General features: G+C 52.0%; 40 protein-coding genes. 16 read left to right on the top strand and 24 right to left on the bottom strand.

Annotated elements, in window-relative coordinates; translation table 11 throughout:
- Positions 1–282: 282 nt before the first annotated feature.
- From tdcA to NNO04_RS15555, 9 genes are all read left to right on the top strand, one after another.
- A complete protein-coding gene (tdcA, locus tag NNO04_RS15595) occupies positions 283–1221 on the top strand; it encodes a transcriptional regulator TdcA (RefSeq protein ID WP_271445462.1) in 939 nt (312 codons plus the stop codon).
- 95 nt (positions 1222–1316) lie between these two features.
- Entirely contained in the window at positions 1317–2306 is a 990-nt protein-coding gene (gene tdcB, locus NNO04_RS15590) for a bifunctional threonine ammonia-lyase/L-serine ammonia-lyase TdcB (protein WP_271445461.1), read from the top strand.
- Positions 2307–2340: 34 nt separating this feature from the next.
- Positions 2341–3675 (top strand): threonine/serine transporter TdcC, encoded by a 1335-nt coding sequence (gene tdcC / locus NNO04_RS15585; RefSeq protein ID WP_271445460.1) that lies wholly within the window; start codon positions 2341–2343, stop codon positions 3673–3675.
- A 26-nt stretch (positions 3676–3701) separates the two neighbouring features.
- Positions 3702–4910 (top strand): propionate kinase, encoded by a 1209-nt coding sequence (gene tdcD / locus NNO04_RS15580; RefSeq protein WP_271445459.1) that lies wholly within the window; start codon positions 3702–3704, stop codon positions 4908–4910.
- Between the two features lie 33 nt (positions 4911–4943).
- On the top strand, positions 4944–7238 hold the full coding sequence (pflB, locus tag NNO04_RS15575) for a formate C-acetyltransferase (protein ID WP_271445458.1): 2295 nt from the start codon (positions 4944–4946) through the stop codon (positions 7236–7238).
- A 13-nt stretch (positions 7239–7251) separates the two neighbouring features.
- Positions 7252–7641, top strand: a complete 390-nt coding sequence (locus tag NNO04_RS15570; RefSeq protein WP_271445457.1) for an enamine/imine deaminase — start codon at positions 7252–7254, stop codon at positions 7639–7641.
- 94 nt (positions 7642–7735) lie between these two features.
- Positions 7736–9100, top strand: a complete 1365-nt coding sequence (gene tdcG, locus NNO04_RS15565; protein ID WP_271445456.1) for an L-serine ammonia-lyase — start codon at positions 7736–7738, stop codon at positions 9098–9100.
- Positions 9101–9411: 311 nt separating this feature from the next.
- Positions 9412–10743: a hypothetical protein gene (locus tag NNO04_RS15560; RefSeq protein ID WP_271445455.1), complete on the top strand. Its 1332-nt coding sequence runs from the start codon at positions 9412–9414 to the stop codon at positions 10741–10743.
- Positions 10744–10770: 27 nt separating this feature from the next.
- Positions 10771–12081 carry an L-cysteine desulfidase family protein gene (locus tag NNO04_RS15555; protein ID WP_271445454.1) on the top strand — a complete coding sequence of 437 codons (1311 nt, stop codon included), beginning with the start codon at positions 10771–10773 and terminating at the stop codon, positions 12079–12081.
- 84 nt (positions 12082–12165) lie between these two features.
- On the opposite strand, the gene NNO04_RS15550 is transcribed toward NNO04_RS15555, so the two are convergent.
- Positions 12166–12327 (bottom strand): hypothetical protein, encoded by a 162-nt coding sequence (locus NNO04_RS15550; protein ID WP_271445453.1) that lies wholly within the window; start codon positions 12325–12327, stop codon positions 12166–12168.
- Between the two features lie 25 nt (positions 12328–12352).
- Positions 12353–13054 carry a pirin family protein gene (locus NNO04_RS15545; protein WP_271445452.1) on the bottom strand — a complete coding sequence of 234 codons (702 nt, stop codon included), beginning with the start codon at positions 13052–13054 and terminating at the stop codon, positions 12353–12355.
- 104 nt (positions 13055–13158) lie between these two features.
- Between NNO04_RS15545 and yhaJ the strand changes: the two genes are divergently transcribed.
- Positions 13159–14055: a DNA-binding transcriptional regulator YhaJ gene (yhaJ, locus tag NNO04_RS15540; RefSeq protein WP_271445451.1), complete on the top strand. Its 897-nt coding sequence runs from the start codon at positions 13159–13161 to the stop codon at positions 14053–14055.
- 39 nt (positions 14056–14094) lie between these two features.
- Here the strand turns inward: yhaJ and NNO04_RS15535 are convergent, their stop codons facing one another.
- The 11 genes from NNO04_RS15535 to NNO04_RS15485 all read right to left on the bottom strand — a co-directional run bounded on the left by NNO04_RS15535 (position 14095) and on the right by NNO04_RS15485 (position 21420).
- Positions 14095–14460 carry a DUF805 domain-containing protein gene (locus NNO04_RS15535; RefSeq protein ID WP_271445450.1) on the bottom strand — a complete coding sequence of 122 codons (366 nt, stop codon included), beginning with the start codon at positions 14458–14460 and terminating at the stop codon, positions 14095–14097.
- 122 nt (positions 14461–14582) lie between these two features.
- Positions 14583–15569, bottom strand: coding sequence for a glutathione S-transferase family protein (locus NNO04_RS15530; protein WP_271445449.1), 987 nt, complete (start codon positions 15567–15569; stop codon positions 14583–14585).
- A 71-nt stretch (positions 15570–15640) separates the two neighbouring features.
- A complete protein-coding gene (locus NNO04_RS15525) occupies positions 15641–16033 on the bottom strand; it encodes a DoxX family protein (protein ID WP_271445448.1) in 393 nt (130 codons plus the stop codon).
- 219 nt (positions 16034–16252) lie between these two features.
- Positions 16253–16552, bottom strand: a complete 300-nt coding sequence (locus NNO04_RS15520; protein WP_271445447.1) for a YqjK-like family protein — start codon at positions 16550–16552, stop codon at positions 16253–16255.
- Positions 16549–16947 carry a phage holin family protein gene (locus tag NNO04_RS15515; RefSeq protein ID WP_271445463.1) on the bottom strand — a complete coding sequence of 133 codons (399 nt, stop codon included), beginning with the start codon at positions 16945–16947 and terminating at the stop codon, positions 16549–16551. The genes NNO04_RS15520 and NNO04_RS15515 overlap by 4 nt, the downstream gene beginning before the upstream one ends.
- Positions 16948–16949: 2 nt before the next feature.
- Entirely contained in the window at positions 16950–17255 is a 306-nt protein-coding gene (locus NNO04_RS15510; RefSeq protein ID WP_162379426.1) for a DUF883 family protein, read from the bottom strand.
- A gap of 41 nt (positions 17256–17296) precedes the next feature.
- Positions 17297–17665: a DUF1090 domain-containing protein gene (locus NNO04_RS15505; RefSeq protein ID WP_271445446.1), complete on the bottom strand. Its 369-nt coding sequence runs from the start codon at positions 17663–17665 to the stop codon at positions 17297–17299.
- A 147-nt stretch (positions 17666–17812) separates the two neighbouring features.
- Positions 17813–18196, bottom strand: a complete 384-nt coding sequence (mzrA, locus tag NNO04_RS15500; protein WP_271445445.1) for an EnvZ/OmpR regulon moderator MzrA — start codon at positions 18194–18196, stop codon at positions 17813–17815.
- A gap of 3 nt (positions 18197–18199) precedes the next feature.
- Positions 18200–18862: a DedA family general envelope maintenance protein YqjA gene (gene yqjA, locus NNO04_RS15495; RefSeq protein ID WP_271445444.1), complete on the bottom strand. Its 663-nt coding sequence runs from the start codon at positions 18860–18862 to the stop codon at positions 18200–18202.
- A gap of 347 nt (positions 18863–19209) precedes the next feature.
- Entirely contained in the window at positions 19210–19986 is a 777-nt protein-coding gene (gene exuR, locus NNO04_RS15490; RefSeq protein ID WP_271445443.1) for a transcriptional regulator ExuR, read from the bottom strand.
- 132 nt (positions 19987–20118) lie between these two features.
- Complete coding sequence (locus tag NNO04_RS15485; protein ID WP_271445442.1) at positions 20119–21420, bottom strand: MFS transporter; 1302 nt, start codon at positions 21418–21420, stop codon at positions 20119–20121.
- Positions 21421–21894: 474 nt separating this feature from the next.
- Here NNO04_RS15485 and uxaC point away from each other — a divergent pair, with 474 nt between their 5' ends.
- The 3 genes from uxaC to NNO04_RS15470 all read left to right on the top strand — a co-directional run bounded on the left by uxaC (position 21895) and on the right by NNO04_RS15470 (position 25440).
- On the top strand, positions 21895–23307 hold the full coding sequence (uxaC, locus tag NNO04_RS15480; protein WP_271445441.1) for a glucuronate isomerase: 1413 nt from the start codon (positions 21895–21897) through the stop codon (positions 23305–23307).
- A 14-nt stretch (positions 23308–23321) separates the two neighbouring features.
- Positions 23322–24809, top strand: coding sequence for a UxaA family hydrolase (locus NNO04_RS15475; protein WP_271445440.1), 1488 nt, complete (start codon positions 23322–23324; stop codon positions 24807–24809).
- 76 nt (positions 24810–24885) lie between these two features.
- Complete coding sequence (locus NNO04_RS15470) at positions 24886–25440, top strand: YgjV family protein (protein WP_271445439.1); 555 nt, start codon at positions 24886–24888, stop codon at positions 25438–25440.
- A 15-nt stretch (positions 25441–25455) separates the two neighbouring features.
- Here NNO04_RS15470 and sstT read toward each other — a convergent pair whose 3' ends face one another.
- From sstT to NNO04_RS15450, 4 genes are all read right to left on the bottom strand, one after another.
- Positions 25456–26697: a serine/threonine transporter SstT gene (gene sstT, locus NNO04_RS15465; protein ID WP_271445438.1), complete on the bottom strand. Its 1242-nt coding sequence runs from the start codon at positions 26695–26697 to the stop codon at positions 25456–25458.
- Positions 26698–26950: 253 nt separating this feature from the next.
- Complete coding sequence (locus tag NNO04_RS15460) at positions 26951–27919, bottom strand: TerC family protein (RefSeq protein ID WP_271445437.1); 969 nt, start codon at positions 27917–27919, stop codon at positions 26951–26953.
- A 272-nt stretch (positions 27920–28191) separates the two neighbouring features.
- The gene (locus NNO04_RS15455; RefSeq protein ID WP_271445436.1) at positions 28192–29190 is read right to left on the bottom strand and encodes a Gfo/Idh/MocA family protein; all 999 of its coding nucleotides are present in this window, start codon (positions 29188–29190) and stop codon (positions 28192–28194) included.
- Between the two features lie 72 nt (positions 29191–29262).
- The gene (locus NNO04_RS15450) at positions 29263–29763 is read right to left on the bottom strand and encodes a M48 metallopeptidase family protein (RefSeq protein ID WP_271445435.1); all 501 of its coding nucleotides are present in this window, start codon (positions 29761–29763) and stop codon (positions 29263–29265) included.
- A 199-nt stretch (positions 29764–29962) separates the two neighbouring features.
- Between NNO04_RS15450 and rlmG the strand changes: the two genes are divergently transcribed.
- On the top strand, positions 29963–31099 hold the full coding sequence (gene rlmG, locus NNO04_RS15445; protein ID WP_271445434.1) for a 23S rRNA (guanine(1835)-N(2))-methyltransferase RlmG: 1137 nt from the start codon (positions 29963–29965) through the stop codon (positions 31097–31099).
- Between the two features lie 40 nt (positions 31100–31139).
- Here the strand turns inward: rlmG and NNO04_RS15440 are convergent, their stop codons facing one another.
- From NNO04_RS15440 to ebgR, 5 genes are all read right to left on the bottom strand, one after another.
- Positions 31140–33158, bottom strand: a complete 2019-nt coding sequence (locus tag NNO04_RS15440; RefSeq protein ID WP_271445433.1) for an NADPH-dependent 2,4-dienoyl-CoA reductase — start codon at positions 33156–33158, stop codon at positions 31140–31142.
- 169 nt (positions 33159–33327) lie between these two features.
- Positions 33328–34761, bottom strand: a complete 1434-nt coding sequence (locus NNO04_RS15435; RefSeq protein ID WP_162379439.1) for an amino acid permease — start codon at positions 34759–34761, stop codon at positions 33328–33330.
- Between the two features lie 58 nt (positions 34762–34819).
- The gene (locus NNO04_RS15430) at positions 34820–35269 is read right to left on the bottom strand and encodes a beta-galactosidase subunit beta (RefSeq protein ID WP_162379440.1); all 450 of its coding nucleotides are present in this window, start codon (positions 35267–35269) and stop codon (positions 34820–34822) included.
- Positions 35266–38358, bottom strand: a complete 3093-nt coding sequence (gene ebgA / locus NNO04_RS15425; RefSeq protein WP_271445432.1) for a beta-galactosidase subunit alpha — start codon at positions 38356–38358, stop codon at positions 35266–35268. The genes NNO04_RS15430 and ebgA overlap by 4 nt, the downstream gene beginning before the upstream one ends.
- Before the next feature lie 206 nt (positions 38359–38564).
- Positions 38565–39548 (bottom strand): transcriptional regulator EbgR, encoded by a 984-nt coding sequence (gene ebgR, locus NNO04_RS15420; protein ID WP_271445431.1) that lies wholly within the window; start codon positions 39546–39548, stop codon positions 38565–38567.
- Positions 39549–39765: 217 nt separating this feature from the next.
- On the opposite strand from ebgR, the gene NNO04_RS15415 reads away from it, so the two are divergent.
- Positions 39766–40098, top strand: coding sequence for a tRNA-binding protein (locus NNO04_RS15415; protein WP_271445430.1), 333 nt, complete (start codon positions 39766–39768; stop codon positions 40096–40098).
- A 102-nt stretch (positions 40099–40200) separates the two neighbouring features.
- On the opposite strand, the gene ygjG is transcribed toward NNO04_RS15415, so the two are convergent.
- A complete protein-coding gene (gene ygjG / locus NNO04_RS15410) occupies positions 40201–41580 on the bottom strand; it encodes a putrescine aminotransferase (RefSeq protein ID WP_271445429.1) in 1380 nt (459 codons plus the stop codon).
- A gap of 430 nt (positions 41581–42010) precedes the next feature.
- Between ygjG and NNO04_RS15405 the strand changes: the two genes are divergently transcribed.
- Positions 42011–43531: a methyl-accepting chemotaxis protein gene (locus NNO04_RS15405; RefSeq protein ID WP_271445428.1), complete on the top strand. Its 1521-nt coding sequence runs from the start codon at positions 42011–42013 to the stop codon at positions 43529–43531.
- 72 nt (positions 43532–43603) lie between these two features.
- On the opposite strand, the gene NNO04_RS15400 is transcribed toward NNO04_RS15405, so the two are convergent.
- On the bottom strand, positions 43604–44344 hold the full coding sequence (locus NNO04_RS15400) for a helix-turn-helix transcriptional regulator (RefSeq protein WP_271445427.1): 741 nt from the start codon (positions 44342–44344) through the stop codon (positions 43604–43606).
- Between the last annotated feature and the right edge of the window lie 37 nt (positions 44345–44381).

Below are 44381 nucleotides of genomic sequence, written 5' to 3'. Positions count from 1 at the left end.
CTGTAATTGCTTGAATTATCGTCTATAAGGTCTTTTGAAAATAACCTCTAAAACCCAGATGTTATCGCCATAAAATATCGTTATCCCCTGTGGTTTTTCTTGATAAACGTTCTTCAAAAGTCGAGGGTTAAGATTGTATTGTTATGATTTTTAAGCATTTATTTTGAAAATCATATGCGTAGTAAATGTAAGGTAAGGTAATTTGTGAGTGGTCGCACATAACCACATAACTTTTATTTGGTACACTTCCTGCCGTCAATAAAGTAATTAGTGCAGGCCGATATGAATAATATTCTTCTCCCTAAAACACAGCATTTAGTGGTCTTCCAGGAAGTCATTAGAAGCGGTTCTATCGGTTCGGCTGCAAAAGAATTAGGATTAACTCAACCCGCCGTAAGCAAAATTGTCAGTGATGTTGAAGCCTATTTTGGTGTTGAATTAGTTGTTCGTAAAAATACGGGTGTCACATTAACGAGCGCGGGTCAGGTTTTGTTGTCCTGGTCTGAAACAATTACCCGTGAAATGAAAAACATGGTGAATGAGATGAACAGTATGACCTGCAATACGGTCGTCGATGTTTCGTTTGGTTTTCCTTCACTGATTGGCTTTACTTTCATGTCAGACATGATTCACAAGTTTAAAGAGGTGTTCCCGAAAGCGCAGGTTTCTATGTACGAAGCGCAGCTTTCCTCTTTTCTGCCTGCGATTCGTGATGGCCGACTGGACTTCGCTATCGGTACGCTGAGTGATGAGATGAAACTGCAAGATCTGCATGTGGAGCCGCTCTTTGAATCCGAGTTTGTGTTGGTTGCCAGCAAGTCCCGAACATGCACCGGCACCACTACGCTGGAATCGTTGAAGAACGAACAGTGGGTGTTGCCGCAAACGAATATGGGCTACTACAGCGAACTCCTCACCACGTTACAAAGAAATGGCATCAACAGTGAAAACATCGTTAAAACAGATTCCGTTGTCACCATTTACAATCTTGTTCTCAATGCTGATTTCCTGACCGTCATTCCCTGCGATATGACCACACCTTTTGGTTCAAATCAGTTTATTACAATTCCCGTTGAGGAGACTTTACCGGTTGCGCGTTATGCCGCGGTGTGGTCCAAAAATTATCGAATTAAAAAGGCAGCATCGGTTTTGGTTGAATTAGCCAAAGAATATTCATCATATAATGGTTGCAGACGAAAGCAATTAATTGAAATTAACTGAACTTAGTTTTAATACACAATCGATACTATTTGTCTGAATATCAGACAATGGTAACAGCTATTCATATTACTTTAATACCCAGGTAAGAGGTTTTCATGCACATTACATACGATCTCCCGGTTGCTATTGAAGATGTCATCGAAGCGAAAAAACGACTGGCCGGTAAAATTTATAAAACGGGGATGCCTCGCTCCAACTATTTTAGTGAGCGTTGCAAAGGTGAGATATTCCTGAAATTTGAAAATATGCAACGTACCGGATCATTTAAAATCCGTGGCGCATTTAATAAGCTCAGCTCTTTAACAGAAGCTGAAAGACGCAAAGGTGTCGTGGCCTGTTCAGCGGGTAACCACGCGCAAGGGGTTTCTCTCTCCTGTGCCATGCTCGGTATTGACGGCAAGGTTGTCATGCCTAAAGGCGCGCCGAAGTCTAAAGTCGCAGCTACCTGTGACTATTCTGCAGAAGTGATCCTGCACGGCGACAACTTCAACGACACGATTGCCAAAGTCAGTGAAATTGTTGAAACCGAAGGGCGTATTTTTATTCCTCCTTATGATGATCCGAAAGTGATTGCCGGTCAGGGTACAATTGGCCTGGAAATCATGGAAGATTTATATGATGTTGATAACGTGATTGTGCCAATTGGCGGCGGTGGATTAATTGCAGGTATCGCTATTGCGATTAAATCTATCAACCCGACCATTAAAATTATTGGCGTACAGTCTGAAAACGTACACGGTATGGCGGCATCTTATCATGCAGGTGAAATAACCATGCACCGAACGACCGGCACCCTGGCGGATGGTTGTGATGTTTCCCGCCCGGGTAATTTAACTTATGAAATCGTTCGTGAATTAGTAGACGACATTGTCCTGGTGAGCGAAGACGAAATTCGAAACAGCATGATTGCATTAATTCAGCGTAATAAAGTTGTCACCGAAGGGGCTGGCGCGCTGGCATGTGCTGCATTATTAAGTGGGAAATTAGATAGTTATATCCAGAACAGAAAAACAGTCAGCATTATTTCTGGCGGAAATATCGATCTCTCCCGCGTTTCACAAATTACGGGTTTAGTTGACGCTTAATCCCAGCTATTCATTATTTCGTTGAGGATAGGATATGAGTACTACTGATAGCAGCATTGTATCCAGCCAGACAAAACAGTCGTCCTGGCGCAAATCAGACACCACCTGGACACTGGGTTTATTTGGTACTGCCATCGGCGCTGGGGTGTTGTTCTTCCCCATCCGCGCAGGTTTTGGCGGACTGATCCCCATTCTGTTGATGCTGGTGTTAGCATACCCCATCGCGTTCTATTGCCACCGTGCACTGGCACGCCTGTGTCTTTCCGGTTCTAATCCTTCCGGTAACATCACAGAAACGGTTGAAGAGCATTTTGGTAAAACAGGTGGCGTGGTTATCACGTTCCTCTACTTCTTTGCGATTTGTCCACTGCTGTGGATTTATGGTGTCACCATAACCAACACCTTTATGACTTTCTGGGAAAACCAGTTGCAGATGCCAGCGCTTAACCGTGGCTTCGTGGCACTGTTCCTGCTGCTGCTGATGGCGTTCGTCATTTGGTTCGGTAAAGATCTGATGGTTAAAGTGATGAGCTACCTGGTATGGCCGTTCATCGCCAGCCTGGTGCTGATCTCTCTGTCACTGATCCCTTACTGGAACTCTGCAGTCGTTGAGCAGGTGGATCTCAGTAATATCGCGTTGACCGGGCATGACGGCATCCTGGTTACCGTATGGCTGGGTATTTCCATCATGGTGTTCTCTTTCAACTTCTCACCTATCGTCTCTTCTTTCGTGGTTTCCAAGCGTGAAGAGTATGAAAAAGACTTTGGTCGCGAGTTCACCGAGCGTAAATGTTCACAGATCATCTCTCGCGCCAGTGTGTTGATGGTTGCGGTTGTGATGTTCTTCGCCTTCAGCTGCCTGTTCACGCTCTCTCCGGCAAACATGGCGGATGCTAAAGCACAGAACATTCCGGTACTTTCTTACCTGGCGAACCACTTTGCTTCACTGTCTGGCACGAAATCGACTTTCGCTACGGTTCTTGAGTATGGCGCTTCCATCATCGCGTTGGTCGCTATTTTCAAATCTTTCTTCGGTCACTATCTGGGAACGCTGGAAGGTCTGAACGGTCTGGTACTGAAGTTCGGTTATAAAGGCGATAAAACTAAAGTTTCCTCCGGCAAACTTAACACCATCAGCATGATCTTCATCATGGGTTCCACCTGGGTTGTGGCATACGCCAACCCGAACATTCTGGACCTGATTGAAGCCATGGGTGCGCCGATCATTGCATCGCTGCTCTGCTTGCTGCCGATGTACGCCATCCGTAAAGCGCCGTCGCTGGCGAAGTACCGCGGTCGTCTGGATAACGTGTTTGTTACCGTCATTGGTCTGCTGACCATTCTGAACATCGTGTACAAACTGTTTTAATCCTTAAACGCAGGATGAGTAGTGAAATGAATGAATTCCCGGTAGTTCTGGTTATTAACTGTGGATCATCTTCAATTAAGTTTTCAGTGCTGGATGCAACCCAATGTGATGTTTTGATGGCGGGTATTGCGGATGGTATTAATTCTGAAAATGCTTTTTTGGTCGTGAATGGAGGAGAGCCAGCGCAGCTGGCTCACCACAGCTACGAAGGTGCATTTCAGGCGATAGCCGCTGAACTGGAAAAACGTAATTTAATCGATAGCGTGGCCTTAATTGGCCACCGTATCGCCCACGGCGGAAATATCTTTACTGAGTCGGCCATTATTACTGATGAGGTTATTGAAAATATTCGCCGGGTTTCTCCTTTAGCGCCATTACACAATTACGCGAATTTAAGCGGAATTGAATCGGCAAAGCAGCTGTTCCCTGGTGTTCAGCAGGTGGCCGTTTTTGATACCAGCTTCCATCAAACGCTGGCACCTGAAGCTTACCTGTACGGTTTACCGTGGAAATATTTCGAAGAGTTGGGTGTGCGCCGTTATGGATTTCATGGCACATCGCATCGCTACGTTTCGCAACGTGCGCACGATCTCCTCGAACTTCAGGAACAGGATTCCGGTCTGGTGGTTGCTCATCTCGGAAATGGCGCGTCAATCTGCGCAGTCCGCAACGGGCAGAGCGTCGATACCTCAATGGGGATGACGCCTCTGGAAGGGCTGATGATGGGCACGCGCAGTGGCGACGTAGACTTTGGCGCCATGGCATGGGTAGCCAGCGAAACCAACCAGACGCTGAGTGACCTTGAGCGCGTGGTCAACAAAGAGTCTGGCTTACTGGGAATTTCAGGTCTGTCTTCTGATTTACGCGTGCTGGAAAAAGCCTGGCACGAAGGCCATGAACGCGCACAGCTGGCGATCAAAACGTTTGTGCATCGCATTGCACGACATATTGCTGGTCACGCTGCGTCGTTACATCGTCTGGACGGCATTATTTTCACTGGCGGTATCGGTGAGAACTCCGTGTTAATTCGCCGCCTGGTGATTGAACATCTGGCCGTTCTGGGCGTGAGTGTAGACAACGATATGAACAGTCTGCCTAATTCCCATGGCGAAAGAATTATCTCAGGCAAAGAGGCTCGTGTTATTTGCGCCGTCATTCCAACGAATGAAGAAAAAATGATTGCACTCGATGCTATTCATTTAGGCAAAGTTAACGCCCCTGTGGAATTTGCATAACTTATTTGTTGTTCTGTAGAGAGATTATTTTTCATGAAGGTAAATATCGATACCAGCGATATGCTGTATGCCGACGCCTGGCTTGGTTTTAAAGGTACGGACTGGAAAGAAGAAATTAATGTCCGTGATTTTATTCAGCACAACTATACGCCATATGAAGGGGATGAATCTTTCCTTGCAGAAGCGACCCCGGCAACCACAGCATTGTGGGAAAAAGTTATGGCGGGAATTCGTATTGAAAACTCAACCCATGCCCCGGTTGATTTCGATACCAATATAGCGACAACGATCACCGCGCATGATGCGGGATATATTGAACAAGAGCTGGAAAAGATCGTCGGTCTGCAAACGGATAAACCGCTGAAGCGTGCCCTGCACCCGTTTGGCGGCATCAATATGATCAAAAGCTCGTTTGATGCTTATGGTCGCGAGATGGATGCCGACTTCGAATATCAATTTACGGAACTGCGTAAGACACATAACCAGGGCGTGTTCGACGCCTATTCCCCGGATATGCTGCGCTGCCGTAAGTCTGGCGTATTGACCGGTCTGCCAGACGGCTATGGCCGTGGTCGCATCATTGGCGATTACCGCCGCGTCGCGCTGTACGGTATCCGCTATCTGGTGCGTGAGCGTGAACAGCAATTTGCCGATCTCCAGTCGAATCTGGAGTGGGGGCAGAATCTTGAGGCGACCATTCGCCTGCGTGAGGAACTCTCAGAGCACCGTCGCGCGCTGCTGCAAATGCAGGAAATGGCCGCGAAATACGGTTGCGATATCTCCCGTCCGGCGCGTAATGCGCAGGAAGCCGTACAGTGGGTTTACTTCGCCTATCTGGCTGCGGTGAAATCGCAGAACGGCGGCGCCATGTCACTGGGCCGTACCGCGTCGTTCCTTGATATCTACATCGAACGCGACTTTAAAGCTGGGATCTTAACGGAGCAGCAGGCGCAGGAACTGATCGACCACTTCATCATGAAGATCCGTATGGTGCGCTTCCTGCGTACGCCGGAATTCGACACGCTGTTCTCCGGCGACCCGATCTGGGCGACCGAAGTGATCGGCGGGATGGGGCTGGACGGTCGCACGCTGGTGACCAAAAACTCCTACCGTTATCTGCATACGCTGCACACTATGGGGCCGGCGCCAGAACCAAACCTGACCGTGCTGTGGTCGGAAGCGCTGCCGATTGCGTTTAAAAAGTATGCTGCGCAAGTCTCAATCGTCACCTCATCGTTGCAGTATGAGAACGACGATCTGATGCGTGCTGACTTCGACAGCGACGATTATGCCATTGCTTGCTGCGTGAGCCCGATGGTAATCGGCAAGCAAATGCAGTTCTTTGGCGCGCGAGCCAACCTCGCGAAAACCCTGCTGTACGCAATCAACGGCGGTGTTGATGAGAAGCTGAAAATCCAGGTTGGGCCGAAAACGGCGCCATTGATGGATGACGTGCTGGATTACGACACGGTGATGGAGAGCCTGGACCACTTTATGGACTGGCTGGCGGTGCAGTACATCAGCGCCCTGAACATCATCCACTACATGCATGACAAGTACAGCTACGAAGCCTCACTGATGGCGCTGCACGATCGCGATGTTTATCGGACGATGGCGTGCGGGATGGCGGGCTTGTCCGTTGCGGCGGATTCCCTCTCTGCAATCAAATATGCGCGAGTGAAACCGATTCGTGATGAAAACGGACTGGCTGTCGACTTTGAAATTGAAGGCGACTATCCGCAGTACGGGAATAACGACGAACGTGTGGACAGCATTGCCTGCGATTTGGTTGAACGCTTTATGAAGAAAATTAAAGTGTTGCCAACCTACCGTAATGCCGTGCCGACGCAGTCCATCCTGACCATTACCTCTAACGTGGTGTATGGCCAGAAAACCGGGAACACCCCGGATGGTCGCCGCGCTGGTACACCGTTCGCACCAGGGGCTAACCCGATGCATGGCCGTGACCGCAAAGGGGCAGTAGCGTCGCTGACATCGGTAGCCAAACTGCCGTTCACCTATGCCAAAGACGGTATTTCGTACACCTTCTCCATTGTGCCAGCGGCGCTGGGTAAAGATGACGGCGTGCGCAAAACCAACCTGGTGGGCCTGTTGGATGGTTACTTCCATCATGAAGCGCATGTTGAAGGTGGTCAGCACCTGAACGTGAACGTGATGAACCGTGAAATGCTGCTGGATGCAATTGAGCACCCGGAAAACTATCCAAACCTGACAATCCGTGTCTCCGGTTACGCTGTGCGCTTCAACGCGCTGACCCGCGAGCAGCAACAGGATGTCATTTCGCGTACTTTCACCCAGGCGATTTAACGCCGGAGGCGATATGAGAAAGAGTATTGAGACCCAACGTGCGCCGGGGGCCATCGGTCCTTACGTACAGGGCGTTGATTTAGGCAGTATGGTGCTGACGTCGGGTCAGATCCCGGTTTGCCCGCAAACGGGTGAGGTTGCAGAAAACGTTGCCGATCAGGCGCGTCAGAGCCTTGAGAACGTGAAGGCAATCGTGGTTGCAGCCGGGTTAGAGGTCGGCAGCATCGTGAAAACAACTGTCTTCATTTCTGATATGAATGACTTTGCCACCATCAATCAGGTGTACCAGCAGTTCTTTGACGAACATCAGGCTATCTATCCGGCGCGCAGCTGCGTTCAGGTTGCCCGTCTGCCGAAGGACGTGAAGCTGGAGATTGAAGCTATCGCGGTACGCAGCGCGTAAGTCATCCCCTGCGGGGCGATCGTCAGGATCGCCCCGATCCCAATAATGAGTGTGAAACCTGGTCTTCACTGAACGGCAATCCGAGGGTGTGGATATGATTAGCGCATTCGAAATTTTTAAGATTGGCATTGGACCTTCCAGCTCGCATACCGTAGGGCCAATGAATGCTGGAAAATGTTTTATTGATCAACTGACCCGTTCTGGGGCGCTACTGCAAACGACGCGAATGGTAGTCGATCTGTATGGATCGTTATCGCTGACCGGAAAAGGGCATGCGACCGATGTCGCCATCATGATGGGACTGGCTGGGAATAGTCCACAGGATGTTGATATTGATGGTATTCCTGCATTTATTCAGGAAGCCACCCGTACCGGACGGCTGCTCGTGGCACAAGGCGCTCATGTGGTCGATTTTCCCGTCGCGGACAGTATTTTCTTTCATGAAGAAACGCTCCCGCGCCATGAGAATGGGATGCGTATTACTGCGTGGAACGGGCAGGAAAATCTGTTAAGCAAAACCTATTACTCCGTTGGCGGCGGCTTTATCGTCGAAGAGGAGCGTTTTGGTCAGGCGCATGATGTTGAAACGTCTGTGCCTTACGGCTTTCGTTCTGCCAGCGAACTCCTGAAACTGTGTGAAAGAAATGGTCTCTCCATCTCCGGCTTGATGATGCAAAATGAGCTGGCGATGCGCAGTAAAGACGAAGTGGATGCGGGATTTGCGCGTATCTGGGAGGTGATGCATGCAGGAATCGAACGTGGCATGAACACCGAAGGCGTGCTGCCAGGGCCGCTTAATGTGCCGCGCCGCGCGGTCGCGCTGCGTCGGTTACTGGTCTCCAGCGACAGCCTGTCGAGCGATCCGATGAATGTTATCGACTGGATCAACATGTTCGCCTTAGCCGTCAGTGAAGAGAACGCGGCGGGAGGACGGGTCGTGACCGCGCCAACGAACGGGGCTTGTGGCATTATCCCAGCCGTACTGGCCTATTATGATAAGTTCCGTCGCCCGGTGAATGCGAACTCAATTGCCCGTTATTTACTGGCGGCTGGTGCCATCGGCGCGTTGTACAAAATGAACGCTTCCATCTCCGGGGCGGAGGTCGGCTGTCAGGGCGAGATTGGCGTAGCCTGTTCGATGGCGGCGGCAGGGCTCACGGAATTGCTGGGCGGTAGCCCGACGCAGGTCTGTATTGCGGCGGAAATCGCGATGGAGCACAACCTGGGGTTAACCTGCGATCCGGTCGCGGGGCAGGTACAAATTCCGTGTATTGAACGTAACGCGATTAATGCGGTAAAAGCGGTGAATGCGGCGCGTATGGCGTTGCGCCGGACATCTGAACCGCGGGTTTCTCTCGATAAAGTCATTGAGACGATGTATGAGACCGGTAAAGATATGAACGATAAATACCGTGAAACCTCACGTGGCGGGCTGGCAATTAAAGTCGTTTGTACCTGACAGAACTCCCTTCTTCTCTTCCCCCTTTAGGCGCACTTTGGTGCGCCTTTTTTTATGTTGTGATTTCATCCAAATTTTATGTTGTGATCGCCTTCAAATAGAGAAAGTATGCTTATTTTTTGTATTTAATATAGAAAATATTTCTTAACTTTTAGAAATTGTAGGTGTTTTATTGTGAAGTTTTTCTCTGACCCTGGGCGTATGATTTCTTCATTATAAAAGCTCGCCTGCAGAAAACGTGCCGCGTATCGCCTTGATGTAGCACGGAAAAAATAATAATTACCTCTACCTGGACATTAAGCGAGAACCTTATGGAAACGGCAACGAATAACAGCGTCATCCTCGACGCATCGGCTCCAGCGCGCCGGGCTGGAATGAGTGAAAGTGAATGGCGGGAAGCGATTAAATTCGACAGCATGGACACTGGCTGGGTCATTATGAGTATTGGCATGGCGATTGGCGCGGGGATCGTTTTTCTCCCTGTCCAGGTGGGATTAATGGGGCTGTGGGTCTTTTTGCTCTCCTCCGTTATTGGTTACCCCGCAATGTACCTGTTTCAGCGTTTGTTTATTAACACCCTCGCGGAATCCCCTGAATGCAAAGACTACCCCAGCGTCATCAGTGGATATCTGGGTAAAAACTGGGGGATCTTGTTAGGCGCGCTTTACTTTGTGATGCTGGTTATCTGGATGTTTGTGTACTCCACCGCCATCACCAATGACAGCGCGTCATACCTGCACACGTTCGGCGTCACCGAAGGTTTACTCTCTGACAGCCCGTTTTATGGCCTGGTACTGATTTGTGCGCTGGTGGCCATCTCATCACGCGGTGAAAAGCTCCTGTTTAAAATCTCTACCGGCATGGTGCTGACCAAGCTGTTAGTGGTGGCGGCGTTGGGGGTGTCTATGGTTGGGATGTGGCATCTGTATAACATTGGTGCGCTGCCGCCGATGGCGCTGCTGGTAAAAAACGCCATCATCACGTTGCCCTTTACGCTGACGTCAATCCTGTTTATCCAAACCTTAAGCCCGATGGTTATCTCTTACCGTTCACGTGCAAAATCCATTGAGGTGGCGCGTCATAAAGCGCTGCGTGCCATGAATATTGCGTTCGGGGTTCTGTTTGTCACCGTCTTTTTCTATGCCGTCTCTTTCACCCTGGCGATGGGCCATGATGAAGCGGTGAAAGCGTATGAGCAGAATATTTCCGCTCTTGCGATTGCGGCGCAGTTTATCAGTGGCGCTGGGGCCGGTTGGGTCAAAGTGGTCAGCGTCATTCTGAATATTTTTGCGGTGATGACGGCTTTCTTCGGGGTTTATCTGGGCTTTCGTGAAGCCACGCAAGGGATTGTGATGAACCTGTTGCGTCGCAAAATGCCTGCCGAGAAGATCAACGAAACACTCGTCCAGCGCGGCATTATGCTGTTCGCCATCTTACTGGCCTGGAGCGCAATTGTTCTGAATGCGCCAGTCCTCAGCTTTACCTCAATTTGTAGCCCGATTTTCGGCATGGTGGGATGTTTGATCCCGGCGTGGCTGGTCTACAAAGTTCCTGCATTGCACAAATACAAAGGCGCGTCGTTATATCTGATTATCTTCACTGGCCTGTTGCTGTGCGTTTCTCCGTTCCTGGCATTTTCTTGATATTGATGAAATTTTAAGGTCATTGTTATGTTTGAGACTACAGTAAATCCATTATGGCAGCGTTTTATCCTGGCGGTGCAGGAAGAAGTCAAACCGGCGCTGGGATGCACTGAACCCATTTCACTGGCCCTGGCTGCGGCGGTTGCGGTCTCTGAGCTTGAAGGCCCGGTTGAACGCATTGATGCGTGGGTCTCACCAAACCTGATGAAAAACGGCATGGGGGTTACCGTGCCGGGCACTGGGATGGTCGGGTTACCCGTCGCGGCAGCGCTGGGGGCGCTGGGGGGAGATGCACATGCCGGTCTTGAAGTGTTGAAAGACGCATCTGCTGAGGCGATTGCCGGGGCGAAAAACCTGCTGGCGGCCGGAAAGGTCTCGGTGATGTTGCAGGAACCTTGCGAAGATATTCTGTTTTCACGCGCTAAAGTCTATAGCGCCTCAGGATGGGCATGCGTGACGATCGTCGGCGGCCATACCAACATCGTGCGTGTTGAAACAAACAAGGGCGTGGTGTTTGCGCAGGATGAATGCCGTCAGCATGAAGAACAGGCGTCGCCGCTTGACGTGCTTTCTGAGACGTCGCTGGAGGAGATTTTAGCCTTTGTGAACGCAGTTCCGTTCGCGTCGATCCGTTTTATTCTCGACGCCGCGAAGCTCAACGGCGCGCTGTCTCAGGAAGGTCTGCGTGGCTCCTGGGGTCTGCATATCGGGGCGACGATGGAGAAACAGTGCGCGCGGGGTCTGCTGGCAAATGATCTGTCCACCGCTATTCTGATCCGCACCAGTGCGGCGTCGGATGCGCGAATGGGCGGCGCCACGTTGCCGGCGATGAGTAACTCTGGCTCGGGTAATCAAGGGATCACCGCGACGGTGCCGGTCATGGTGGTTGCGGAGCATTTCGGCGCCGATGAGGAACGTCTCGCGCGTGCGTTGATGCTGTCACACCTGAGTGCGATTTACATCCATTACCAGCTGCCGCGTTTGTCTGCTCTGTGTGCGGCGACCACCGCGGCGATGGGGGCCGCAGCGGGAATGGCGTGGCTGATTGACGGGCGCTACAACACCATTGCGATGGCGATCGGCAGTATGATCGGCGACGTGAGTGGGATGATTTGCGACGGTGCGTCGAACAGCTGTGCAATGAAAGTCTCCACCAGCGCATCGTCAGCATGGAAAGCAGTGTTAATGGCGCTGGATGATACGGCGGTGACCGGTAATGAGGGGATTGTGGCGCACAACGTCGAACAATCTATCTCGAACCTGTGTGCGCTGGCGTCTCGCTCCATGCAGCAAACGGACAAGCAGATCATTGAGATTATGGCCAGTAAGGCACATTAATCGTCAGGCCGGAGAAGACGCTTTGGCGTCACCATCCGGCCATTTGCCACCTGGCTCCCCGATGGCGTTGTGCTTATCGGGCTGTCAGGCGGCGTCTTCTTCCGCCAGCCGGATTTCGGCATCAGCGACAATTGCTTCCAGCTCGGTCAACATCTCTTCATAACCAAACGGGGCAGGTTTGCTCACGGTTTTCTGCTCGCTATTTTTTGATACGGCTTGACGCTTTTTAGCCGACTTTTTGCTCATAGTCATACTCCCTTGTTTTTCCAGACTATATAGGCAAATCTATCAGCAATGAGCGCAATGGAGTATCAGCCACTAACGTTATGTTAGCTTCATCACGAATAAATGCGCCATCACCGCAGGTTAGCGCTTCTTTTTCTTCGTTATGCGTCAGCGCATGGAACGTGCCGTGGATTGATTGCAGGTAGGCGCGTGGGCCATGCAGTTGAAAACTCACGGATTCACCTTTTTCGAGCATGATGTGGTGCACCCATACTTGTTGACGCAGTTGCAGACTTTCCTGCGCGCCGTCCGGGGACGCGATCAGTTGCTGCTTGCCCAGGGTTAGCGCGGTTTTTTGTACCAGCGCATTTTCCCTTTCAGGACAGGCGTCAAGCCACAGCTGCATTCTGGTCAGCGGCTTCTCTTTACTGAGATTGTGCTCGCTGTAGCTGATGCCCGGCTGGGTGGCGAGCAGTAATGCGTCTCCCGCTTTCGCCTGAACATGGTTGCCTTCGCTGTCGCGATACTCTGCTTCGCCTTCCAGAATCAGATTTAAAATATCCACCTTCGGATAGGCGCGCGGCTGGAAAGAGGCGCCTGGCGCAAGGACTTCCTGGTTCAGGACGCGCAGCGAGGCGTATCCCAACAGTGTGGGGTCAAAGTAGTGTCCAAAAGAAAAGGTATAACGGGCCTGCAACCATCCATAATCTGCCTGGCCGCATTGTTTGGCTGTTCGGGTAGTAATCATAATTCTTGACCTCTCTTTACTTCCTTTTATGTTAAGGGGCTGGACGCTGCATTGTTAGCCAGATATTCTGCCCGGTATGTTCAAATTTCCTGAATGAGAACGATATGGCCAAAGAAAGGGCGTTAACGCTTGAAGCGTTACGTGTAATGGATGCGATCGACAGGCGTGGCAGCTTCGCCGCTGCGGCGGATGAACTGGGGCGCGTGCCGTCTGCGCTCAGCTATACCATGCAAAAACTGGAAGAAGAACTGGATGTGGTGCTGTTTGACCGTTCTGGTCACCGGACCAAGTTCACCAATGTCGGGCGTATGTTGTTGGAACGCGGGCGGGTACTGCTGGAAGCCGCTGACAAGCTCACGACGGATGCGGAAGCGCTGGCGCGTGGCTGGGAAACGCATCTGACGCTGGTGACAGAAGCTCTGGTGCCGACGTCGGCATTTTTCCCGCTTATCGACAGGCTGGCCGGTAAAGCGAATACCCAGCTTTCGGTGATCACCGAAGTACTGGCGGGCGCATGGGAACGTCTGGAGCAGGGGCGTGCCGATATTGTCATCGCACCGGATATGCATTTTCGTTCATCTTCAGAAATTAATTCCCGTAAGCTGTACACCCTGATGAACGTGTATGTGGCAGCGCCTGATCACCCGATTCATCAGGAACCTGAACCTTTATCGGAAGTCACGCGCGTCAAATATCGTGGGATTGCGGTGGCGGATACCGCCCGTGAGCGTCCGGTGTTAACCGTTCAGCTTCTGGATAAACAGCCTCGTTTGACGGTGAGCACCATTGAGGATAAGCGTCAGGCGTTATTGGCTGGACTTGGCGTTGCAACGATGCCGTATCCGCTGGTGGAGCAGGATATTGCCGAAGGGCGGTTACGCGTTGTCAGCCCGGAATCGACCAACGAAATCGATATTATTATGGCGTGGCGACGTGACAGCATGGGAGAAGCGAAGTCCTGGTGTCTGCGGGAGATCCCCAAACTGTTTGCCGGAAAGTAAAGGTGAAACGCACCTCTGAGAAGAGGTGCGTTGATGACATCAGGCGTTAAGCTTCGGATCCGGTCCGAAACGGTTTTCGCCCGACACGCCGCTCTGGCAGGTGAAGACGAAAATGACCAGCCAGCCGATGATGGGGATGAGTAATATCAATAGCCACCATGCTGTGCGGTCTGAGTCATGCAGACGGCGAAACAGTACCGCTAAGCCGGGTAAAAATATCAGAACCCCATAAATGGTGGTCAGTGTGCCTTCTCCCGCAGTGCCCTCCCAGCCAAACATCTTGTCCAGTACCGCCAGGACCACTGTGAAGATGCCGTTGACCAGAACAAACATCCAGTACTCTTTGCGGCGCGCACGGCCGCCAAAACCGATGTAGTTCTTTAATACTTTTAAATACCAGTCCATTTTTTCCTCAATCGTGGTCAATCACTTTTTCAAAGTACTCGAACCAAGAATAGCTGCGAATGGAAAAGTGGTAAATGTTTGAAGTACTAATAAATAAGGCACCCTGATGGGTGCCCTGTAAACTAGCGAAAACGAAGGTCGCGCCCGTGAGGTTCGTTAAGATCCTGCCACGGGCCGACAGAAATAATGCCGGTTGGGTTGATGGTTTTGTGGCTGCGGAAATAGTGGTGGCGAATATGGTCGAAATTGACCGTTTCCGCGATACCCGGTATTTGATAAATATCGCGCAAAAAGCCGTACAGATTCAGGTAGTCGCTGATACGGTGCTTGTCGCACTTGAAGTGCGTCACGTATACCGGATCGAAGCGCACTAATGTCGTCCACAGCCGGATGTCAGCTTCCGTTAACCTGGCGCCGGTCAGATAGCGATGTTGCCCCAGAATTTGCTCCAGGCGCGCCAGCGAGTCAAAGACGTGGGTCACGGCGTCATCATAAGCCTGTTGGCTGGTGGCGAAACCGGCTTTATAAACGCCGTTGTTCACATTGTCATAAATCCAGCTGTTCAGCGCGTCTATTTCAGGGCGCAGTTCCGGAGGGTAGTAATCACCTGCTTTTGCACCCAGCGCGTCAAACGCCGTGTTGAACATGCGGATAATTTCCGCCGATTCGTTACTGACGATGGTGTGATTCTTTTTATCCCACAACACTGGCACGGTGACGCGACCGCTGTAATGCGGATCGGCATGCAGGTAGAGCTGGTAGAGAAATTCATGCTGATAGAGCGTATCGCCGGTCGCTGCGGGAAAGCTATCGTCGAACGTCCAGCCGTTTTCCAGCATCAACGGATTGACGACAGATACCGATATAAACGGTTCCAGACCTTTGAGCTTACGTAAAATTAACGTGCGGTGCGCCCAGGGGCAGGCAAGCGATACATACAGATGATAGCGATCTTTTTCAGCGGCAAAACCCCCGTTGCCAGACGGACCCGGTGCGCCATCCGCGGTGAGCCAGTGACGGAAAGCCGATACAGAACGTTGAAATTTCCCGCCGGTAGATTTGGTGTCATACCAGGTATCATGCCAGACGCCGTCAATCAGTTGTCCCATTTTCTCTCTCCTCCGGATAGCAAAAACGAGGAGACTGACTCCTCGTTTTTTGATTTTTAATTATAGTGCGCTTACCACTTTTTATTCAGCACGCGGTCGATGCTGAATGCGCCCGGACCCGTGATAGCCAGCAGCAGGAAGCCGCCGGAGATGCTCAGGTTTTTCATGAACATCAGCGAGTTGACGCCTTCGGCAAAGTTGCTGTGGAACAAGAATGCCGTTAACAGTGTAAAGCCCGCAGTAAACAGTGCAGTCGTACGGGTCAGGAAACCAAACAGGATCGCCAGACCGCCGCCAAACTCAAGCAGAATCACCAGCGGCAACATAAAGCCAGGGACGCCCATCGCTTCCATATACTGTTGGGTACCCGCATATCCGCTGATTTTTCCCCACCCTGCGGTAATAAACAGGATTGGCATCAGAATGCGCGCTACCAGTACACCAACATCTTCTAATTTTTTCATTTTACTCTCCAGGAAACCACTCAGGCTGCTGATTATGTTTTTTATGCTATTACGCGTTAAAGCACGTCGTTGCTGTCGATGGAGGGAATCATAAACGTGGCTAATGACAATTGTTAGCAAGGAAAACTGTCAGTATTTTTCAAAAAATTTGAGTGATGCGAAGAAGAAGGGTATTTAGCCTGATAAGCGAAGCGTTATCAGGCTTGAGATGTGACTACGTTAACCGCGTAAGTGTTGCTGTCGCAGCGTCGACTTAACCAAACGCCAGGCGCTCCAGAGACCGAATCCTCGTTTCGTCCAACGCACCAGTCTGTTGGGGTGACGAAGTGTCCAGATGGCCATCACGCTGCTTCCGACCAGCGCCCATGAACGCAGATTAAGCAGCGTGTTCCAGCCGCGATCGTAAGCACGGGTCGTTTCAAGCCACTCCCGACGGCTGGCAGACAGATCCAGCCTTTGCTGCTGGATCTGACTAAGCAGTAATGCCTTACGCTTTTGGCGTTCGACTTTGCTGCTCATTGGGCATCATCCTCAAGGATTTGTCTGTCGTTCGCCAGTTCGCGTCGTGTGTGGCGCAACAGGGTAGAGCGACGCGCCTTGCGTAACGTCCAGATTCCGCCGATCAGCGCCATCACCAGCAACACCACTGTCGTAGCGATCATGACATTGAGTCGATACTGAGGGTCCACGGCCCAGATGATAAGAATCATCAGGCTCATCAGACCGAAAGCAGCGAAAAGCATGGTGAGACCCAGCATCAGCAACAGCTGGATGAGGTTGGCTTTTTCTTCCTCCAGCTCAACAACCGCCAGTCGCAAACGGGTCTCCACCATCTCAACGAGAATAGTGACAATTCGCTGACCAATACCGAGAACGCTTTTACCCGGTCCTTGTGTTTGATGAGAATCCGCCATCATTAACGACGCGTCAGCAGCACGCCCAGCACGACACCTACTGCAGCGCCGATGCCGACGCCCGTCCACGGATTTTCACGAACATAGTCATCGGCGCGGGCCGCGGCTTCGCGGGTCTGCTTCGCAATGGCGTCTCCGGTTTCCCCCAGACGGTGGCGGCTTTCTTTCAGCGCGCGCTCGGCTTTGCTACGAATCTTACTCAGCTCTTCTTTTGACTTATCGCCAGAGGAACTGAGCACCTCTTCAAGCGTATCGGCCAGGGATTTCAACTCAGCGCGCAGATGTTCCGTAGTGTTATCATTCGACATAGTTTTCTCCAGGTGAGTGAGTAGTGATTGTTACAGATAAATCAGTAGTCGCGAGCTTCCAGCTTTTTCAGCTCTTCCTGAGCTTCGGCAAGCTTATGTTCGCGTTTTGCAATCTTATCCGCATCGCCTTTTTGCTTCGCCTCTGCTAAGTCACGTTGACGTTCAGAAATCTCTTTTTTCTGTTCTGCGATTTTTTTCTTATGGTCAGCACGTAATTGACTGTCGCTACAGTTTGCTCTGACTTCACTGAGGGCTTTATTCAGACCGTTTATGCGGTTCTGGTTGTTGTGCTTCTCGGCATAGCTGATTTCCCGCTGAATATCTTGCTCTTTTTCCTGACAGAGGGGGTTGGCGTAGCTGCCTGCACTGAGCGTGAAAAGGGTTATAGCTAAAGCAATGCGGTATTTCATTCTTGAACCTTCCATTGTGATTCGTACCCATTCTTCGGGCGCGATGATCCAAATAATAAAGCAGCGGGTGATGTGCCCGCTCACTTAATCATAGCCAGTAAACAGCGAAATCACCAAAGTGAGTGATATGATTCGGATTGTTTGAAATTATCCGAAGCGAAGCGGGGTATCTCGTAAACGGGAAATCCACTGCACCGCTGGGTTTTGGCCATCTTGTTGGGCAATGATGTAACCACGGGGCAACGTTCTGACTAACACCGCCCTGGCTGCTGCACTTTGGGCGTGGGAGTCGAATGTGATCAGTAAGGTGTCGTTATGCGGGGTGATGCTTTTGAAACGAATGCCATTGGCGTCCAGATGATGCCAGATTGAAAAACCATCCGGCATGCTGGTGCCTTGATTAATCGCGCGGATAGCCAGCGTCGACTCTTGTTGACGAATCGCCGACCACACCAGAATCAGTACGGTCAGCAGCACCAAAAATGACGTTGTCCAGCCCAGTTGTCGAAGCGTCAGGCGTGGTTTCAGCATCACTTACCCTCGATTACCGTATTTCTTTTTCCACAGCACCACCAGCGAACCTCCCAGCCCAAACACCAGCAGGACTACGGGAAGTAACATCAAGCACGACATCAGCTGATCTTCGTACTTCAGGAAGACGGGCGTCTTACCCAGCATGTAGCCCAGGGTGGTCAGAATAAGCACCCACAATAAGCCGCTCATCCAGTTGAAGAACTGAAAACGTGCATTATTGAGGCCAGATAAACCAGCGATAGTAGGCAGTAATGTGCGCACAAAGGCGATAAAACGGCCGATCAATAATGCCGATAAGCCATGCTTGTGGAAAAGGTGGTGCGCGCGTTGGTGATAGTGCGCAGGTAAATGAGACAGCCAGTTCTGTACGATTCGGGTGTTGCCTAACCATCGACCCTGTATATAACTGACCCAGCAGCCTAAGCTGGCTGCGGTAGTAAGTAACAGAATCGTTTGTGGGAATCCCATGGCGCCTTTTGCAATAAGTACGCCGACCAAAACCAACAGGCTGTCGCCAGGTAAAAAGGCAGCAGGAAGCAACCCGTTTTCCAGGAACAAAATCATAAATAAGACTAAATAAAGCATGCCAATCATGGAAGGATTGGCCAGTGTTTCAAAGTCCTGAGCCCAGAGGGCATGCAGCAATTGGGTCAAAAGTTCCATTCAGTATTCCTGGAGAATCGGTTATCGTCATGCCGGTTTTCTGGAGTTTGCAACATTGCGACATTCTTCGTTTTTTCGTATGGGTCGCTGTAGGGTGCAACATCACGGCTTGCACAATTCCCTGTTAAGTTTTGAAGTGAGCAAGCACTAACACACATAATTTAAAAAACATCTAAGTGTAACAAAGGTCAACGTAGTCCGTTATAGAAATTGCCGCCGATACACGCTGATTTTGCTTATCGCAAAGGAGGGTGGCGAGAGGATTTACACAGGCTGACACTTTATACCTTACGCTTACTGAATAATCGCTGACAGGCGCATCATCGCGCCTGCCGACGTTAGAGTGTTTATTTTGTGGCGTTGGCCGCAGTATCAAGATGAACGACCGGATTTTCCGCAAAAAGATAACGGTCGGCGTTGAACTCAAAATCGTCGCTGGTTTCATTGAATAGCATCTGTTTTGTATTCTCAAGATGCTGCCACATTGCCAGTTTGGCCGCGTGGGGATCTTTGCGAATCAGCGCTTTCAGGATCTGATCATGGTCGTCGCACCAGTTATCCACCGTGCGGAGATCGATATGATCGTGAAGTTTCTTCCAGTACGGGTTATGCACGCGCTGAGTCCACATTTTCTCAACAATGGCGGCCAGGGCGGTATTTTGTGTGGCCAGTGCGACCTGTACATGAAACTGGAGATCCCATTCGGAGTCACGGAAACATTTTTCGTTACGCGCATTTTCCTGAATTTGCATCAACTTCATGATGTCTTGTTTAGTCACCTGGGTAGCAGCAAATTCGGCAATATTACTTTCGATGAGTTGTCGAGCCTGGAGTAGCTCAAACGGACCATAGCTGGCGAACTCAAGGTTTTCGTCTGGCGCAACATAGTGCCTTGGCTGGTTTGAAATGACGTGAATACCGGAACCTTTACGCACTTCAACATAGCCTTCAACTTCCAGCATGATGATGGCTTCACGAACCACAGTGCGGCTGACATTCTTTTCATCGGCAATAAATCGCTCTGCAGGCAGTTTTTCGCCCACGTGATAAGCGCCTTTTTCGATACGCTCTTTAAGGTCAGCAGCTAATTGTTGATACAAACGTCGTGGTTCGGTGATTTCCATATGCGCTCCAGGCATGATACGGCAGACAACATTTGTTATACCACTTTTACGAGCCTGGCTCTACTTGTACCGATGAAAAAGCCGCCTGTTTCCAGGCGGCTTTGGCGGTAATTCATGACTGAATGCGTCAGGTCAATTTTGTGGAGCAGGTTCGTTGAGCGATTCGCCTGAAGGCGTATCATTCGCTGGTTTGTTTTGCAGTACGGTCCAGATGACCAGAGCGCCCAGCAGGTCGAATACAGCCAGCACGGCAAACAGCGGGCTAAAACCAATGGTGTCGGCCAGTGCGCCAACCACCAGCGCAAACAGCGTACTCGCCATCCAGGCGGACATCCCGGTCAGGCCATTTGCTGTCGCCACTTCGTTACGACCAAAGACATCGGAAGAGAGCGTAATCAGTGCGCCGGAAAGCGCCTGGTGAGCAAAGCCGCCAACGCAAAGCAGCGCGATCGCGATATAAGGGCTGGTAAACAGGCCGATCATGCCCGGACCAATCATCAGAAATGCCCCCATAGTGACGACCATTTTACGGGAAACGATCAGATTCACGCCAAACCAGCGTTGGAACAGCGGCGGCAGATAACCCCCAACGATACAGCCCAGGTCGGCAAACAGCATTGGCATCCAGGCGAACATGGCGATCTCTTTCAGGTTAAAGCCGTAAACTTTAAACATGAACAGCGGAATCCATGCGTTGAAGGTACCCCACGCCGGTTCTGCGAGAAAACGCGGCAGTGCAATACCCCAGAACTGGCGGTTACGCAGGATCTGGCCAACGGACATTTTCTTCGCCGCCCCTACCTGGTGCTGTGCTTCCTGACCATTAATGATGTAGTCGCGTTCTTCGTCAGACAGTTTTTTCTGATCGCGAGGGTGTTTGTAAAAAACCAGCCATGACATCGCCCAAATAAAGCTCAGCGCGCCGGAGATAATGAACGCCATTTGCCAGCTGTGCATGACGATCGCCCAGACCACCAACGGTGGCGCTATCATCGCGCCAATTGAGGAACCGACGTTGAAATATCCCACGGCAATGGAACGTTCTTTTGCCGGGAACCATTCAGAACTGGCTTTCAGGCCGGCCGGGATCATCGCCGCTTCAGCGGCGCCGACGGCACCACGGGCCAGGGCCAGACCGCCCCAGCTTCCTGCCAGCGCAGTCGCACCGCAGAAAATAGCCCACAGTACGGCGAACATCGCGTAGCCCACTTTCGTACCGAGTATATCCAGTACGTAGCCCGCGACAGGTTGCATTACGGTATAAGCAGCAGAATAGGCTGCGATGATATAGGAGTACTGTTGGGTGGAGATGTGCAACTCTTCCATCAGCGTTGGCGCCGCGGCGGCGACCGTGTTACGTGTCAGGTAACCCAGCACGGTGCCTAATGTCACCAGTGCGATCATGTACCAACGTAATCCTTTAATTTTACGCATGTAAAACCTCATCGTTTTGTTATTTCCGCAAGGGATGCGGCTATCTTCCTGCTCGGGGCGGAAGATGTTCTTTAACGAAAGGGGGTAACCGTAAAATGAGATACTCCCCGAACTTTGCCATGTAAGTCATCGTGCTAATTCGGTTTCCGTACCGGTTAATTTGATGGCGAACCATCAAAATTTTTATATTAAGTCGGCTTATATATCGCGACGGCAAGAAGATAACTTGTCATACAGCTTTAAAAGGTGAGTGACATCACAAAAGTATGAATCTTAGTAGGGACATTATTTTGATTCCGCCAGGCCAGTCGTGGTGCGGTGTGGAGGGCAGTTTGCTCCGTTGCGGGGAATTTAATTGTTTAGGTTTATTGATCTATCTCACGAAAATATCTTCAGCGCCGGTAAATTGGTGTGATAACTTTGCAGCATCTAAACATAAGCAATCTGACGCACTCGTTGAGAGGAAGACGATAAATGACTCCGTTTATGACTGAAGATTTTCTGCTGGACACCGAATTTGCCCGACGTCTGTACCATGATTACGCGAAAGACCAGCCCATCTTCGACTACCACTGCCATCTGCCGCCGCAGCAAATCGCTGAAAACCACCGTTTTAACAACCTGTATGACATCTGGCTAAAAGGCGATCACTACAAGTGGCGTGCTATGCGTACCAACGGCGTCGCTGAACGCCTGTGTACCGGCGACGCCTCCGATCGTGAGAAGTTTGATGCCTGGGCGGCGACCGTTCCGCATACTATCGGCAACCCGTTATACCACTGGACGCACCTCGAGCTGCGTCGTCCGTTTGGCATCACTGGCAAACTGCTTTCTCCGTCTACCGCTAACGAAATCTGGAACCAGTGCAACGAACTGCTGGCGCAGGATCAATTTTCCGCGCGCGGCATCATGCAGCAGATGAACGTGAAAATGGTCGGTACCACCGATGACCCGATCGACACTCTGGAGCACCATGCAACGGTTGCGAAAGACAGGACCTTCTCCATCAAAGTGCTGCCGAGCTGGCGTCCGGATAAAGCCTTCAACATTGAGCAGGCCACTTTTAACGATTACATGGCGAAGCTGGGTGAAGTCTCCGATACTGATATTCGTTGTTTCACTGACCTGCAAACCGCACTGACCAAACGCCTGGATCACTTCGCTGCACACGGTTGTAAAGTCTCCGACCACGCGCTGGACGTCGTGATGTTCGCTGACGCGAGCGAAGCGGAGCTGGACAGCATCCTGGCACGTCGCCTGGCCGGTGAAACCCTGAGCGAGCACGAAGTGGCGCAGTTTAAAACGGCCGTACTGGTGTTCCTCGGTGCAGAATACGCACGTCGCGAGTGGGTACAGCAGTACCACATTGGCGCGCTGCGTAATAACAACCAGCGTCAGTTCAAACTGTTGGGCGCAGATGTCGGTTTTGACTCCATCAATGACCGTCCGATGGCGGAAGAACTTTCTAAGCTGCTGAGCAAACAGAACGAGCAGAACCTGCTGCCGAAAACCATCCTCTACTGTCTGAACCCGCGCGATAACGAAGTGCTGGGCACGATGATCGGTAACTTCCAGGGCGAAGGAATGCCGGGCAAAATGCAGTTCGGTTCCGGCTGGTGGTTCAACGACCAGAAAGACGGCATGGAACGTCAGATGACCCAACTGGCGCAGCTTGGCCTGTTGAGCCGCTTTGTCGGCATGCTGACCGACAGCCGCAGCTTCCTGTCTTACACCCGTCACGAATATTTCCGTCGCATCCTCTGCCAGATGATTGGCCGCTGGGTAGCGGCTGGCGAAGCGCCGGCGGATATCCAACTGTTGGGTGAGATGGTGCGCAATATTTGCTTTAACAATGCACGTGACTACTTCGCTATTGAACTGAACTAAGGTCTGGGGTTGATATGCAATACATCAGGATCCATTCGCTGGATAACGTTGCTGTTGCCCTGGCCGATTTGGCGCAGGGTACAGAAGTCAACATTGATAACCACATCGTGACGCTTTGCCAGGACATTGCCCGCGGCCATAAATTTGCGTTAAGCCGGATCGCAAAAGGCGAAAACGTTATTAAATATGGTCTGCCGATCGGTCATGCGCTGGCGGACATTGCGGTGGGGGAGCATATTCACGCCCACAATACCCGTACTAATCTGAGCGATCTGGACGAGTATCGCTATCAACCCGATTTTCAGGCCGAAGAAGCGCAGCCTGCCGATCGCGATGTGCAGGTCTATCGCCGCGCAAACGGCGAGGTGGGGGTGCGCAACGAATTGTGGATTTTACCGACAGTCGGCTGCGTGAACGGTATTGCACGCCAGATGCAGACTCGTTTCCTGAAGGAGACCAACGACGCCGAAGGTACTGACGGTGTGTTCCTCTTTAGCCATACCTATGGCTGTTCTCAGTTGGGTGACGATCACATCAATACCCGCACTATGCTGCAAAATATGGTGCGTCATCCGAATGCCGGAGCGGTGCTGGTGATTGGTCTGGGGTGTGAAAACAACCAGGTGGATGCCTTCCGCGAAACGCTGGGCGAGTTTGATGCCGATCGCGTTCACTTTATGATCTGCCAGCAGCAGGATGATGAGGTGGAAGCGGGCATTGAGCATCTCCATCAGTTGTATAACGTGATGCGCCACGACAAGCGCGAACCGGGCAAACTGAGCGAACTGAAGTTCGGTCTGGAGTGCGGTGGTTCAGATGGTCTGTCGGGTATCACGGCCAACCCGATGTTAGGACGCTTTTCCGATTACGTGATTGCCAATGGCGGCACGACCGTATTGACAGAAGTGCCGGAAATGTTTGGCGCGGAGCAATTGCTGATGACGCATTGCCGTGATGAAGAGACGTTTGAAAAACTGGTCACTATGGTCAATGACTTCAAACAGTACTTCATTGCCCATGACCAGCCGATTTACGAGAATCCTTCGCCGGGCAACAAAGCGGGCGGTATTACTACGCTTGAGGATAAATCGCTGGGCTGCACCCAGAAAGCGGGTTCCAGCCAGGTGATGGACGTTCTGCGCTACGGTGAGCGTCTTAAAACGCCGGGCCTTAATCTGCTGAGTGCTCCGGGTAATGATGCGGTTGCTACCAGTGCGCTGGCGGGGGCGGGTTGCCACATGGTGCTGTTCAGTACTGGTCGCGGCACGCCATACGGCGGTTTTGTTCCGACAGTGAAAATCGCCACAAACAGCGAACTGGCGGCGAAGAAAAAGCACTGGATCGATTTCGATGCAGGGCAACTGATCCACGGCAAAGCGATGCCGCAACTGCTCGATGAGTTCGTCGATACGATCGTTGATTTTGCCAACGGTAAGCAGACCTGCAATGAGCGTAATGACTTCCGGGAACTGGCGATCTTCAAAAGCGGCGTGACGTTATAAAACGATAGCTTTAAAATTGAAACGGCGTTTCATATAATGAGGCGCCGTTTCTTTTTGCCTGTCTACAGGAACTATCATGACCGCGTATTGGTTGGCTCAGGGCGTTGGGGTCATCGCCTTTCTGATTGGTATTACCACTTTTTTCAACCGCGACGAGCGCCGTTTCAAACTTCAGCTTGCCGTCTATAGCGCCACTATTGGTGTGCATTTCTTTTTGATGGGAGCCATCCCTGCCGGGATGAGCGCAGAACTTAACACCGTACGTACACTCATTTCGATGTATACCCGGCGACTTTGGGTGATGACCGTTTTCATCCTGCTCACGCTGGTTCTTGGTCTGGCGAAACTACAACATGCGATGGAACTGTTGCCTATTGCGGGTACGCTTGCCAGTACCTGGGCGCTGTTTCGCTGCAAAGGGTTAACCGTGCGTTGCGTGATGTGGTGTGCCACAGCCTGCTGGGTCATTCATAACTTCTGGTTGGGATCGATTGGCGGTACGCTTATTGAGGGCAGCTTTTTGGTTTTCAATGGTCTCAATATCATCCGCTTCAGACGCATGCAAAAACGCGGTATTGATCCTTTCAGGATGGAGAATGCGGCGTCGCAGAAAACCCCCTCCGCACGTTGACGGAGGGGGAACAGATTAACCGCGCAGTGCGTTGTTCGCCAGACGTTCGTCTTCAGCCTGGCAGGCTGCTGCGGTGAACAGGACGTCAGTCGACGAGTTCAGCGCCGTTTCGCAGGAGTCCTGCAGTACGCCGATGATGAAGCCGACAGCGACCACTTGCATGGCAATATCGTTAGGGATACCGAACATATTACACGCCAGCGGGATCAGCAGCAGAGAGCCACCCGCCACACCAGATGCACCACATGCACACAGAGAAGCAACCACGCTCAGTAACAGCGCAGTCGGGAGATCCACCGGAACGCCCAGTGTGTGAACCGCAGCCAATGTCAGGACGGTAATGGTGATTGCTGCCCCAGCCATATTGATGGTCGCGCCTAGCGGGATAGAGACAGAGTAGGTATCTCTGTCCAGGTTCAGCTTTTCGCACAACGCCATGTTTACCGGGATATTGGCGGCAGAACTGCGGGTAAAGAAGGCATAGATGCCGCTTTCGCGCAGGCAGGCCATGACCAGCGGATATGGGTTACGGCGAATCTTCCAGAATACCAGCAGCGGGTTAATGACCAGCGCGACCAGCAACATGCAGCCAATCAGCACGACCAGCAGTTGAGCGTAGCCCCAGAGCGTCGCAAAACCGGTCGTGGCAAGCGTGGACGATACCAGACCAAAGATACCGATAGGGGCGAAACGGATAACCAGTTTCACCATGAAAGTCACGGCGTTCGCCATGTCATTAACGAGATTTTTTGTCGTCTCATTACCGTGGCGAAACGCAAAGCCCAAACCCACGGCCCAGACCAGAATACCAATGTAGTTAGCATTGAGCAGGGCATCAATAGGGTTGGTAACCATGCTCATCAGCAGGCCGCGTAACACTTCTACAATTCCAGAGGGCGGTACGATATCGCCTGCGCCAGTGGTTAAATGCAGCGTTGATGGAAATGCAAAACTGAACACGACCGCTGCCAGGGCAGCAGAAAATGTTCCCAGCAAGTACAGGAACAGAATCGGACGGATATTGGTTTTCTGACCTTGTTGATGATTGGCAATAGACGCCATAACCAGCGTTAGCACCAGTACAGGAGCTACGGCCTTCAGGGCGCCAACAAACAGCGTTCCCAGCAGGCCCGACGCTTCTGCAGCAGGTTTAGACACCAGCGCCAGCAAAACGCCGAGCACCAAACCTATGAGGATTTGTTTTACGAGACTACCTTGCGACAGGCGCACGAGCAGGCCTGAAGTTGATGACTTCATGGAGATTTCCTTAAGTGATATTGCGTCCACCCTGGAACGTACTCTTTGTTACGTTTATGCCCGGATGTAATAAATGTTTGCCTGTGTGAGTATAAGGAAAGATGCGTTCTGGGGAAGCGTAAAATGCTGAAATTTACGTGCTGCATCATATTTTTTAACTATTTGTTTACGCATTGCCAGGGGGCGCTACGTTTACCGGCCTGCGAAACACGTATTTGTTGGCCCGACAGGCATGCTGCCGGGCCTGGGGAGATTACTGCGCTTGCTGTTTCTTATCGTTTTGATGGTTTACCCATGCGTTAACGAGCAGCGTCACGGTCAGGATCCCAAACACCACACCTAACGAGATGGCGATAGGAATATGATAGAAGTCGACAATCAGCATCTTAATACCAATGAACACGAGGATGACCGACAAACCATATTTGAGCATTGAGAAGCGCTCCGCGACCCCTGCCAGCAGGAAGTACATCGCACGCAGACCCAGAATAGCGAACAGGTTAGAGGTCAGCACAATGAACGGATCGGTCGTGACGGCAAAGATAGCCGGGATACTGTCGACGGCGAAAATGACGTCGCTCAGTTCAACCAGAATCAGCACCAGCATCAGCGGTGTCACGAACAACAGGCCGTTCTTACGCACGAAGAAATGTTCATTCTCGATAGTATCGGTCATGCGCAGATGCCCACGCAGCCAGCGGACCACCGGTCTGTCGCCGATGCCGGACGCATCTTCTTTCGCCAGCGCCATTTTTACACCGGTAAACAGCAGGAAGGCGCCGAACACATACAGCAACCACTCGAACTGTGTGATCAGCCAGCTTCCGGCAAAGATCATGATGGTACGCAGCACGATCGCACCCAGTACGCCATAGACCAGCACCCGACGCTGCAACGCAGGTGGGACAGAGAAGTAGCTGAACAGCATCAGCCAGACAAAGACGTTATCCACCGCCAGCGATTTTTCGATCAAATAACCGGTCAGAAACGCCAGCGCTTGCGGATCGGCAACCGCACGTCCCTGCGTTTGAACCAGATACCACCAGAATACAGCGTTAAACAATAATGAGAGTGTTACCCAGACCAGGGACCAGATCGCCGCCTGCTTCATCGACATCGTGTGTGCGCCACGACGCCCCTGAAGCAGAAGATCAATAGCCAGCATAATCACCACAACGACAGTGAATCCGCCCCATAACAACGGTGTGCCGACAGTATTCATAAAATTTCCTTACACATAAAAAAACGGCCAACGTCAGAAGACGCCAGCCGTTGCTTTTTATATGCATAGACCTCGCCTTCCGGCAAGGTCTCACTTACAACAAAACAGGAATACGACGACGCATTCCTGTTTTGTTGCCCGGTGACCGGATGTGGTTTTTCACACATCGTAATGACGATCCACCGGCAATGAAGTTACTCCCCTTTGCAGGTTACAAAATATGACAGGCCATGCTGTCAGTCAATGGCCTGTTACATCTGTTTTACATTGATTTACGCAATGGCTGCCGGGTTTTGATTATCCGCCGGGAATACCACTCCCGTCTGGCGACGAATTTCCGTTTGCAGTTTCGCGGTCATGCGGCTGACTTCCAGAGCGGGATGGTTCACCTCATGCGTTTCAATCAAATGCGCAAAGGTCTCTGCTTCATAGAGCATAGTATTAATATGCTGAGGCACCGTAAGATCCTGCGTTTTGCCGCCGCGTGGGATAAAGCAGACTTTCTGACACTCGGCGATTTTCTCAATCACCAGAGAACCGGCTTCCCCCTGAATTTCGCTGGCCAGTACAGAGTCGCTGACCTTAGAGTGCTGCAAGGTCACGCTGAAATCACCGTAATTCAGCACCACGACGCCGTGGGCATCAACGCCGCTTTCCAGCAGGCTGGCAGAAGCCTGCACGCCCTGAGGTTCGCCCCAGAGGGCGACGGCAGACGCCAGGCAATAAAAGCCGATATCCATGATCGAGCCATTTGAAAACGCCGGATTAAAGGTGTTGGGGTTTTCACCGTCCAGATAACGCTGGTAACGCGAGGAGTACTGGCAGTAATTGATAAACGCCTTACGTATTTTCCCCACCTTCGGCAAGGCTTGTTGCAACAGCTGGAAATTGGGCAGGCTGGCCGTTTTAAAGGCTTCAAAGAGCACGACCTGATTTTCGCGGGCGCAGGCGATAGCCGCTTCAACCTCAGCCAGATTCGATGCCAGCGGCTTCTCGCAGATCACATGTTTTTGGTGGCTGAGAAAGAGCCGGGTCTGGGGAAAATGCAGTGAGTTTGGGCTGGCAATATAGACCGCGTCAATCGCCTCGCTTTGCGCCATGGCGTCCAGCGAGGTAAACAGATGTTCGACGGGATAGTCGTTAGCGAAAGCTTGTGCCTGCTCGAGGCTGCGGGAATAGACTGCGGTTAACTTATATTTGCCGGTTTCATGAGCGGCATCGACAAACTGGCGGGTGATCCAGTTTGTGCCAATAACAGCGAAACGTATCATAAACGCCTTCAGGCTCCATAAAGGGATTCTTGCGCCAATGTATCACGCCTTTATGGCAAAGCCAGTGCGCGATTACGCAGTTTCCTTTAACGAAAGCTGCGTCAGCCACAGGCGGGTATCAAACTCAAGCTGGTGATACTGCGGCTCCATATAACAACACAACTGGTAGAACGCTTTGTTGTGCTCTTTCTCTTTGAGATGCGCCAGTTCATGGACGACGATCATCCTCAGGAACGGCTCCGGCGCGTTGCGAAAAACCGTGGCGACGCGGATCTCCGCTTTTGCTTTCAGCTTACCGCCCTGGACGCGTGAAACGGCGGTATGCAGGCCGAGAGCGTTATTCAGGACGTGGATCTTATTGTCATACATCACTTTATTGATCGGCGGCGCATTACGCAGAAACTGATTTTTCAGATCCTGGGTGTACTGCCAGAGCGCTTTGTCGGTCGCGAAGTTGTGTGTGCCTAGATACCGTTTTTCAAGAACGCTGCCCAGCCGCTCTTCGGCAATTAAAGTGCGTACCTGGGAAAGCAAGTTCTCCGGATAGCCCTGCAGATAACTAAGATTACTCATCAACACTCCATACACTTCATCCTTCAAGCTGCCTGTGCGTTGGCTGCGTTCGTTCACCCCAGTTACTTACTTATGTAAGCTCCTGGGGATTCTCTCTCTTGCCAACTTCATGCAACTTGAATGATTTTGTATATAAAAAAGGTATACTCACGCACCCTTTTCAGGGATAACGCCGAAATTTTACCACTCAGGAGGGCCGATGAGCCACTTAGACAACGGTTTCCGTTCACTGACACTTAAACGTTTCCCGGAGACGGACGACGTTAACCCGCTGCTGGCGTGGGAAGCGGCGGATGAATATCTGCTGCAGCAGTTGGACGATACGGTGATTAGCGGCCCGGTTCTGATCCTGAATGATACCTTCGGTGCATTGGGTTGCGCGCTGGCCGAACATACTCCTTACAGCATCGGTGATTCTTATCTGAGCGAACTCGCCACGCGCGAAAACCTGCGCCATAACGACATCGCCGAATCCAGCGTCAAATTTCTCGACAGCACGGCGGACTATCCGCCAGCACCGGGTGTGGTGCTGATCAAAGTGCCTAAAACGCTGGCCCTGCTTGAGCAGCAACTGCGCGCGTTGCGCAAGGTCGTGACGCCGCAAACCCGTATTATCGCCGGGGCGAAAGCGCGTGATATTCACACTTCCACGTTGGACCTTTTTGAGAAGGTACTCGGTCCAGCCACCACCACCCTGGCGTGGAAAAAAGCGCGGTTGATCAACTGTACCTTCAGCGAACCTGCGCTTGCCGAGACGCCGCAGACGCTGAGCTGGAAGCTTGAAGGCACCGACTGGACGATTCACAACCATGCGAATGTCTTTTCACGTACCGGTCTGGATATTGGCGCCCGTTTCTTTATTGAGCATCTGCCCGACAATCTGGAAGGGGAGATCGTGGATCTCGGATGCGGCAACGGGGTGATTGGTCTGACGTTGCTGGAGAAGAATCCACAGGCGAGCGTGGTGTTTGTTGATGAATCGCCGATGGCCGTAGCGTCCAGCCGTCTGAACGTGGAAACCAACATGCCGGAAGCGTTGGATCGCTGCGAATTTATGATTAATAACGCGCTCTCTGGCGTAGAGCCATTCCGCTTTAACGCGGTGCTGTGCAACCCGCCGTTCCATCAGAAGCATGCGCTGACCGATAACATCGCCTGGGAGATGTTCCATCACGCGCGTCGTTGTCTGAAGATCAACGGCGAGCTGTATATTGTGGCGAACCGTCACCTGGATTACTTCCACAAGCTGAAGAAGATTTTTGGTAACTGCGCCACTATCGCGACCAACAATAAATTTGTGGTGCTCAAAGCGGTGAAGCTGGGACGTCGCCGCTAAACGTGTATGCCCGATAAGCGCAGCGCCATCGGGCAACAGGTTATATCGCCAGCGCTAAACGGGTGCCCTGGGCAATGGCTCTGCGGGCATCCAGTTCCATTGCCACATCGCATCCGCCAATCAAATGCACCACTTTGCCTGCCGCATGCAACGGATCGGCCAGATCGCGTTTCGGCTCCTGCCCGGCGCAAATGACCACGTTGTCCACGGCCAGGAGTTGCGGCTCGCCGTTGAGCAACACGTGTAACCCTTCATCGTCGATCTTCTGATAGCTGACCGCCGGGATCATTTTTACCCCGCGAGAGAGCAGGGTCGCGCGGTGGATCCACCCCGTTGTTTTCCCCAGACCCTGGCCGGGCTTACTGGCCTTGCGTTGCAGCATCACAATATGTCGCGGACTGCGTGATAAATGCGGGCCTTCCGGGCGCAGGCCGCCCGCTTGTTGCAGGCTGGTGTCGATACCCCACTCCACGCAAAACTCGGCAATATTCTGGCTGGTGGGGTCGCCTGGTTGGCTAAGGTACATGGCGGTATCAAAACCGATCCCGCCGCAACCAATAATGGCGACGCGCTTGCCGACCGGGGCTTTGTCGCGCAAGACGTCAAGATAAGTCAGCACTTTCGGATGATCGATCCCGGCGATCGGTGGCATGCGCGGTTCGATTCCGCTGGCGAGGATCACTTCATCAAAGGACTGAAGGCAGTCAGCGCTTACGAAATGATTCAGTTTCAGCGTGACGCCCGTGACGTCGATCATCCGGCGGTAATAGCGCAGCGTTTCATAAAATTCTTCTTTGCCGGGGATCTGTTTGGCGATGTTGAATTGCCCGCCGATCTCGGCGTTGGCATCAAACAGGGTGACATGATGACCGCGCGCGGCGGCGTTGATCGCAAAAGCAAGACCGGCAGGCCCGGCACCGACTACGGCCAGATTTTTCTTCACCACAGCTGGCAAGATAGGCATCTTCGTTTCGTGGCAGGCGCGTGGGTTTACCAGGCATGACGTGACTTTGCCAACGAAGATCTGATCCAGGCACGCCTGGTTACAACCAATGCAGGTGTTGATCTCATCGGCACGTCCGGACTGCGCTTTTGAAAGCAGTTCGGCATCGGCGAGGAACGGACGCGCCATCGACACCATATCGGCATCGCCACGGGCCAGAATATCGTCGGCCACCTGCGGATCGTTGATGCGGTTGGTGGTGACCAGTGGGATTGTCACATGGCCTTTCAGCTTGCGGGTTACCCAGCTAAACGCACCGCGCGGGACCGGTGTGGCGATAGTGGGGATGCGGGCTTCATGCCAGCCGATGCCCGTGTTAATGAGCGTTGCGCCTGCGGCTTCTATGGCCTGCGCCAGCTGTACGGTTTCCTCAAAGGTGCCGCCGTTTTCCACCAAATCCAGCATCGACAGGCGATAGATAATGATGAAATCGTTGCCGACGCGTTGGCGTACTGCCCGCACAACTTCTACGGCAAAACGCATACGGTTAGCATAGTCGCCGCCCCATTGATCCTGGCGTTGGTTGGTGCGTAGGGTGAGAAATTCGTTAATCAGATACCCTTCAGAACCCATCACCTCGACGCCATCGTATCCCGCTTCGCGTGCCAGTTGGGCGCAGCGCGCGAAGTCGTCAATCAGTTGCAGGATCTCGTCATGCTTAAGCTCATGAGGCGTAAAGCGGTTAATTGGCGCCTGTAGCGCAGAGGGCGCTACCAGATGCGGTTGGTAGCTGTAGCGCCCGGTGTGCAGGATCTGAAGGGCGATTTTTCCCCCTTCATCATGAACGGCATCGGTGATTACGCGATGGTGCGGCAATTGCCTTGCGTCATTCAGCGTTGCGCCGCCTTCCATTCCCACGCCAGAGAGCGCAGGGGCGATCCCGCCGCTGACAATCAGCGCGACGCCATGCTTTGCACGCTCGGCGTAGAAGGCCGCCAGACGTTCTGCACCGTCGGGATACTCCTCAAGGCCGGTATGCATTGAACCCATTAGCACGCGGTTTTTAAGCTGGGTGAAACCCAGGTCTAGTGGGGCGAACAGCGACGGATAGCTCATAAGGGTGTCCAGTATGTAAAATTATTGTTATGTGGTCGGATGAGTTCTAATTTAGCTGTCGGCGCGCAAAAGGGAAAAGAGGAATGTAATGATTGTGATGGGATTCAAAAAAGAAGCTCCCCCCGAAGGGAGAGCAAACCGGAGATGGTGCTTTTTTAGTGTTATGTCGTTACTGAATGTTTGAAGCAGGGGCGGCTTCGATTTCTTGCTCTTCTTTGGTTAACCCTTTTATGTACCTGCTGTATTTCCACCAGGCAAAGCCGAGGAAGATAACAATGCCACCCACGTTATAAAAAATAATGGTCATGATATTCCCGCCGGTCGGGAATGTAGAGGCGATAAATCCGACGGTAAATAGCGCAATCAGCATGGAAACCACAATAATACCGGTGCGTTGTGACCCCATGCGGAAGTCGCGCGGTAAATGATCCAGTTTTGCCCGCAAATTTAGATAAGCCAGCATAATAAACAGCGGAGGCAGCATGGAGGCTGCGGCCGTCATATTAATGATGGTGTTCATCAGATCCTGAACGGTATTGGAGCCGAGCATCGGGATAATCATCAGTGGAATAACGATCAGATACTGAATCCAGGCGGCGCGCGCCGGTACGCCGTTTTCATTCAGCTCAACGGTTTTCTTGCCGAAAATACCTTCCGGGATCTCAGAGAAGAAAATTTTCACTGGCGTTGCGGTCCACATCAGCAAAGAACCGAACATCGCGGTAAAGGAGACCAGACCAACAAAACGATTAACGATGAGCTCCGGCAGACCGAAATAAGCGGCCAGGCCGTGGAATACCTGCACAGAGCCGCCGGTAAATTTCAGCTCTTTGCTGCTGACAAAGACGTTAATCAGTACCGAGGAAATGGAATACAGTACGCCAATAAAGATCCCGGCAATGATGATCACTTTGACAAACGATTTCGAACCGCCTTTGACGTCGTTAACGTAAACGGCAACGGATTCTGCGCCGCCTGCCGCCATGAAGATCCAGGTGGTAATACCGAGGAATGCCCAGTTGAAATTCGGGATCATCGCATCAACGGTAATCGGATCGGCAGGCTGGACGCCGCCAACCAGCGCGGTGCCCGCCAGTAAAATGTAAGACAGGGTGAGCAGCAGCATCAGCGTGGAGGTGACTGACGTGATGGGCCCCAGCATTTTTGCCCCGTTGGTGGAGACCCAGGTCGAGAAGGCGAACAACACCATACTCAGGACGGTGGTCGCCACCGGCGTCAGAATATATTCGTAGCCGAGAAACGCATAAGAGGCATAAGCAATAACGCGCGGCAGTAGCGAAGTGAAAAAGAACAGGTTGACGAACCAGTAGGTGTAGGCGGTAATAAATGCCCAGCGACCGCCCAGCGAACTTTTTACCCACGCATAGACCCCTGCCTCTGAATTTTTATTCAGCGAGACAAATTCCGCGATGATTAAGCAGAAGGGAATAAAATAGAAAATCGTCGCCAGGAAAAACATCGGCGCGGACGCCAGCCCAAGCTCAATATTATTATTGATGACGTTATTGAAACTATAAACAGCAGCAAACGTGAGTGACAGTAAACCGAATTTACCGATTGTATTACGTTTGGTATCAGACATAACACATCTCCGAACATTTGTAGGGTTGGGCGATGCCATTCTGACATCGCCCGTTTTTTTATTTGTTATGGAAGTAACCGTCTTCGATGGTTACTCTGAGTACGACTTTCTTGACGGCGTTATTGCAAATAAAGCGGTAAGCCTCATGGTTATCACAAATAACGATTTGACCTTCATGCACTTCAACGGTTTTTCCGCACCCTTTCAGATATTCGCGATCGGTTTCATCACGGTAATATTCAACAATTTGTAATTCATCCTTGGGCGCAAATTCAATTTTTTGCTGTCCCTGTAAATAATAATGCACGTCGAAATAACGGCGATGCCCGGTAAATAGCGCATCGGTCGCTGAATCCGTTTCCACGCGATAACTGAGTGAATCGCCGATGGAATGAGCGACACCGGGTCGAATGTTATCAATATTTTCGATCGCTTCGACGCAGCGCTGCCATTTCCGACCGGAGGCGTAGATCTGTCGGAACTGTTCTAAGTTATCGAGGATTCTCATTTTTCATTCTCGCTGTGCAAATTCGTGGAAAAGAAACCCGTGCCGAAGGCGTGGCAAGCGTAGGTCTGAGCGGTGGTTTCTCCGCCAGATACCGGCAGCAGTGTGAAACCGTAGCGGAAAGGTCTGAACCAGACGCGCCAGCTATCAAGCACTTCGCTTCCCCAGGAGTTAGAACCAAGCCCGAGCACCTGGTGGTCCAGATTCAGCGTGATGTCATCGCGACGCTGTAGCTCATTACAATGCTGTGCGTAATGAATATCCTCTGGTGTGTAGTGCCAGGCGCTAAAGTTGATCGGCTGTTGCGGTACAACCAACAGACCATTGCCGTGACGGTTCGTTAGCGCAGCCCAGCGCACATGCTGACGGTTGCCGTTATTTTGCGGGAAGGGATAGTCCTCGAACATCTCATCCACGGTGGAACGCCAGATGTCGATGATATTGGCCTGCTGGCTGTCGGCGTAGTTTTCACCCGGACCGCGACCATAGTAAGCGACCTGGTCGAGCGCGCCGTTGATGCCTAAAGTGAAACCGATGCACGGAATAATGTGCGGATACTCGCCGTAACGCTCGCCCGAAAGCTCAACGTTTACCTGACCGTCCGCCGCAATGCGCCAGCGATAGGTGCAGCGCATCCCGAAATCAAACACTGGCGGCGCGATGAGGGTATGGCTGGTGATAAGAATTGCGTCGTCAGCCTGTTCAATGGCGAAATCGCGCAGATGCTCCTGCATGATCTGCAGATGGTTTGGCTGCCAGAGACCTTCAAATTCCTGTTTGTGGTTATCAATCATCGGTTTGAAGAAGTTAATCTTCGGCTCGCGGGTGATCAGCTCCTCACCGTTTACCTGCCAGGAGGTGGGTTTTCCGCTCAGTTTTGAGAAGGTCAGCGCGAAGTTAACACCACTAACGGTACAGTGCTGGCGATCTTCTTCCAGGGTCAGAGGACGCGCATTTTTCTGGCTGAACGGCACCGGTGCGGCGGTGCGAGCCTTCAGCGGGAACTGGTAAGTGGCGATGTGATGCCCGGCGTCGCTGTACAGTGTACGAGAATCTTTCGTCACGGTGATATTGAGGAACGCTTCGCGTGCATCCAGCGTCGGCAGGGCGCATGTCACGATTGTGTCACTGTTTGGCGCGATACCGTGCAGTTTGATGCTCTGCGTGGAGAGCGTTTCGCCTTCTGCGCGAACGTCAATGTGCAGGGTGTAATTGTCGAGCGTGGTAAACCACAGCTTGTTTTCCACTCGCAGTTCGCCGCGCGCCAGATCCACCGCGTGAACTTTCACCGGCGCGATGACCTGTTTGTACTCTTTCAGACCTGGCCCCGGTGTTTGATCGGAGTAAATCAGACCATCGAGACAGAAGTTGTAGTTGTTTGGGTAATCGCCGTAATCGCCGCCGAATTTGTACCAGACATTACCGTTGTCATCTTTTGCCTGAATGCCGTGGTCGCACCATTCCCAGACATAGTGACCCTGGATGCAGTCATGCTGGTAAAACACGTTCTGATACTCCGTCAGCCCGCCGGGACCGTTGCCCATTGCGTGGGCGTATTCGCAGATAATGCGCGGCTTGGGATGAGGGTACTCACCAAATTCGTTCATCAGTGGCACACGGGTGTACATGGTGGAGATGATATCGACCACTTCCGCGTCGCGATCTTCTTCGTAATGAATCAGTCGAGTGTCGTCCAACGCTTTGGCGGCGTGGTACATGGCGCGGATATTACAGCCATATCCGGACTCGTTACCGAGTGACCAGATGATGATAGAAGGATGGTTTTTCTGCGCGTGAACGTGACGCACAATGCGCTCGACATACACATGTTCCCACGCGGGATCGTCGGTGATCTGGCTGATATTGCCGACGTTGGCAAATCCATGCGATTCAACATCGGTTTCCGCCATCACAAACAGGCCATAGATATCGCACAGCTCGTAAAAACGGGGATCGTTAGGGTAGTGCGCGGTACGTACCGAGTTGATGTTGTGCTGCTTCATTAACAGCAGATCTTTTTCGACGCGATCCATCCCGACCGCGCGGCCTTTGAGATGATCATTATCGTGACGGTTGACGCCGTGCAGCATCACATAGCGGTTATTGATGTAAAACAGCCCGTCGCGGACTTTAATATCGCGGAACCCGACACGCTGTGGCACCACTTCCAGGATATTACCGTTGACGTCTTTCAGCACCATCACCAGATGGTAGAGATATGGAGACTCGGCGGACCACTGTTGCGGCGCGTTCACGTCAATCGCAAAATCAGCGTGGGTAAGCCCGTCTACTTTTAGCGTCTCGATAGCGCCGGTGTGAACGACGCTCTCACCGTCAAACAGCGTATATTCCAGCGAGGTGAGCGCTGGGGCGCAGGCCAGGTTTTCCAGCGTAATCTGGCAGTTCAGGCTGGCGTCGCGGTAGTTGTCGTGAAAATCGGTACGGACGGTAAAATCCTGAATATGGGTCGCATGTTTGCCGACCAGATAAACGTCGCGGAAGATCCCCGCAGACCACCACATATCCTGATCTTCAATATAGGTGGAGTCCGCCCACTGCATGACCCGTACGCACAGCAGGTTGTCGCCTGTCGTGGCGACGGCGCTAATATCGAACTCTGCGGTCAGACGACTGCCTTTGCTGAATCCAACATAATGACCGTTAACGTAGACCTCGAAATAGGTTTCGACACCGTCAAACTTAATAATCGTCTGCTTGTCTTTCCAGCCTTCGCTAAGGGTAAAAATACGCTGGTATGCGCCAGTGGGGTTATCGCTGGGAACATAAGGCACATCGATCGGGAACGGGAAGCCTTCGTCGGTGTACTGGAGTTTGCCGTGGCCTTCCATCTGCCACATGCCGGGAACCGTAATAGACCCCCAGTTATTCATATACTCAGTGGTAAACGCATCCGGCACTTGCAGCGGATGGTCAAAGAATCGGAAGTTCCACTGACCGCTCAACGGCAGAAAGTAGCTACTGGTTTCGCGAACAAAGGTACGAGCCTGGGCAACGGAATCATAAGAAAAAAAGTACGCACGTGGCGCCAGTCGATTTTCGTGGGTGAGCTGAATGTTTTCCCAGCGATTCATAGTGCCTCCCGGTGGAGAAAAATCGGAACCATGCTTGTAGATGGTGAGTAAGTGTTATTGGAAGTAATTTTAGTAAAAGTTTTACTAAAATATAGCAGTAAAAACGATTAACTTTAACTTGATCACAAAACCAGCGTGTAAGCGGGTGTGGGGTGAATGAAAATGCGCGCCCGGCGGCTGAGCGCCCGGGCGGGAGAAAAGGGGGATTAGTGGGTGGTGCCGCGCAGCTTTAACTTGCTGGGAACGAAGACCAAAAGCGGGAGCGCGCGCCCGTCGCGGGCTTTTTCATACAGCAGGTTGACGCCCTGGCTGCCCATCATTTCAGAATGAATCCGCACGGTGGAAAGCGGAGGAAAGGTAAACCGTGCGGTTGGGATGTCGTTTACGCTGATCAGCGAAATGTCGCGGGGAATCTCCAGTCCACGTTCATGGATGGCACGCAGCACGCCAATGGCGATAGAGTCGGAGGCGACAAACAGCGCGCTGGGGAAATCCTCTTTGGCCAGCATCTGTTTTGCCAGCTTATAACCCGATGAGCTGGAGAAACCGCCGCGCCAGATATCCTCTTCACGGACAACCTTCTTCAGGCGGCCATATTCCACAAATGCCGCTTCGCGGATATCCGCTTTGCCGGGTTCATCTTCTCCGCCAATAAAGCCGATACGATTCATGCCCTGCGCGATGAAAAAGTCGATGATTTCTTTGCTAATTCGTGCCAGATCGATATCAATGGCGTCATATTCACTGCCGGATTCATGAAAGTCGATAAAGCAGATATTGTCAGTTAACGCGGTCGCCGCGTCGCGCAGTTCGGTAGACGGTTTACCGACGATCAAAATGCCGGTGATGTTCCTGATTTCTGGCAATCCGCTGTGCTCATAGCAGTTGGTCAGCTCGATCCCGAGTTTTTCGCATTGCGTTTCAATCCCGTGGCGGATCGCGAGATAGTAAGGATCGTTGATCTCCAGCTCTTGCTGATAGCTGTAGATCGCCAGAATATGCTGCAGACTCACCGTGGCGGACTGGCTCTTACGGGCACTGCTGGTTTTGTACTCCAGCTTCTCCGCAGCCTCCAGAATGCGATGTTTGGTCTCTTCTTTGACATTCAGCGTGGGGTCATCGTTTAAAACCCGCGACACGGTCGCCAGGGATACGCCAGCTTCGAGTGCAATATCTTTAAGTGTTGCCATAATTACCTTTTTCGACTTTCCCCTGAGTAGCGTTTTCATTGTAAAGGAAGCGCTTATCTATTCATCTGTTTTCAGTAAATAAAGCGTGTTTATTTGACTCTCTCAGGGTAAATCCTCGCTTTCAGAGTGTGATAAGCGTGTCATTTTCCCTTTTTGCAGTGCCGCGAAAGGAAAATGTTTTGCTATGATTTAGTAAATTTTTACTAATGGAGGGAAAATGGATACTGTTGCATTTGAAGAGTTCGCCCGACTGGAAATGCGTGTTGGAAAAATTGTTCAGGTTAAGCGCCATGAAAACGCCGATAAGCTTTATATCGTTCAGGTCGATGTCGGCGGGCGGACGTTGCAAACCGTCACCAGCCTGGTGCCTTACTACAGTGAAGAAGAACTGGTAGGGAAAACGGTGGTGGTGCTGTGTAATCTCGCCAGGGCGAAAATGCGCGGCGAAACCTCGGAGTGCATGTTGCTCTGCGCCGAAACCGACGATGGTAGCGAAAGCGTCCTGTTAACGCCGGAACGCGTGATGCCCGCCGGTGTGCGGATTGTGTGAGTGGTGTGATCAGGCCGGATGGCGAGACTAACGTATCTTACCCGGCCTACGGTGTGGTGCATTCGTAAACCGGGTAAGAACGCCGCCGCCATCCGGCATCTGTCACACTTGCTCCACGCTGACTCGCATTGCTGCCAACGCCTTGCGAGTCGCTTTTAGTACCAGTTCACACTGTTCAATGGTCAGCGTGAGCGGGGGTTCAATACGAATCGTTTTCGCGTTGTTGAGCGTACCGGCAACCAGCACACGCTGGCGGAACATCTCGCTGGCAAAGTTGTAGCCGATCTCGTTATCGACAAACTCAATCGCCATCAGCATCCCTTTCCCGCGCGCTTCCTGAATGAGATCCGGATATTCCCGGCCCAACTGGCGGAAACCGTCCAGCAGGATGTCGCCTTTCTGTTCCGCCTGAGCCGGTAAATTCTGCTCCAGCAGCACGTTGATGGTGGCCAACGCCGCCGCACAGGCCAGCGGGTTACCGCCAAACGTCGTGGTATGCAGGAAGGGGTTGTCGAACAACACCGAGAACACTTCTTCGGTTGCGATAGTGGCGCCAATCGGCATCACACCGCCACCCAGCGCTTTTGCCAGGCACAGAATGTCGGGTTGCACATTCTCATGCTCACAGGCGAACATTTTGCCCGTGCGTCCCATACCGGTCTGCACTTCATCCAGAATCATCAACGCGCCAAATTCATCGCAGAGTTTACGCACGGCGGTCAGATAACCCGGTGGCGGCAGGATCACCCCACCTTCGCCCTGGATCGGTTCCAGAATGACAGCAGCCACATCGTCACCGGTTTTTTTACACTCGCTAAGCGCGGTACGCATGGCCTCAACGTTACCAAAAGGCACATGACGGAACCCCGGAAGCAGCGGCATAAACGGTTTACGGAAGGTGGATTTTGCCGTGGCGGAAAGCGCGCCCAGCGATTTTCCGTGAAACGCGCCGCTGGTGGCGATGAAAGTATATTTACCACGCGGTGACTGATACGCCTTCGCCAGTTTCAGCGCGGCTTCTACAGATTCGGTTCCACTGTTACAGAAGAAGCTGTATTTCAGTTTACCGGGCGCCAGTGCGGCGAGTGTTTTCGCCAGCATGGCTCGAAGCGGGTCAAGTAATTCCTGACTATGCAAAGGTTGTTTCGCGAGCTGATTCTGTACGGCGGAAACCACAACTGGATTACGGTGCCCCACGTTGAAAATTCCAAAACCACCCAGGCAATCAACAAACTCCTGTCCCTGAGTGTCGACAAGCGTATTCAGACCTCCTGCTTGCCACTCTACGGCTCCGTAATCCCCGCCAGCAGTCACCGATTTTCGGTACTCTAAAAACCCCGGATTGACATGCTCTTTGAAATATTCAATCACCTCTCGGTTCAGTGCTTTCATTTCCTCATGATCAAGCGTTTGCTTCTCGATGAGATTCAGTGCGTGCGCGCTGCAGGCTAACGCCGAGGCGCTGGAAGGTAACCTGTTCAAAATGTGCTCCCGGGGATCGCGTATCACATGATACCGATTTAAGTATTGCAGGGATTGCGCCATCCCGAAGGCGTTTACGAAAATCGGGATAAACACCAGGAATAATCGCATTTACGCAACATTTAATCTTATTTGTTAACAATCGAGACGGCATAACCGACTTTATGTACGCAGATGCGTCCATTTTTACCCGCAAAATGCCCCGAAAAAGTGCAAAAAATGCCCAAAACCAGGGCGGAGGATTCAGTACGGCTTGATAGTTACGCAATGAAAGTAATTTAAATCAATGGATTAGATTGCATACAAATATTGAGGTTTAATCGCAAATTGCGATCTAAATCAATTTTAACAACTAAAGATAAATCGATTAGCGCCGAAATAACATCTGACAGAAAAGTTAACACCAAAATAACCTGCATAGGACGCGATCATGTCTTCTCATCTCTACGTCAGCCAGAAAAGTATTCCGCTGGACGACGATACGACCCTCATGTCCACGACTGACCTACACAGCTATATCACGCATGCGAATGACACCTTCGTGCAGGTGAGCGGCTATTCGTTGAGCGAACTCCAGGCGCAGCCGCATAACCTTGTGCGTCATCCTGATATGCCGAAAGCGGCATTCGCGGATATGTGGTACACCCTGCAACAAGGGGAACCGTGGAGCGGCATCGTGAAGAATCGCTGCAAGAATGGCGATCACTATTGGATCCGCGCCAATGCGGTGCCGATGGTTCGCGAGGGTAAAGTGACCGGGTATATGTCCATTCGTATCCGGGCGACGGAAGATGAAATTGCGGCGGTTGAGCCGTTGTATCAGGCCCTGAACGAAGGGCGATGCCGTAAACGCCTCCACAAAGGGCTGGTGGTGCGTAAGGGCTGGTTAGGTAAACTTCCGGCACTTCCTATTCGCTGGCGGGTACGTTGTGTGATGGCGTTCATCTTCGCTGTCCTGACGGCGAGCCTGATGCTGCAAAATGCCTCCGTTACGTCGATGATGATCAGCGCGCTGGTCATGCTGTTGGGGACGGCGATGTTTGAGTGGCAAATTGTGCGTCCGATTGAAAATGTGGCCCGTCAGGCATTGAAGGTGGCGACAGGGGATCGTAACAGTGTGACGCATCTGAATCGCAGCGACGAGTTGGGCTTGACGCTGCGGGCTGTGGGTCAGCTTGGATTGATGTGCCGCTGGCTTATCAATGATGTCTCAAGTCAGGTCTCCAGCGTCAGAAATGGCAGTGAAACGCTGGCGAAAGGGAATGATGATCTGAACAAACACACCCGCCAGACGGTGGAAAATGTGCAGCAAACGGTAACCACCATGAATCAGATGGCGGAGTCGGTGAAGAAAAATACCGCCACGGCATCGGCTGCCGACAAACTTTCCATCGCGGCCAGCGGTGCGGCGACTCAGGGTGGGGAAGCGATGGAGACCGTCATCAAAACGATGGATGACATTGCTGACAGCACGCAGCGGATCGGCACGATCACCGCCCTCATTAACGACATCGCGTTTCAGACCAACATTCTGGCACTGAATGCCGCCGTCGAAGCCGCGCGAGCAGGCGAACAGGGCAAAGGTTTTGCCGTCGTTGCAGGGGAGGTTCGCCACCTAGCCAGCCGAAGCGCCAGCGCGGCAAATGATATTCGTAAGCTAATTGATGCCAGTGCTTCCCGGGTGCAGTCTGGTTCAGAGCAGGTTCATGCGGCGGGGCGAACGATGGATGACATTGTGGCGCAGGTGCAAAATGTGACCCAGCTCATCGCCCAAATCAGTCATTCGACGCTGGAACAGTCGGACGGGCTTTCCAGCCTGACGCTGGCGGTGGATGAGTTGAACAACATCACGCATAAGAATGCCGAACTGGTGGAGGAAAGCGCGAGAGTTTCAGCAATGGTGAAACACCGCGCCAGCCGTCTGGAAGATGCCGTCACGGTTCTGCACTGAGTCCGCGTCCCTGAAGCGGTTTCTCTCGCCTCCAAAGGGAGGCGGGGGCAGGGACGCGAATACACAGCCCGTTTAATCGAGCTGGGTGATGTCCAGCGCTGCGCGGTCAATCACGCCGATGATTTTTTTGATCTGTGCTTCACTGATATCAGCCTGATTTACCCGCAGATCCAGCACGGCTTTGAAGTTATCCAGCGCCCGCTTCATCTGCGGGTTTTTACGTAATTCGAAGCCCACACAACGTGCTTTTACGCGTTCCTGAATGCGTGCGAGTTGTTCATTGTTTTCATCCAGCCACTGTTGTCCTGTCTGGGTGATGGCTATCTTCTTTCGGCCGCCTTCTTCTTCGCTGATACTGATAAATTCCTGATCTTGCAGGAAATCCAGTGTTGGATAAATCACGCCAGGACTGGGGGTGTAGTTACCCTGTGTCAGCGTTTCAATGGCTTTGATGAGCTCGTAGCCGTGACTCGCGTCGCGGGTCAGGATATCCATAATCACCAGACGTAACTCGCCGTGACCGAAAAATCGCTGGCGACGCCCGCCTCCACCCCGACCGTGGCGATGCCCGCAGCCATGTTCATGGCCGTGATGCCCTTCGCCTTTACAGCAGCCCTCTTGTTGATGCTCGTGATGGCAACCTTCGTGCTGATGTCCTTCGTTTTTACAGCAGCCCTCTTGTTGATGCTCGTGATGGCAGCCTTCGTGCGGATGTCCTTCGCCTTTACAGCAGCCCTCATGTTGATGCTCGTTATGGCAGCCTTCGTGTGGATGTCCTTCGCCTTTACAGCAACCCTCATGTAGGTGTCGCATGATTCATCTCCTTACGTTGTTTAGATATATCTAATTT

Source organism: Citrobacter sp. Awk 4 (assembly GCF_028069725.1).
Lineage (GTDB): Bacteria > Pseudomonadota > Gammaproteobacteria > Enterobacterales > Enterobacteriaceae > Citrobacter_D.
Note: the sequence above shows the minus strand (reverse complement) of the source record. Positions and strands in the feature narration are given on the sequence as shown.

What these genes read in the sequence shown, in the direction of transcription:
- NNO04_RS15430 (WP_162379440.1), bottom strand. Translation starts at nt 35,269, where the DNA reads ATGAGAATCCTCGATAACTTAGAACAGTTCCGACAGATCTACGCCTCC.
- tdcA (WP_271445462.1), top strand. Translation starts at nt 283, where the DNA reads ATGAATAATATTCTTCTCCCTAAAACACAGCATTTAGTGGTCTTCCAG.
- NNO04_RS15460 (WP_271445437.1), bottom strand. Translation starts at nt 27,919, where the DNA reads ATGAATACTGTCGGCACACCGTTGTTATGGGGCGGATTCACTGTCGTT.
- tdcG (WP_271445456.1), top strand. Translation starts at nt 7,736, where the DNA reads ATGATTAGCGCATTCGAAATTTTTAAGATTGGCATTGGACCTTCCAGC.
- NNO04_RS15545 (WP_271445452.1), bottom strand. Translation starts at nt 13,054, where the DNA reads ATGATTACTACCCGAACAGCCAAACAATGCGGCCAGGCAGATTATGGA.
- NNO04_RS15405 (WP_271445428.1), top strand. Translation starts at nt 42,011, where the DNA reads ATGTCTTCTCATCTCTACGTCAGCCAGAAAAGTATTCCGCTGGACGAC.
- rlmG (WP_271445434.1), top strand. Translation starts at nt 29,963, where the DNA reads ATGAGCCACTTAGACAACGGTTTCCGTTCACTGACACTTAAACGTTTC.
- tdcB (WP_271445461.1), top strand. Translation starts at nt 1,317, where the DNA reads ATGCACATTACATACGATCTCCCGGTTGCTATTGAAGATGTCATCGAA.
- NNO04_RS15415 (WP_271445430.1), top strand. Translation starts at nt 39,766, where the DNA reads ATGGATACTGTTGCATTTGAAGAGTTCGCCCGACTGGAAATGCGTGTT.
- ebgR (WP_271445431.1), bottom strand. Translation starts at nt 39,548, where the DNA reads ATGGCAACACTTAAAGATATTGCACTCGAAGCTGGCGTATCCCTGGCG.
- NNO04_RS15400 (WP_271445427.1), bottom strand. Translation starts at nt 44,344, where the DNA reads ATGCGACACCTACATGAGGGTTGCTGTAAAGGCGAAGGACATCCACAC.
- sstT (WP_271445438.1), bottom strand. Translation starts at nt 26,697, where the DNA reads ATGAAGTCATCAACTTCAGGCCTGCTCGTGCGCCTGTCGCAAGGTAGT.
- exuR (WP_271445443.1), bottom strand. Translation starts at nt 19,986, where the DNA reads ATGGAAATCACCGAACCACGACGTTTGTATCAACAATTAGCTGCTGAC.
- NNO04_RS15525 (WP_271445448.1), bottom strand. Translation starts at nt 16,033, where the DNA reads ATGAAAAAATTAGAAGATGTTGGTGTACTGGTAGCGCGCATTCTGATG.
- tdcC (WP_271445460.1), top strand. Translation starts at nt 2,341, where the DNA reads ATGAGTACTACTGATAGCAGCATTGTATCCAGCCAGACAAAACAGTCG.
- ebgA (WP_271445432.1), bottom strand. Translation starts at nt 38,358, where the DNA reads ATGAATCGCTGGGAAAACATTCAGCTCACCCACGAAAATCGACTGGCG.
- NNO04_RS15560 (WP_271445455.1), top strand. Translation starts at nt 9,412, where the DNA reads ATGGAAACGGCAACGAATAACAGCGTCATCCTCGACGCATCGGCTCCA.
- mzrA (WP_271445445.1), bottom strand. Translation starts at nt 18,196, where the DNA reads ATGCTGAAACCACGCCTGACGCTTCGACAACTGGGCTGGACAACGTCA.
- NNO04_RS15455 (WP_271445436.1), bottom strand. Translation starts at nt 29,190, where the DNA reads ATGATACGTTTCGCTGTTATTGGCACAAACTGGATCACCCGCCAGTTT.
- NNO04_RS15505 (WP_271445446.1), bottom strand. Translation starts at nt 17,665, where the DNA reads ATGAAATACCGCATTGCTTTAGCTATAACCCTTTTCACGCTCAGTGCA.
- NNO04_RS15485 (WP_271445442.1), bottom strand. Translation starts at nt 21,420, where the DNA reads ATGCGTAAAATTAAAGGATTACGTTGGTACATGATCGCACTGGTGACA.
- NNO04_RS15435 (WP_162379439.1), bottom strand. Translation starts at nt 34,761, where the DNA reads ATGTCTGATACCAAACGTAATACAATCGGTAAATTCGGTTTACTGTCA.
- NNO04_RS15555 (WP_271445454.1), top strand. Translation starts at nt 10,771, where the DNA reads ATGTTTGAGACTACAGTAAATCCATTATGGCAGCGTTTTATCCTGGCG.
- NNO04_RS15550 (WP_271445453.1), bottom strand. Translation starts at nt 12,327, where the DNA reads ATGAGCAAAAAGTCGGCTAAAAAGCGTCAAGCCGTATCAAAAAATAGC.
- NNO04_RS15440 (WP_271445433.1), bottom strand. Translation starts at nt 33,158, where the DNA reads ATGAGCTATCCGTCGCTGTTCGCCCCACTAGACCTGGGTTTCACCCAG.
- yqjA (WP_271445444.1), bottom strand. Translation starts at nt 18,862, where the DNA reads ATGGAACTTTTGACCCAATTGCTGCATGCCCTCTGGGCTCAGGACTTT.
- NNO04_RS15450 (WP_271445435.1), bottom strand. Translation starts at nt 29,763, where the DNA reads ATGAGTAATCTTAGTTATCTGCAGGGCTATCCGGAGAACTTGCTTTCC.
- tdcD (WP_271445459.1), top strand. Translation starts at nt 3,702, where the DNA reads ATGAATGAATTCCCGGTAGTTCTGGTTATTAACTGTGGATCATCTTCA.
- NNO04_RS15515 (WP_271445463.1), bottom strand. Translation starts at nt 16,947, where the DNA reads ATGGCGGATTCTCATCAAACACAAGGACCGGGTAAAAGCGTTCTCGGT.
- NNO04_RS15570 (WP_271445457.1), top strand. Translation starts at nt 7,252, where the DNA reads ATGAGAAAGAGTATTGAGACCCAACGTGCGCCGGGGGCCATCGGTCCT.
- NNO04_RS15470 (WP_271445439.1), top strand. Translation starts at nt 24,886, where the DNA reads ATGACCGCGTATTGGTTGGCTCAGGGCGTTGGGGTCATCGCCTTTCTG.
- yhaJ (WP_271445451.1), top strand. Translation starts at nt 13,159, where the DNA reads ATGGCCAAAGAAAGGGCGTTAACGCTTGAAGCGTTACGTGTAATGGAT.
- NNO04_RS15475 (WP_271445440.1), top strand. Translation starts at nt 23,322, where the DNA reads ATGCAATACATCAGGATCCATTCGCTGGATAACGTTGCTGTTGCCCTG.
- NNO04_RS15535 (WP_271445450.1), bottom strand. Translation starts at nt 14,460, where the DNA reads ATGGACTGGTATTTAAAAGTATTAAAGAACTACATCGGTTTTGGCGGC.
- uxaC (WP_271445441.1), top strand. Translation starts at nt 21,895, where the DNA reads ATGACTCCGTTTATGACTGAAGATTTTCTGCTGGACACCGAATTTGCC.
- NNO04_RS15520 (WP_271445447.1), bottom strand. Translation starts at nt 16,552, where the DNA reads ATGAGCAGCAAAGTCGAACGCCAAAAGCGTAAGGCATTACTGCTTAGT.
- NNO04_RS15530 (WP_271445449.1), bottom strand. Translation starts at nt 15,569, where the DNA reads ATGGGACAACTGATTGACGGCGTCTGGCATGATACCTGGTATGACACC.
- pflB (WP_271445458.1), top strand. Translation starts at nt 4,944, where the DNA reads ATGAAGGTAAATATCGATACCAGCGATATGCTGTATGCCGACGCCTGG.
- NNO04_RS15510 (WP_162379426.1), bottom strand. Translation starts at nt 17,255, where the DNA reads ATGTCGAATGATAACACTACGGAACATCTGCGCGCTGAGTTGAAATCC.